Source organism: Ramlibacter albus (assembly GCF_014297445.1).
GTDB lineage: Bacteria > Pseudomonadota > Gammaproteobacteria > Burkholderiales > Burkholderiaceae_C > Ramlibacter > Ramlibacter albus.
In genome coordinates, this window is record NZ_JACORU010000003.1 from 274,398 (window position 1) to 329,442 (window position 55,045).

A 55,045-nucleotide genomic window follows, 5' to 3' on the forward strand; every position below is an offset into this window, starting at 1 on the left:
CAAGGTGGCCGGAAGGCAGCGCCACTGCAATGGACGGAGCGAACTGCAGCAGCCCCACCATCCCGAGGTCCCATGCGCTGCCCGTGAGCTGGTACATGTGCCAGCCGATCGCCAGCAGCAGCACCTGGTTGGCCGCGCCGCCCGTCACGCGCGCCGCCCAGTAGCGGATGAAGGCGGGGTGGCGGAACAGCTCCATGGAGCCGCGAGCCTACCTCAACAGCACCGTTTCAGTAGCAGATCTTGCGCACCTGGTCGGCCGTCACGCCGTTGGCGCGCATGCGCTCCAGCAACTGCGGCGGGCACATCACCGCGACAGGCTGGCCAGGCACCGGGCAACCCTGCTTGATGTTGGCCAGCGCCTCCGGGAAACCTTGCAGCCGCAGGTTCACGCCCTTGCGGCCGGTCTCGGTCTCCACTTCGACGGCAAAACGGCGATGGTTCACGAGCTTCTCGAAGGCGGGGCCGGTGACGACGACGGAACGCGCATCGATCTCCGCGGCCGTCGGCGGCCGCGGCGCCTGCGAGAGGTCGTCGCCGTAGCGCGTGACCACCTGCTTGAGACCATTGCCGAAGAAGACGGCCAGCGCGTCCTCGCTCAGCTGGATGTCGCGCTTGTCCTGGTAGAAGCCGGTGCACGCGACCGCGCCGCTGCGGCGCACGGTGCGGATCACCGACCAGTTCGAGCTCTTGAACACCACCTCGTTGGAGCCCAGCTGCGGCTGGGCACCCGCCGGCAGCGCCGCGCCGAGGGCGGCGGCGAGGGCGAAGGCAGCTCGGCAGCTCATTTCGCGATAATCCTAGCTTTTCCCCGCCATGTCGTATACGGCCGAAACCCGGCGGCGCCGCACCTTCGCCATCATCTCGCACCCCGACGCGGGCAAGACCACGCTCACGGAAAAGCTGCTGCTGTTCTCCGGCGCCATCCAGATCGCGGGCGCGGTGAAGGGCCGCAAGGCGAGCCGCCACGCCACCAGCGACTGGATGGAGATCGAGAAGCAGCGCGGCATCTCGGTGGCCTCGTCCGTCATGCAAATGCTGTATCGCGACCACGTGGTCAACCTTCTCGACACGCCCGGCCACAAGGACTTCTCCGAGGACACGTACCGCGTGCTCACGGCCGTCGACTCCGCGCTGATGGTGATCGACGCCGCAAACGGCGTGGAAGCGCAGACCAAGCGCCTGATCGAGGTGTGCCGGCAGCGCGACACGCCCATCATCACCTTCGTCAACAAGATGGACCGCGAGGTGCGCGAGCCGCTGGACATCCTCGACGAGGTGGAGCGCGAACTCGGCATGCCTTGCGTGCCCATGACCTGGCCGGTCGGCAAGGGCAAGAGCTTCGGGGGCATCATGAACCTGCGCACGCAGGCGATGACGGTGTTCGAGTCCGGCAGCGAGCGCAGGCCGCAGGACTTCGACACGATCCCCCTCGCCGACGCGGAAGAACTGAAGAAGCGTTTCGGCGCCGAGTACGAGCACGCGGCCGAGAGCATGGAGCTCGCCGCGGGCGCGTCGCCGGAGTGGAACCACGAAGCCTTCCTCGCGGCGAAACAGACACCCGTGTTCTTCGGCTCCGCCGTCAACAACTTCGGCGTGATGGAAGTGCTGGATGCGCTGGTGGACCTGGCGCCTCCGCCGCAGCCGCGCAAGAGCAGCGTCGTGGTCGGCAAGCAGGTGCAGGAAAAGGTGATGAAGCCGGACGACGACGCGTTCTCCGGCGTCGTCTTCAAGGTGCAGGCCAACATGGACCCGTCGCACCGCGACCGCATCGCCTTCGTGCGCATGGCCTCGGGCAAGTTCACGCCGGGCATGAAGCTGAAGGTGCAGCGCACGTCCAAGGAGCTGCGGCCGACGTCGGTCGTGACCTTCATGTCGCAGCGGCGCGAAGCGGTCGACGAAGCCTATGCGGGCGACATCATCGGCTTCACCACGCACGGCGGCGTGCAGCTGGGCGACACGATCACGGATGGCACGGTGAACCTGCAGTACACCGGCCTGCCTTTCTTCGCGCCGGAGCTGTTCCAGGTCGTGATCCTGAAGAACCCGCTGCGTACGAAGCAGCTGCAGCAAGGCCTCGCGCAACTCGGTGAAGAGGGCGCGATCCAGGTCTTCCGCCCGCAGATCGGCGGCCCGATGCTGCTCGGCGCGGTCGGCCAGCTGCAGTTCGAAGTGGTGCAGCACCGCCTGAAGACCGAGTACGACTGCGACGTGCGGCTCGAGTCCTGCCCCTACACCGGGGCGCGCTGGATCACCGCGGACACGCCCGCCGAACTGAAGACGTTCACCGACGCGTACCCGCAGCGCATGGCGCTGGACGCGGCCGATGCGCTGGCGTTTCTCTGCACCTCGCCCTACGACGTGCGCCTCGCGCAGGAGCGCTTCCCGAAGATCCACTTCCACCTGCTGCGCGAGCACGCGGGCCTGGCGCTCCATGGCTCGTGACGCGATGCGGCCGTTGGCCGACATGCCGCGCGAAGTCGCCGCCGGCATCCACACCGTCTTCAGCGACATCGACGACACGCTCACCACCGAGGGCAAGCTCACGGTGGAAGCGTACGGTGCGCTGCAGTCGCTGCAATCCGCCGGCGTGCGCGTCGTGCTCGTCACCGGCCGCCCCGCCGGCTGGTGCGACCACATCGCCCGCATGTGGCCGGTGGACGCCGTGATCGGCGAGAACGGCGCGTTCTACTTCTGGTACGACCACGAAGCGCGCAAGCTGAGGTCGCGCCACGTCACCGACGAAGCCACGCGCGCGGTCAACGCCGCGAAGATGGCCGAGGTGCAGGCCCGCATCCTGCGCGAGGTGCCCGGCTGCGCCATCGCCTCCGACCAGTTCTGCCGCCTCTACGACATCGCCATCGATTTCTGCGAGGACGTGCCCGCCTTGCCCGAAAGCTCGGTGCAGCGGATCGTGCAGCTCATGGAAGATGCGGGCATGACCGCCAAGGTCAGCTCGATCCACGTGAACGGCTGGTTCGGCAGCTACGACAAGCTGTCGATGGCGCACCTCTACATGCGCGAGCGCTGCGGCATGGAACTGGAAGCGGAGAAGGAGCGCGTCACTTTCGCGGGCGATTCGCCGAACGACGCGCCGATGTTCTCGTACCTGCCGCACGCCGTCGGGGTGGCCAACGTGAAGAAATTCAAGCTGCCGCCGGGCCAGAGCCCCGCGTGGGTCACGCCATCTGAGGCGGGTGCGGGGTTTGCGGAACTGGCACGGGCGCTCCTGTCCGCGCGCTGAAGTGCTGCCAGCAGGCGGCCACGTAGGCGTCCATGATGCGGTGGTAGGCCGGGTGCCAGCGCCAGCCCCACTCGGGGTGGAACTGGAAGCCCCATGCGAAGAGCGACGGGTCGTGCCAGCGGAAGGCTTCCACCAACCCGTCGTCCGCATGGGCTTCGGCCACCAGCCCCTGGCCGAGTTCTTTCACGCCCTGCGCATGCAAAGAGCTCGCCGGGAAACGGTGCATGCCGGTGATGCGCTCCAGCTCGCCGCCCAGCACCGTGGTGACGAAGTGCCGCTCGGCGTACTGGTCGTCGATTTCCTCGTCGGGGTCTTCCCAGTGCTTCACGCGGCCCGGCTGGTCCTGCAGGCACTGGTGCAGGCTGCCGCCCATGGCGACGTTGAAGTCCTGGCAGCCGCGGCAGAACGAGATGATCGGCACGCGCTTGGCGATCGCAAGCCGGATGAGCGCCTGCGCCAGCTCGTCGCGCTCGTGGTCGAACAGCATGCCTTCGTGGTGCGGCTCTTCGCCGTACAGGTGCGGGTGCACATTGGTGTCGGAGCCGCCGAGCAGGATGCCGTCCACGGTGTCCAGCAGCGCTTCGACGCGGTCCAGCGGCGCGCGGGGGTAGGTCATCGGCTGCAGGCCTTCGTTCAGCACGGTCAGCTGGCCGGCCTCGTCCACGAGCGTGTAGCGCTGGTCGTGGTCGTTCGGGTTCTTGAGCATGCGGTGGCTCGCGACCACCCACACGGCCGGAACCGGTCCACTCATGCAGCGTCCTTCTTCGCGCGGTATTCGGAGCAGGCCCGCGCAAAGGCCTTGAGCGTGCGGTCGTAGAAGCGGTTGGTTTCGTGCCGCCACTCCGGGTGCCACTGGACGCCGTATGCGAAGGCGCGCGCGTCCTTGATGCGCACCGCCTCGACCAGCCCGTCGGGCGCGCGGCCCTCGGCCACCATGCTGCGCCCCAGCTCCTTGATCCCCTGTCCGTGCAGCGAGTTCACCATCGCGCGCGTGCCGCCGGCCCACTCGGCGAACATGCTGTCGGGCTCGAGGATCACCTCGTGCCGCTCGGCGAACTGCACTTCGAGCGGCTCGTCGTCCGGTTCGCGGTGGTCCAGCATGCCGGGGTCGGTGTGCACGCGCTGGTAGAGGCTGCCGCCGAGCGCGACGTTCATTTCCTGCAGGCCTCGGCACACGCCGAAGAGCGGCACGCCTTCCACGATCGCCGTGCGCACGAGCGCCATCGTCAGCGCGTCGCGGCGCGGGTCCAGCAGGTCGGTTTCGAGCGGGGTCGCGCCGAAACGCGACGCTTCGACGTTCGAAGGCGAGCCCGTCAGCAGCACGCCGTCCACGAGCGGCAGCATGTTGGGCACGTCCTCCGCGTCGGCCATCGGGAACAGCACAGGCTGCAGGCCGAGCGACGTGACGGCGGCCGCGTAGCGGTCGGCGAGCACCGTGTAGCCGCCGGGGTCCGCAAGGTCGAGGTTGCGGTGGCAGGCGGGCAGCCAGACGAGGGGCTTGTGCTTGGCCATTCCGCTATGGTGCCCCAGCCGGGCGGCGCGCGTCACCCCCTGCGGCGACAGATGGCGTCGGATGGGGCCGACGACCTGCCGGGCTTCCCCCTTGTCTCTGCCGCGGATGAGCCGGACACTGCGGGGCCATGAAGTACCTTGCAGTCCTCCCCGTCTTCCTTGCCCTCGCCGCCCATGCCCAGCGCGTACCCTTCCCCACCGGCGACGCCCATTTCACCGCCGAACAGGCGAGCCGGGGTGTGCAGGCGACCGAGCAGGAATGCGCGAAGGTCTCGCCCGCCGTGTGGGCGCGCGCCGCCGGCGGCGCGGCCGAATGCATCCGTTACTGGTTCGCGGGCTTCGACGGCGACCGCGCGAAATCGGTGGTGGTCTACATGCCCGGCGACCAGCTGGTCGGCAGCGGGGTCGATCCTTCGTACACGCGGCGCCGGCCTTCCGACATGCAGAAGATCGCGCATCAGATGCAAACGAAGCTCGGCACGCCCTTTCTCCTGCTCACGCGGCCTGGCATCTTCGGCTCGTCGGGCACCCATCGCGAACGGCGCCGCGAGCCGGAGGCAAGGCTGATGCAGGCCGCGGTGGATGCGATCAAGCAGAAGCACGGCATCGAGGAGTTCGCGCTCGTTGGGCAGTCGGGCGGCGGGCACACCGTGGCGTCGCTGCTCGGCTGGCGGCAGGACATCGCGTGTGCCGTGCCGACGTCGGCCGTGTCGTCGCCGCGTGCGCGGTGGGAGGTCAAGGGCTTCAAGCGCGACCTGACCGGCTTCAGCGATTCGTACGAGCCGGTGGAGCACCTGCAGCCCGGTGCGTTCCACCCGAAGCTGCGCGTCTTCGTGCTCGGCGACCCGCGCGACTCGAACACACCCTGGGAAACGCAGCAGCCCCTTGCGCGCAAGCTGAAATCGCTCGGTGTTGCCACCGAGCTGGTCGAGGGCGAAGGCGCGGACGGCGAGCGGCACCATCTGGGCGCGTCCGGGCAGCTGCTGGGCGCGCTGTGCCTGAAGGGCGCGACGACGAAGGAGATCCTCGACGTCGCGGCGAAGGGGCTCAAGGGTTGACCCTTCCGCGGCATTTCTTGCCGTAACTCAAAGCCGCTGCGCCACCGCCGCGCAAAATCCTGCGACCAACTCCAACGCGTCGTGGGATGAACGCACCGGGCGAGCGCAAGCTGCGGGTGGGTCACGGGTTGTTCGACCCCCTGACGGGCGAGCTTTGCCTCGACGGCCGCACGACGCACCTGCGCCCGCGCACGGCAGCCCTGCTTGCGTACCTCGTGCAGCAGCAGGGCCGCGTGGTGGGCAAGGACGAACTGCTGGAGAAGCTGTGGCCCGACGTGGTGGTCACGGAGGACTCCATCGTCCAGTGCGTCAAGGAGATCCGGCACGCGCTGGGCGAAGCCGGCCGCGAGTGGATCCGGACGCTGCCGCGGCAGGGCTACCTCTTCCTCGGCAACCATCTCGACGATGCCAGGGTGAAGCCCGGCGCGCAGCACCGGCGAGTGATCGCGGCATGCCTGGCGATCGCCGTTCTGGCGATCCTGCTCGCGTGGCGCTACTGGCCCGAAGTGCCGCCGGTCACCACGTACGTCGTGCTGCCGTTCGCCAACACGACCGGCGACCCGCGCCACGATCGCACCGCGGACGACATCACGGAGGCGATCACCGACGTGCTCGGCCGCCACCGTTCCACCGTCATCGCGCTCAGCACCGCCCGCACGTTCAAGGACAAGCCCGTGGACGTGCAGGCGATCGGCCGGAAGCTGAACGTGCGCTACGTGCTGCAAGGCGCGCTGCGCATGGACGAAACGCAGCTCGTGCTGCGTTTGCGGCTCGCCGAAGTGGCGTCATCCGTGCAGCTGTGGCAGCAGGACTTCCGCATGAGCCCCGGCGACCCCGAACTGCGCCCCAATGTCATCGGCGGCGTGGTGCAGGTGCTGGGGCAGCAGGTGATCCAGGCCGACGCCCGCCGTTCGGGCCGCCCCGAATTCATCCAGGCCGCGGAGAACGTGCGGCGCGCGATGGACGTGTGGCGCGGCACCGGCTCCGACATCGAGAAGAACGCCCAGATGATCGCGCTGCTGGAGGACGCGGTGCGCCTGAACGACGACCTCGCCGTCGCATGGATCTGGCTGTCCGTCACCTACCTGCAGGACCTGGCGTTCAGCGCCGAGCCGGCGCAGCGCCTGCGGCGCGCCGCGGTCGCGGTCGAGGAGGCGCGCAAGCGGCTGCCGCTGAGCGACAGCATCCTGTCGCACAAGGTCCGCGTGATGATGGAGCAGGGCCGCTTCGCGGAGGCGCTCGCCACGAGCGAACGCGCGATCGAACTGAACCCGGACAACGCGGTGTCGCACATGATCCGCGGCTGGGTGCTCAACGCGTCGGGCCGCCACCGCCAGGCGCTCGTACAGCTCGAGAAGGCGATCCGCATGAGCCCGCGCGACCCGTCGCTGCCGGGCATGCTCGCCGCTGCCGGGGTTGCGCACATGCGGCTGCGGGACGAGGCTGCGGCACTCGACAGGCTTGCGGATGCCGCGCGGCTGGCGCCGAGGGACGGGATGATCCGCCTGGTCTTCGCCGGCGCGCTGGGCGCCGCCGGCCGCCTCGAAGAAGCCCGCGCGCAACTGGCGCAGTTCGAGCGGCTGCGGCCCGGCTTCACGCTCGGACGGTTGCGCGCCTTCGACGAGGCGAAGGGAGCGGGCTATGCCGAGCGGCGCCAGTGGCTCTACGAGGGCCTCAGGCGGGCCGGCATGCCCGAGTGACGCAGCTAGCGCGCGGCGGCCAGCGTGTCGCTCACCGCGCGGTCGATGGCGACCGGGCGCCGCGCCGAGGAGCCGCTGTCCTCCGCTGTCGCCGCGGCGACTTCGGCACGCGCGGCGATGTATTCGGCGGTCACGTCGTCGCGCGAACGCGTGCTCTTGAAATACTTCAGCGGCTCGTACGTGCCCGACCACGGGTTGACGCCGGCCTTCTTGAAGGCGATGAGGTCGCCCTGCACCTGCTGGCGCGTGAGGGTGGAGACGAAGTCGTCCTTGAAGGCTTCGGGCGCCTGGGCCGCGGCACTGCCCGCGAAGGCAGCCGCGATGACGGCGAAGATGGCTTTGCGGTTCATGGTGGTTTCCTTTCGCTGCGAAGGAAGCAGCGCCTTGAAGCTAGGCGCCGCCCGCCACGAAGTCCCGAAACCGGGACGAAGCTGCCGGTAAACCTGTGGGAAAGCGCGACGAAAGCGCGGCAACCCCGCCGCGTCCGCTATCGCGCCAGCACCGGTGCGAGCGCGAGGCCCGTGTGCGTGCCTTTCGCCATCACGTCCTCCGGCGTCGCCGCCGCGACAACCTTGCCGCCTTCGGCGCCGCCCTCGGGACCGAGGTCCACGATCCAGTCCGCCTCGGCGATCACGTCGAGGTCGTGCTCGATCACCACCACGCTGTGGCCGCCATCCACCAGCCGATGCAGCACGCGCACGAGCTTCTCGACGTCGGCCATGTGCAGGCCCACGGTCGGCTCGTCGAGCACGTACAGCGTGTGCGGCGCCTTCTGGCCGCGGCGCGTGATGTCGTCGCGCACCTTGGACAGCTCGGTGACGAGCTTGATGCGCTGCGCTTCGCCGCCCGAGAGCGTCGGTGACGGCTGCCCCAGCGTGAGGTAGCCGAGCCCCACGTCGCGCAGCAACTGCAGCGGGTGGCTGATGTTCGGCATCGCGGCGAAGAACTCCACCGCCTCGTCCACTTCCATGCGCAGCACGTCGCCGATGTTCTTGCCGCGCCACGTGACGGCCAGCGTCTCGGGGTTGAAGCGCGCGCCGCGGCACGCCTCGCACGGCACCTTCACGTCGGGCAGGAAGCTCATGCCGATGGTGCGCACGCCCTGGCCTTCGCACTGCGGGCAGCGGCCTTCGCCGGTGTTGAACGAGAACCGGCTGGGGCCGTAGCCGCGCGCCCGCGCTTCGAGCGTGTCGGCGAACAGCTTGCGGATCGTGTCCCAGAAACCGATGTAGGTGGCGGGGCAGGAGCGCGGCGTCTTGCCGATGGGCGTCTGGTCGACCTCGAGCACGCGGTCCACCGTCTGGTAGCCGTCCACCGACTTGCAGCCGGACCACTTCGGGCGCTTGCCCTTGTCGTCGGCGTCGCGGCCGGCCTTGGTGCTGCGCTGCTGCACCGCGGCCTGCACGTTGTGCAGCAGCACGTCGCGCGCGAGCGTGGACTTGCCGGACCCGGACACGCCCGTGACGACGACGAGCCGGCGCAGGGGAATGTCCACATCCACATCGCGCAGGTTGTGCAGGTGCGCGCCGCGCAGCTCCAGGAAGTGCGTCGCCGACGGCAGCGCCTCGGCCTGCTGCTCGAGGCCGCTCGCGATCTGCGCGAGCAGCGAGCGCGGCTTCTTGCCCTTCGCGGCCGGCACCGGGGTTTCGACCACCGGGATGCCCAGCGCCTGCGCCGGGTCGACCGGCCGCCGCGGCTGAACCGGGTGCCGCATCGCGTGCAGCAGGTAGCGGCCGGTGAGCGAGTCTGCGTTGTGCGTGACCTCGGCCACCGTGCCTTGCGCGACGACCGTGCCACCGCGCTTGCCCGCACTCGGGCCGATGTCGATGATGTGGTCGGCGCGGCGGATCGTGTCCTCGTCGTGCTCCACCACCACCAGCGTGTTGCCCTTGCCGCCCAGCTTGTGCAGCGCGTCCAGCAGGATCTGGTTGTCGCGCGCGTGCAGGCCGATGGTGGGCTCGTCCAGCACGTAGCAAACGCCCTGCAGGTTGGAGCCGAGCTGCGCCGCCAGGCGGATGCGCTGGGCCTCGCCGCCGGAGAGCGTGGGCGCGCCGCGGTCGAGCGTGAGGTAGTTCAGGCCCACTTCCTCGAGGAATTCGAGCCGCGAGCGGATTTCGGGGATGAGGTCGCGCGCGATCTCCTGCTCGCGCGTGCTCAGCACGCCTTCGAGCTGCAGCGACTCGACCCACTTGCGCACGTCGCGCACGGAGAGCGAAGCGATGTCGCTGATGCCGGTCTTGTCGAACTTCACGGCGCGCGCCTGAAGGTTCAAACGAGTGCCATTGCAGGTGGGGCACACCTCGTCGGTGAGGTCTTCCACCTCGGGCTCGGCGAAGGTCTGCTCGCGCCCCTTCTCGCCGTCGGCGGCGACGAGCGTGTCGTCGAACGCCTTGCGCTGGTCGCGCGTGAGCTTGACGCCGGTGCCGACGCAGTCGGGGCACCAGCCGTGCTTGCTGTTGTACGAGAACAGGCGCGGGTCGAGCTCGGGGTAGCTCGTCGCGCACACGGGGCACGCGCGCAGCGTGGAGAAAACCTCGATCTTGCCGACGCCGTCGTGCTTGCCGGTGTGGAACACCTCGCGCAGGCCGGTGAGCGGCGCGAGCACGTGCAGCACGCCCTTGCCGTGTTCGAGTGCGACAGCGAGCTTCTCGCGCAGCAGCCCCTCGTTGGCGGGCGTGATGTCGAGGTCGCACACCGGCAGCTCGATCGTGTGCTCCTTGAAGCGGTCGATGCGCGGGAAGCCGGTGGTGGGCAGGAAGTTGCCGTCCACGCGCAGGTGCGTGTAGCCGCGCGGGCGCGCCCAGTCCGCGAGCTCGGTGTAGACGCCCTTGCGGTTGACCACGAGCGGCGCGAGCAGGCCGATGTGCTGGCCGCGGTAGCGCTTCATCAGCTGCGCGACGATGCTGTCGGGCGTCTGCGGGCGCACCTCGGCGCCGTCGTTCACGCAGTGCTGCACGCCCAGCTTCACGTACAGCAGGCGCAGGAAGTGCCACACCTCGGTGGTCGTGCCCACGGTGGACTTGCGGCCGCCGCGCGACAATCGCTGCTCGATGGCGACGGTGGGCGGGATGCCGTACACCGCGTCCACCTCGGGCCGGCCGGCAGGCTGCACGATGCTGCGCGCATACGCGTTCAGCGATTCGAGATAGCGGCGCTGGCCTTCGTTGAAGAGGATGTCGAATGCTAGTGTCGACTTGCCCGAACCCGACACGCCCGTGATCACGCTGAACTTGTTGTGCGGGATGTCGACCGACATCGACTTCAGGTTGTGCTCGCGCGCGTTGACGATCTCGATCGCTTGCGGCCGGGAAATTGGAATCTGACCCCAATTCCTGTGTTCCTCGGCGACGTGCGTGCCGAGGGCGAGGTCGTATTCGCGCAGGGCCTTGGCGGTGTGCGAGGTGGGATGCAGCTTCACTTCTTCCGGCGGGCCCTCGGCGACGAGCAGGCCGCCGCCGTCGCCGCCTTCGGGGCCGAGGTCGATCAGCCAGTCGGAAGCGCGGATCACGTCGAGGTTGTGCTCGATGATGACGAGCGAGTTGCCGTTTTCGAGCAGCTTGCGCAGGGCGCGCATCAGCTTGGCGATGTCGTCGAAGTGCAGGCCGGTGGTCGGTTCGTCGAAGAGGAACAGCGTGCCCTTGGTGGCCGTGGCCTGGCGCAAGCTGCTCGCCGAGCGCGCCGCTTCCGCGAGGAAGCCCGCGAGCTTCAGGCGCTGCGACTCGCCGCCGGAGAGCGTAGGCACGGGCTGGCCGAGCTTCACGTATTCGAGGCCGACGTCCACGATGGGTTGCAGCGCGCGGATCACGTCGCGGTCGTTGGCGAACAGCGCCGCGGCTTCGCTGACGGTGAGGTCCAGCACGTCGGCCACGTTCAGCACGCGCTGGTGCTCGTGCGAGCCGCGTTCGATGACGACTTCGAGGATCTCGGGGCGATAGCGCTTGCCGTCGCAGTCCGGGCAGCGCAGGTACACGTCGGAGAGGAACTGCATCTCGACGTGTTCGAAGCCGGAGCCACCGCAGGTGGGGCAGCGGCCGTCGCCGGAGTTGAAGGAAAACTTCGCGGCCGTGTAGCCGCGCTGCTTCGCCAGCGGTGTGGTCGCGAAGATCTCGCGGATCGAGTCCCACGCGCCCACGTAGCTCACGGGATTGGACCGCGCCGTCTTGCCGATGGGCGACTGGTCGACGAACACCACGTCGGAGAGATGGTCCGCGCCGAGCAGACGGTCGTGCGCACCCGGGGATTCGGTCGCGCGGCCGAAGTGGCGAAACAGCGCGGGCGCCAGCACGTCCTGCACCAGCGACGACTTGCCCGAACCCGACACCCCCGTCACGCACACCATGCGCTGCAGCGGGAACTCGATACTGAGCCCGCGCAGGTTGTGCTCGCGCGCGCCTTCCAGCACGAGGCGCGGCGTGGCCTCCGTCACCGCGCGCTTGAAGCCCATGCCCACGTGCTTGCGCGCGCCGAGGTAAGCGCCGGTCAGCGTGTCCGCATGGCGCAGCTGGTCGATCGTGCCGTCGAACACGATCTCGCCGCCCTTCTCGCCCGGGCCCGGGCCCATGTCGAGGATGCGATCGGCGGCCATCATCACGGCGGGGTCGTGCTCCACCACCACCAGCGTGTTGCCCGCATCGCGCAGGCGCTGCATGGCCTGCGTGATGCGGTTCATGTCGCGCGGGTGCAGGCCGATGCTCGGCTCGTCGAGGACGAACAGCGTGTTGACGAGCGATGTGCCCAGCGCGGTGGTGAGGTTGATGCGCTGCACTTCGCCGCCGGAGAGCGTGCGGCTCTGCCGGTCCAGCGTGAGGTAGCCGATGCCCACGTCCACCAGGTACTTCAGGCGCGTGTTGATTTCCTCGAACAGCAGCTTCAGCGCCTGCAGCTCACCCTCGCCCGCATGCGACTCCGTCTCCGGCTCCACGCGGTCGAAGAAGCGCCGCAGCCGGTCGATGGGCATGAGCATCAGGTCGTGCAGCGACAGCCCGGGCAACGCCTCGAGCTGCTCGCGCGACCACTTCACGCCCACCGGCATGAAGCGCTGCGAAGGCTCCAGCACCGCGTCCGCGTCTTCCTTGCTCCCGAGCCGCCACAGCAGGCTCTCGGTCTTCAGGCGCGCGCCGCCGCAGGTTTCGCACGGCGTGTAGCTGCGGTACTTGGACAGCAGCACGCGGATGTGCATCTTGTACGCCTTGGTCTCGAGGTAGCCGAAGAAGCGCTTGATGCCGTACCACTGGCGGTTCCAGTTGCCCTCCTTGTAGTCGGGCGTGCCGTGGATCACCCACTGCTTCTGTTCGGCCGTGAGCTTGTACCAGGGCGTGTCGCGCGGGATGCCGGCCTGCTCCGCGCGCTTCATCAGGTCGTCCTGCTGCTCGGCCCACGCGGGTGTCTGGAACACCTTCACAGCCCCCGCGCGCAGCGTGAGCTTGTCGTTGGGGATGACGAGGTTGTAGTCGACGCCGATCACGCGGCCGAAGCCGCGGCACGCTTCGCACGCACCCACGGGCGAGTTGAACGAGAACATCGACGGCACCGGGTCGCCGTAGCGGATGTCGCTCTCGGGGCAGTGCAGGCCGGTGGAGAATTTCCACACGTCCTTCTGCTCGTCGTCGCCCGCGTACACGGACATGCGCCCGCTGCCGCGCTTGAGCGCCACCTCGATCGCTTCGATCGCGCGCGCCTTCTCGGTGTTGTGCAAACGGAAGCGGTCGGCCACGACATCCAGCACCTTGCGCGGGCCGGTGGGCGTGGCCACTTCGCGCTCCGCCTGCACGCGCGTGAAGCCGCTCGCAGCGAGCCACTGCTCCACCTCTTCAGCGCTCGTGCCCCCGGGCAGTTCCACCGGGAAGGTCACGACAAGGCGCGGGTCGCCCGCCTGCGTGCGCGCCATCAGCTCCGCGTAGATCGTCTCCGGCGTGTCGTGCCGCACCTGCAGCGCCGTCTCGCGGTCGAACAGCTGCGCCGCGCGCGCGAACAGCAGCTTCAGGTGGTCGTTGAGTTCCGTCATCGTGCCCACCGTCGAACGCGACGAGCGCACGGGGTTCGTCTGGTCGATGGCGATGGCGGGCGGTACGCCCTCGACGTGGTCGACCGCGGGCTTGTCCATGCGGTCGAGGAACTGGCGCGCGTACGCGGAGAACGTCTCCACATAGCGCCGCTGCCCTTCGGCGAACAGCGTGTCGAAGACCAGGCTCGACTTGCCCGAACCGCTGGGACCCGTCACCACGGTGAGTTCACCGGTGCGCAGGTCGAGGTCGAGGTTCTTGAGGTTGTGCTGGCGGGCGCCGCGGATGCGGATCAGTCCCTGGGTCATGCAGTGGGTCCTTCCCGAACAAGGCCAAACATTCTAGGGACCGCGCAGTGCCAGCTTCTGTCATGTGGGTTTCCACAACGTAGAAGCCACATGGACGCGGAATTTTTCGCTCCTAGAGTTAGCTGGCTGACAGTTTGCTGAAGGAGACAAGGATGAAGACGCGTTGGGAAAGAGGCAGCTGGAAGAAAACGGCACTGGCTTTCGCGCTGGTATGCGCGGGCGCGCAGGCCCAGGTCATGGTCGGCCAGACGGCGGGGTTCACCGGCCCCGTCGCGGCCGGCGTCAAGGAGACGACGGAGGGGGCGCGGCTGTGGTTCGACGCCGTCAACGCGAAGGGCGGCATCGCGGGGCAGCCCGTCGAGCTGGTCTCGCTCGACGACAAATTCGACCCGAAGCTCGCGGCCGAGAACGCGAAGCAGCTGGTGGAGCAGCGCAACGTGGTCGCGCTGTTCCTCACCCGAGGCACGCCGCACACGCAGGCCGTGCTTCCGCTGCTCGAAGCGCACAAGGTGCCGCTGGTGGCGCCGTCCACCGGCGCGATGGTGCTGCACGAACCCGTGCCGAAGTACGTGTTCAACGTGCGCGCCACCTACCAGCGCGAAGCCGAGAAGGCCGTGGAGCACCTGCACACGCTGGGCATGCGGCGCATCGCCGTCGTGCACGCGGACGATTCGTTCGGTGCCGACGCGCTCGCCGGGGCGAACAAGGGCTTTGCCAAGACACGCATGGGCGCCGCCGCGGTGGTGAAGGCGGACCGCGAGAAGCCCGACTACGCGAAGATCGTCCCGGTGCTCACCGCGGCGCAGGCGCAAGCGGTGTTGTGGATCGGCTCGGCGAAAGTGGTCGCGCAAGGCGTGAAGGCGCTGCGCGGCGCGAAGTCGGCGGCGCACGTGGTCACGCTGTCGAACAACGCCTCCTCCGGCTTCATCAAGGAGCTGGGCGAGCACTCGCGCGGCGTGATCGTGACGCAGGTGTTCCCCAACGAGCGCTCGATCGCCTACCCGATGGTCAAGGAGGCGATGGAGCTCGCGAAGGCCAAGGGCGTGGAACTCTCGCCCGCGATGCTGGAAGGCTACGCAGCCGCCAAGGTGCTCGTGGAAGGCCTCAAGCGCGCCGGCAAGAACCCCACGCGCGAGAAGCTGCAGGCGGCGCTGGAAGGCATGAAGCGGTTCGACCTGGGCGGCCTCGAAGTGACGTACGGCCCGGCGGACCACACGGGCCTGGACTTCGCGGACCTGTCCATCGTGGACCTCGAAGGACGCTTCGTGCGGTGAGGCCCGCCATGGACATCATCGAGCTGCGCCAGTTATGCCTGGGCGTGCTGCACGACTGCAGCGGCCCGGCCACCGAACAGCTGCGGCGGCGCCTGCAATGCGCAAGCACCCCGCAGGAGATCTGGATGGCCCGCTGCGACATGTTCCAGCTGGTCGCCAGCCAGCACTGCCAGTCGCAGGCCGCCACGCGCATCAACTCGCTGCTGCCCGCGTTCTCCGGGTGGCTGCCCGAGCGGCTGCTCGCGGTGGTGTGAAGAAAAGAAAGGGCCCGCGATGCGGGCCCTTTCCACGAAAAGAAGCGGTTTACTTCTTCGCCGGCTCGGTGTGCGTCGTTTCCGTGCCGTGCTTCTCGCCACCCATGTCCACGCTGTCACCGCCCTTCATGATGACGAAGAGGGCGAGCGCGGCGAAGGCGACGAATCCGACTGCGATTTTCCACATGGCGCTTGTCTCCTTGGTTTTCAGTCACGGGCGTAGATGTCCACGTCCTTCGTCTCCTTGACGAAGAGCGTGCCGATCACGAACGTCGCCGCGGCGATGATGATCGGGTACCAGAGGCCGTTGTACATGTTACCGGTCTGCGCCACGATCGCGAAGGCCGTGGTGGGCAGCAGGCCGCCGAACCAGCCGTTGCCGATGTGGTAGGGCAGGCTCATGGACGTGTAGCGGATGCGGGTGGGGAACAGCTCGACCAGCATGGCGGCGATCGGGCCGTACACCATCGTGACCAGGATCACGAGGTAGGTGAGGATCAGCGTGACCATGAAGGTGTCGACCTTCTTCGGGTCGGCCTTGGTCGGGTAGCCGGCGGCCTTGAGCGCGTCGGCGACGGACTTCTTGAACTCGCCGTCCTTCTTCTTGGCTTCGTCGCCCGACAGGCCCTTGGAGCTGTAGCCGGTGATGACCGTCTCGCCGATCTTGATCGTGGCGGGCGTGCCGGCCGCGGCTTCGGCGTTCTCGTAGCTCACGGAGGCGCCGGCCAGCACCTGCTTGGCGATGTCGCACGAGGACGTGAACTTCACCGTGCCCGTGGGGTTGAACTGGAACGAGCACTCGCCCGGGTCGGCCGTCACGACCACCTTGTTCTTGGCCTGCGCGGCGGCGAGGTCGGGGTTGGCGGCCTTGGTCAGCGCGCCGAACACGGGGAAGTAGGTGATGGCGGCGAGCAGGCAGCCGGCCATGATGATGGGCTTGCGGCCGATCTTGTCCGACAGCGAACCGAACACGATGAAGAACGGCGTGCCGATCACGAGCGACAGCGCGACCAGGATGTTGGCGGTGGCTCCGTCGACCTTGAGCGCTTGCGTCAGGAAGAACAGCGCGTAGAACTGGCCCGAGTACCAGACCACGGCCTGGCCGGCGGTCAGGCCGACGAGCGCCAGGATCACGATCTTCAGGTTCTTCCACTGGCCGAAGGACTCGGTCAGCGGCGCCTTGGACGTCTTGCCCTCGGCCTTCATCTTCTGGAAGGCGGGCGATTCGTTCATCGACAGGCGGATCCACACCGAGATGGCGAGCAGCGCGATGGAGACGATGAACGGGATGCGCCAGCCCCAGTCGGCGAAGGCGGCTTCACCGATCGCGGTCCGCGTGCCCAGGATGACCATGAGCGAGAGGAACAGGCCCAGCGTCGCGGTGGTCTGGATCCACGCCGTGTACGCGCCGCGCTTGCCGTGCGGGGCATGCTCGGCAACATAGGTCGCCGCGCCGCCGTACTCGCCGCCGAGGGCCAGGCCCTGCAGCAGGCGCAGGCCGATCAGGATGATCGGGGCCGCGACGCCGATGCTGGCGTACGTGGGCAACACACCGACGATGAACGTCGACAGGCCCATGATGAGGATGGTGACCAGGAAGGTGTACTTGCGGCCGATCATGTCGCCCAGGCGGCCGAACACGATGGCGCCGAACGGGCGCACGATGAAGCCGGCGGCAAAGGCCAGCAGCGCGAAGATGAACGCGGAGCCCGCGTCCAGCCCGCTGAAGAACTGCTTGGCGATGATCGCGGCGAGCGAGCCGTACAGGTAGAAGTCGTACCACTCGAACACGGTGCCCAGCGACGAGGCGAAGATGACCTTCTTCTCCTCTGCCGTCATCGGGCGGTTGGCCACTGCGGCCGTTGCGGATGCCATGGTCTTGTCTCCAGGTTGGTGTGCCCCGGGCTGGGGAACGTGGAGCGGATTCTTGGAGATGGCTCTGACCCTGCTCTGACGCGAAACCAACGTTGTCTTGCGTCAAACTTTCGCTGCTCTTACCGATTAGGGTGAAACCCTCGGGCGCGTTTTCAGCATGTGAAGCCAGCGCTGGGCCGGCGGGTCGTTGAGGTTCAGGCACGTCAGCGACGGGAGCTTCTGCGCGGCCTTGACGTGCTCGCAAAAGGCCTGCGTGCCATAGTCGGCCGGCGCTTCGACGCGCGTGAGGTTGAACGCGGCCATGTCCTTGACGGGCAGCGCCCAGAAGCCCAGCACCACCGGCGACATCTCGTGGCCCATGCGCGCGATGCCGTCGCGCACGCCGATGTGCGCATAGAAAGCGTCCTGCGCCGCGATGCGCTCGCGCATGTCGGCCATCCACTGGCGGTCGTGCGGGGAGACGGCGTTGCGGCCGAGCGACTGCTCCCACTCCTTGAGCAGCTCGATGCGCAACAGCGTGGTCGGCTGGCGCGCGTCGCCGTGCCATGCAACGACGCTGTTCGGCTCGATCGTCTTGCGGGCCGCCGCCGCGAAGACGTAGTTGGCGCACGCGGAAAGGCACAGGTTGCGCACCACCACATCCATGCGCCGGTCGTGCAGCGCGCGGCCGATGCGCATGGACGACATGATCTCGCCGCCGCTGCTGTCGATGCGCAGCACCTTGAAGTGGCCGGTGGCGATGTAGTCGACCGCGCGGTCCGCGCCTTCGGGGTTGAGGTAGCCGGTGTAGGCGAGCGTGTCGCCCTGCGCCTCGATGGCGGGCGGCGTGCGCCAAACGGGCTGCGGCTCCTGCGCGAGGGCCGGCACCGCCAGTGCCGCGAGCAGCAGCACGGCGGCAGGGTTCATTTCTTCTCGGCGTTGCGTTGCTGGCCGGGGCGGTCGGCCGCGGCTTCCCACGCGCCAGACGTGAACCACGGATCGCCGTCGAGGTAGGCACGCAGCATCGGCAACGCGTCGGCACCCCAGAACAACTTGTCGTCGACCGCGATGGTGGGCACGCCGAACAGGCCCCGGGCGATGGCTTCATCCGTGTTGGCCTTGACTTCCGCCTTGACGGCTTCGTCGGCGGGGTCACGTCGCGGTTGCAACTGCTCCTTGAGTTTCGCCAGGCGCGCCGCGTCCGCCGCGTCTTCGCCGCCCTGCCACACGTGGCGGAAGATCGTTTCGCAGACGTAGCGGTTGGCACCGCAGGCCACGGCGAGGCGCAGCAAGGCGAGCGGATTGAAAGGATGCACCGCCGGCATCTGCATCGGGATCTTGGCCGCGTGTGCCGTCCACAGCACCTGGCGGTAGGTCCAGTCGCGCTTCGGCGCGATCTCGGCCGGGCCGAGCTGGCCGTGGTGCTTGAGGAAACCGGCGAAGAGCACCGGCTTGTAGTCGACCGCGTAGCTCAGGCCCTGCAGCGCCGCGGGCAGCTTCTCGAAAGCGAGGTACGCGTAAGGCGAAATGAAGTCCAGGTAGAACGTGAGTTGCTTCATGCTCTCGCTCCTGCGATGCGCTGCGCGATCAACTGCCAGGTCGCGCGCTTGTCCGCATCGTCCAGCCGGCTCCACGCGGCGATCTCGTCCAATGTCCGAAAGCAACCTTCGCAGAAACCGCTGACCGCGTCCATGCGGCACACCGACATGCAGGGCGACGGCACCGGCTCGCCTTCGCGCACGGTGCGGCTGCGCGCGAGCACGAGCTTGGCGGCGGAATTCACGAAGCCTGCACCACGTCCGCCACCGGCGCGCCGGTGAGGCGCTCCAGGTCCTGCGGTTTGAGCTTGAACACGCCGTGCGGGTGCCCCGCCGCGGCCCAGATCTCCTCGAACCGGAACAGCTCGCGGTCGATCAGCGTGACCGGCGCCTGCGCATGCGCGATGGGCGACACGCCGCCGATGGAGAAACCCGTCTTGCTCTTCACGAACTCCGCGTCCGCGCGGCCGGTCTTGCCGACGATGGCGTCGACCTTCTTCTCGTCGACGCGGCGGTCGCCCGAGGTGATGACCAGCACCGCCGCGTCATCGGCCTTGCGCCGGAAGATGATGCTCTTGGCGATCTGGCCGACGTGGATGCCCAGCGCGTCGGCCGCCTGCTGCGCGGTACGCGCGGCGTCGTCCAGCATCAAGGGCGAGTGGGGATGGCCTTTGTCCTGCAGCGCCTTCGCGACGCGCTGCACGCCTTCCGGTAGTGCACTCAGCTCGGCTCCGCACATCACCCGGCCCTCTTGTTCAGCAGCGCAGTGGCCGCGCGCGAGTTCGGCTTGCGCTGCAGGAAGTCGCTGATGTACTTGCCGGCGTCGATCAGCTTGTCGAGGTCGATGCCGGTGTCGACGCCCAGGCCTTGGAGCATGTAGACGACGTCTTCCGTCGCCACGTTACCGGTTGCGCCCTTGGCATAAGGGCACCCGCCGAGGCCGGCCACGGAGGAGTCGAATTGCCAGATGCCCATCTCGAGGCAGGCCATGGTGTTCACCAGCGCCTGGCCGTAGGTGTCGTGGAAATGGCCGGACACGTCGTCGATGGCGTAGTGCTTCAGGGCGGCTTCCATCGCGGCCTGCACCTTCTTCGGCGTGCCGACGCCGATGGTGTCCGCCACGCCGATGTGCTGCACGCCGATCTCCTTCATCAGCTTCGCGACCAGCTCCACGCGCGACGGAGCGATGTCGCCTTCGTACGGGCAGCCCACGGTCGTGGAGATCGCGCCGCGCACGTAGATGCCTTTCGCGCGTGCGCCTTCCACGACCGGCGCGAAGCGCTCGATGCTCTCGGCGATGGAGCAGTTGATGTTCTTCTGGCTGAAGGCCTCGCTCGCGGCGCCGAACACCACGATCTCGTCCGGCTTGCTCGCCAGCGCGGCTTCGAGGCCCTTCATGTTGGGCACCAGCACGGAGTAGCGCACGCCCGGCTTGCGGTGGATGCCCGCCATGACCTCGGCGTTGTCACCCATCTGCGGCACCCACTTGGGCGAGACGAAGCTGGTGACCTCGATCTCCTTCAGGCCCGCGTCCTGCAGCATGTGCACGAGGCGTATCTTCACCTCGGCGGGCACGGGCTCTTTTTCGTTCTGCAGGCCGTCGCGGGGGCCCACGTCGACGAGCTTGACTTTGGTCGGGAGCTTCATTGCGATTCTCCTTGAGCCAGATCTGGAACGGCACCGCGCCAGTCAGAACATAGTTTCCGAAATGATCTGCTTCGTCGATGTACAGTTTCCAGGTCCACCATGGCCGCGAGCGCGGGTTGATCTGTGGTCTCGTGATACGCCCGAGCGGCCAGCCTCTCACCCACCCACTTCTTCGCGTTTCGCGGCCCTTCTGGGTCGATAAGCAAATCAGCATCGGAACAGTTGAAGCCGCGACTTCCCTTCAATGATTCAGCTCCAGCGATGAACCACGCTTCAAACTCGCGGTTTGCCAAGACGACTGAGTATCTCCGGTGCGGGATCACTTGTTGCACTCGCTCACGAATGAGTTCTCCTTGTTCAGCAGGACAGTCGTCATCTGCGTCAAGCAACACGAGGACAAATCCACCATCGCCCGCTTTTGAAGCTGCAAGCAATAGATGCCTTCGAAACTCTTCGTCCCGATTTAGAAACCTGTCTTTGTACACGCGAATAGGCGGTTGAATCGCGACTTGGATTTCCGGTGAAATCCAGCTTGCGAGTCTCCGTAACAGAACCGGGACGGCCGGGACCTCGCCGTCTCCCTCCACTATGCAGGCAACGCGCATCAATTTGGCGCCTCTTCGAAGAGCCCGAGCTGCCGCAATGATTGCGCTTGAATGTCCGCTTCGTCGGGCGTCAATTGATTCAGCCGCAGGAGTTCGCCTGCGGAGAAGAGGTGCTCACGCATCATCTCGCGTGACGAGTTGTCTAGCCGCCCGATCTTTGTGTCGCCACCGTCCGCCACGACCGCAAGGAACTGGTCTGGGCCGATTCGCCGGTCATCGAGCAAGTCAGGGCTGTGGCTCGTAACCACAACTTGTGTGCGCTCGGAAGCCCGCGTCAGCGCTTCCCGAAGGGCTGCGCTCGCTGACGGATGTAATGCCGTTTCCGGCTCCTCGATACCGATCAACAGCGGCGAAAAGTCACGATTTCCCTGAAAGAGCGCCGTCAGGATGCCTAGGGCGCGAAGCGTGCCATCAGACATGTTCTGCGCAGGGAAGCGCCAAGGATCTTTCGCGCCCGCGACACGTTGACGGAACTCCAAAGTTTCAAGAGGGCCGATCGGTTGTCTTCGCACTGATTCCAAGCCTGGGACAACAGTCTGCAGGTACTGTTCGATGAGGGACAAACTTTCGGGGGCGACTCTCTCGAGGTGGCCGATAACGCTCACCACGTTCTCGCCAACCGTCTTCAGTAGCCTGCCGTCTTGAGGCTTCTGCGGTTCGCGCATCAGTTTCGGGTTGAGGTTGTAGAAGCCCATTGCCATGAATGCGTCGAAAACGGGCCTGAAGACCGCCATGCCGGAAACGCTCACCAGCGCCAACCGGTCAGCGGTGACCGCCGGAAAGGACTGCTCGCTCGTCGCTTTGAGTTCGCCTCTTTCGACATGGAAGAAAGGGCCCCGCCCCTTTCCTTCGATGAAGCACTTTTCAGTTCCGACCTGGTAACCTCGATCTTGAAGCGCACCGACTTCGAAGGCATAGAAACCTTCCCTGCCGTCGGGCAGTACGAATTCGAGACGAACAGCAAAGTGCGTCGGATGACCGTACGAGCGACGGCGAACTTGATTCAGACCACCTCGCTCATTCAGAGCGTTGTCCAGCGAGGACGAAAGCGCATCGCGGACCAGGTGCAATGCATCCAGAAAATTGCTCTTACCCGACCCATTAGCTCCGACAAGGTATGTCAAAGCGCCGAGTCGAACGTCGCAAATGCCGATGCTACGGTAGTTACGCAGTACGACTCGCTTCAGGAACATCGGGTGAGACATGGCGGATCCAGAGTCATGTGAATCTCAATTGTCGTTCATCGTGTCCGCAATTAAGGTCGAGCGTAAGACCCGGCGCGGCAGGCTTCAGTATCCTCTTTGCCGGTCAACCACGCCGGCAATGGGTTCTCCGCGCTCGAAGGCGCGGATCTTGTCCGCGATCTGCGCCACGGTCTCTTCGCGCAGGGTGCGGGCGGAGGTGTGCGGCGTCAGCGTGATGTTCGGGTGGTTCCAGAAAGGGTGACCGGCGGGCAGCGGCTCGGTGCGGAACACGTCCAGCGTCGCGCCCGCCAGCTGGCCGGATTCGAGCGCGGGCAGCAGGTCCTCTTCGACGAGGTGCGCGCCGCGCGCGACGTTGATGAGGTAGCCGCCGGGGATCATCTTCGCGAAGGTGTCGCGGTTGAGGATCCCCGTCGTTTCGGGTGTGAGGGGCAGCAGGCACACCAGGATGCGCGTCTGCGCCAGGAACTGCTCGAACCCTTGCTCGCCGTGGAAGCAGCGCACACCTTCGACATGCTTCTGGCTGCGGCTCCAGCCCAGCACATCGAATTCGAACGTCGTGAGCGACTTCGCCACGCGCTCGCCGAGCACGCCCAGCCCCATCACGCCCACCGGGTACTCCGAACGCACGCGCGGCTTGCGGAACGACCACTTGCCTTCGCGCATCTCGCGCTCGTTGACGTCGAACTCGCGGAAGTGGCGGATGGCGGCCTGGCAGACGAACTCCGACATCTGCACCGACATGCCCGCGTCGTTCAGGCGCACGAGCATGGCTTTGGGCGGGAGCTTCAGCTTGAGCAGGGCATCGACGCCGGCGCCCATGTTGAAGATGCCCTTGAGGCCGGGCTGGTCGTCGAAGAAGGCCTGGGGTGGGGACCAGACGATGGCGTAGTCGGCTGGTGGGCCGCCCGGGCTCCACTCGACGACTTCAGCGCCCGGGAGTTGCTGCCGCACGGCTTCGAGCCAAGGCTCGGCCTTCGTGTGAGATGCGGAAAAAACGATTCGCATGGCCCAAGTTTGTCACGACAACTTGAGCAGCTCCGCACCTTCTGCAACCTGGTCGCCGGGCGCATACAAAAGCTCCGCCACGGTACCGTCCGCCGGCGCCGCGATCGTGTGCTCCATCTTCATCGCTTCCATCACCGCCAGCGCCTGCCCCTTGCTGACCTTGTCACCGGCTTTCACCGAGAACGAGATCACCTTGCCCGGCATCGGCGCGGTAAGCCGCCCGCCCTCGGCTTGCGAATCGCCGGCATGCATCAGCAGGTCCACGGACACGACCTGCGCCGCACCGCGCGCCGTGAACACGTGGTCCGTTTCGCCTTCGGTGTAGACGTGAACGCGCTCGCGCACGCCCTCGTACTGCAGCTCGATCGCATCGCCCTCGGCCTCGAAACCCAGCGCCGCCCCGACGTTGCCCACCGTGAGCTGCAACGACCCGTCGCGCTGGTACGCGAGCTGCGCCTTCGCATGCTCGCCGCCGAAATCGAACTCGAACGGCCGCGTGCCCACGCCATGCGAGCGCCAGCCGTCGCGGCGCGAGAACGGGTCGTTCCCTTCGAGACTGCGCTCGTCCAGCAGCGTCTTCGCAACCGCAGCAGCAGCGGCCAGCGGCAGGTTCACCGGGTGCTGGTTGAACAGCACTTCCTTCTCGCGCTGGATCAAAGCGGTGTCCAGGTCGGCCTGCGAGAACGAGCGGCTCTTCACCACGTGCCGCAGGAACTGCACGTTGGTCGCCAGCCCCACGATGTGCGTCTGCGCCAGCGCCTCGTCCAGCCGGGCCAGCGCCTCCTCGCGCGTGGCGCCGTGCACGATCAGCTTCGCGATCATCGAGTCGTAGAAAGGCGAGATCTCGTCGCCTTCGCGCACACCGTCGTCCACGCGCACGCCCGCGCGCTGGAACGCCGCGCACGGCGGCTTGCGGTACACCTTGAGCCTGCCGGTGGCGGGCAGGAAGTTGTTGTCAGGGTTCTCGGCGCAGATGCGCGCCTCGATCGCGTGGCCCATGATCCTCAGCTCGCCCTGCTTCAGCGGCAGCGGCTCGCCGGCGGCCACGCGCAGTTGCCATTCCACGAGGTCGAGACCGGTGATGGCCTCGGTCACCGGGTGCTCCACCTGCAGCCGCGTGTTCATCTCCATGAAGAAGAAGTTCATCTCGCCGTTGCCGCGCTGTTCCACGATGAACTCCACCGTGCCGGCACCGACGTAGTTCACGGCGCGCGCCGCCGCAACCGCCGCTTCGCCCATCTGGCGACGCATCGTCTCCGTCATGCCGGGCGCGGGCGCTTCCTCCAGCACTTTCTGGTGGCGCCGCTGCACCGAGCAGTCGCGCTCGAACAGGTAGACGTAGTTGCCCTGCGTGTCGCCGAACACCTGGATCTCGATGTGGCGCGGCCTTTGCACGTACTTCTCGACCAGCACCGCGTCGTCGCCGAAGCTGTTGGTCGCCTCGCGCTTGCACGACGCGAGCGCAGCCGCGAAGTCCTCCGCCTTCTCCACCGCCCGCATGCCCTTGCCGCCGCCGCCCGCGCTCGCCTTGATCAGAACCGGGTAGCCGATGCGGTCCGCCTCGCGCTTGAGCAGGGCGGGGTCCTGGTCCGTGCCGTGGTAGCCCGGCACGAGCGGCACGCCCGCCTTCTCCATCAACTGCTTGGACTCCGCCTTCAGGCCCATCGCCTGGATCGCGGATGCGGGTGGCCCGATGAAGACGAGCCCCGCCTCGGTGCAGGCCTGCGCGAACTGCTCGTTCTCGGAGAGAAAACCATAGCCCGGGTGGATGGCCTGTGCGCCGGTCGCCTTGGCCGCTTCGATGATCCGCTCCCAGCGCAAGTAGCTTTCCTTCGGCGCGCTGCGGCCGATGTGCACGGCCTCGTCGCAGGCGGCAACGTGCTTGGCCTTCGCATCCGCGTCGGAATACACCGCCACCGTGCGGATGGCCATGCGCCGCGCCGTCGCGGCCACGCGGCAGGCGATCTCGCCGCGGTTGGCGATCAATATCTTCGAGAACATCATCGGATCCCCTGCGGCGCGTGGCCGCCTCCAAAGAACTTGCGCAGCTGGTCGATGACCATGCGCAGGAATTTCACGAGCACCACCATCAGAACGATCGACAGGACGATGGTCACCACCAGCACGATCGCGAAGATCACCGGGTGCGTGGCCGCCAGCCACAACATGAACACCACGAACCCGTCCTCGAAGAGCGACACGATGAGGTTCGAGAACGGCTCGGGCGAAGTGTTGACGGCCGCGCGCGTGGTCATCTTCGCGGCATGGCTCGTGGCCGCGAGCGAGCCGCCCAGCAGCGCGGCGATCCACGCCATCGCATGGCTGTCGCCGCTCGCGCCGAACACGCCGGCCGCTAGTGCGGCGCCGGCCGGGATGCGGATGACCGTATGCACCGCGTCCCAGATCGAGTCGATCCACGGCACCTTGTCCGCGAAGAACTCCACCGCGAACATGAAGCCGCTGGACGCCAGCACGCCCGGGTGCTGCAGGATCTTCAGGCCTTGCGGCAGGTCGATGAGGCCGAGGTAGCCTGTCGCACCGACCAGGAACACGGCTGCGTACAAGCGGATGCCGCTCGCCCAACCGAGCGCTGCCGCGAGCGCGAGGAGTTGCGGTGCGTCGAGCAGGTGGGCGAACGAATCCATGGGTACTGCGGCGGGAAGGGTTTCAGGCGAGCCACCCCGGCTTGCGCTTGCCGAGGAAGGCCTGCACGCCCTCCCGGCCCTCGGCGCTCGCGCGGATGTCGGCGATGCCCTCCACGGTACGCGAAACCAGCTCGTCCGTGATGGCCTGCTCGGCAACATCCTGCACGAGGCGTTTGCACGCCTTCATCGCCTCGGGCCCGGCCGAACACAAGGCGGCCGTCAGCTCAGCCACCTTGGCATCGAGCGCCTCGGCGGCGGCGACCTCGTGCACATAGCCGATGCGCAGCGCCTCGGCCGCGTCGAAGCGTTCGGCGGTGAGGAAGTAGCGGTGCGCCGCCCGCGCGCCCATCGCGCGAATCACGTACGGGCTGATCGTGGCGGGGATCAGCCCCAGCTTCACTTCGCTGAGGCAGAAATTCGCGGTGTCCACGGCAACCGCGATGTCGCACGCGGCAACCAGCCCCATGCCGCCCGCATACGCATCGCCCTGCACGCGCGCGATCGTCGGCTTGGGGCATTCGTAGATGGTGCGCAGCATCTCGGCAAGCCGGCCCGCGTCGGCGAGGTTCTCCTCGCGCGTGTAGTCGGCCATGCGCTTCATCCAGTTCAGGTCGGCGCCCGCGCAGAACGCGGTGCCACTGGCCGCGAGCACGATGCAGCGCACCGCGGGGTCGTCGCCCAGCTCGCGGAAGGCGGCCGTGAGCTGCGCGATCAGGTCGTCGTTGAAGGCGTTGCGGACCTCGGGGCGGTCCAGGGTGACGGTGGCGGCGGCGCCGCTCTTCGAGGTTCGCAACAGGTCGGTCATGGTGAGGAGGAGGCTGTGGGTGTTTCCTTGCGCCACACCACGGCGCCGTTCACGGCATAGAGCCGGCAAGGCGCCTTGGCCGCGCGCGAGCAGCCTTCGACGGCGCGCTCGCTCGGGTCGCTGGGCAAGGTGGGGTCGGACGACTTGAGCGTCCACGCGGAATACCAGTGGCCGGTGGGCGAGATCGCGAAGGCCTTCGGCGTGGGCTTGGTCATGTACTCGCGGTAGCCTTGGCGGCCGCGGTCGCTGATGTAGGGGACGGCGTCCACGTCTTCGAGCAGCGCGTAGCCGCTGGCGAACGAGCCCGGTTGCAGCACGCGCGCCGGTTCCGCCGCGGGCAGCGCGGCCGGCCTGGGTTGCGCTTGCGCTTGCGCTTGCGCTTGCGCCTGCACGGGCGCCTGCGCTTGCTGGACCGCCTGCGGCTGCAACTGCTGCTGCTCCGCCTTGACGCGCGCCTGCTTTTCCTTTTCCGCCACCTGCGCCGGCGTCGCGCCCTTCGGGTCGTTCACCCATTTCAGGCTGGTCATCTGCCCCATCACCACGCGCACCTGCTCCGGGTATTCGTACGCCGCGCCCGAGCTGTGGTCGATGACCGCACCGACGACGCCGCCGATGATGATGTTGCCGAACATCGCCGCGCGCGTACCCGACTCCACCGACACCACGCCGTTGGGCAGCGGCGCCTTCTCGCACTTCACTTCCATCGGCTTGTTGGAGCGCACCACCGAGCTGTCGCCCGGCGACTTGAAGCGCCACGTGCCCTTGTCGTTCGTGAGCGTGCAATCGGCGCCGGCGACGGCCGTGCCGTCCCGCTCCTGCGCCTGCACGTACATCTTTTGCACGTTGCCGCCGCTGACCGACGCGCAACCGGTCAACGCCGCGGCGCCTGCCAGCACCAGAACCCTGATCCAAAGCCCCATGACCCCTCCAGTAAGAATTAGGTTCTGCATTCTAGGGGTCAGTAACGCTTTGCGGCTTCTTCCAGCATCACTTCGGTGGCGCCACCGCCAATGGCCAGCACGCGGGCGTCGCGCCACAGCCGTTCGATGGCCGTCTCGCGGATGTAGCCCATGCCGCCGTGGAACTGCTGGCAGGCCTGCACGACTTCGTTCACGAGTTCGCCGGTCAGCGCCTTGAGCAGCGACACGTCCTGCACGATGTCGTGCCCCTGCGTGACGCGCCAGGCGCAGTGGTACATGAACTGCCGCGCCGCGCGGGTCTTCGCGTCGAGCATCGCGATGCGCTGGCGGATGGTCTGCTTGTCCCAGAGCGGCGCGCCGAACGCTTCGCGCTGTCGGACGTAGTCGAGCGTGAGTTCCAGCGCGCGGGTGCAGTGGCCCACGGCCATCGCGGCCAGGGCGATGCGCTCGGTCTGGAAATTCTTCATCACCGAGTAGAAGCCCTTGCCCTCCTCGCCGAGCAGGTTGGCGGCGGGGATGCGCACGTTGTCGAACACGAGTTCGGCGGTGTCGGACGACAGCCAGCCCGTCTTCTTCAGCGCGCGGCCGACGGTGAAGCCGGGCGTGCCCTTCTCGACGATGAACATCGACACCTCGCGCTTGCCGGGGCCCGATTTCGCCGCGACGAAGTACAGGTCCGCATGCACGCCGTTCGTGATGAACATCTTGGTGCCGTTGAGCACCCACTCGTTGCCTTCGCGGCGTGCGGACGTGCGGATGCCCGCGACATCGGAGCCGGCGCCGGGCTCAGTGATCGCCACCGCGGTGACCGTCTCGCCTGCGATGACCTTGCGCAGGTACTTGTCCTTCTGCGCCGCGCTGCCCGCGTGGTGCAGGTGCGGGCTCGCCATGTCGGTGTGCACGAGCACGGTGATGATGAAGCCCGCATAGGTCGATTGCGAAAGCGCTTCCGCAAACACCAGGTTCGTCAGCGCGTCCGCGCCCGCGCCGCCGTACTCCGGCTCGTACATCAGGCCGAAGAACCCCGCCGAGCCCATGCGCCGCAGCACGTCGCGCGGCACGAAACCCTGCTCTTCCCACTTGTCCGCATGCGGCTCGACCTCGCGCCCGACGAAGCGCGCCACCTGCTCGCGCAGCAGCTCGTGTTCGGGCGTGAGGTAGATCGAATCGGCAGCCACGGCAGCCATCACATCCGGAACACGCCGAACTTCGGCTCGCCGATCGGCGCGTTGAGCGACGCCGACAGCCCCAGCGCCAGCACGCGGCGCGTGTCGGCCGGGTCGATCACGCCGTCGTCCCACAGGCGCGCGCTGGCGTAGTAGGGGTGCGACTGGTGGGCGAACTGCTCGAGCAGCGGCTGCCGGAAGGCCGCCTCCTCCTGCGCGCTCCACTTGCCGCCCCTGGCTTCGATGCCGTCGCGCTTGACGGTCGCCAGCACGCTCGCCGCCTGCTCGCCGCCCATCACGCTGATGCGCGCGTTGGGCCACATCCACAGGAAGCGCGGGCTGTACGCGCGACCGCACATGCCGTAGTTGCCAGCGCCGTAGCTGCCGCCGATGATGATCGTGAACTTGGGCACGTTGGCCGTCGCCACCGCCGTCACCATCTTCGCGCCGTGGCGCGCGATGCCCTCGTTCTCGTACTTGCGGCCCACCATGAAGCCGGTGATGTTCTGCAGGAACAGCAGCGGGATCTTCCGGTGGCAGCACAGCTCGATGAAGTGCGCCGCCTTCTGCGCGCTCTCCGAGAACAGGATGCCGTTGTTGGCGATGATGCCGATCGGCATGCCCTCGACGTGCGCGAAGCCGCACACCAGCGTGGTGCCGAAACGCGCCTTGAATTCGTCGAACTCGCTGCCGTCGACGATGCGCATGATGATCTCGCGCACGTCGTAGGGCTTGCGCACGTCGGTGGGCACCACTCCGTACAGCTCGGCGGCGTCGTACTTCGGCGGAACCGGCTCGCGCAGTACCACGGGCGGCTCCTTGCGGCGGTTGAGCGTGGCCACCGCCTGCCGCGCCAGCGCCAGCGCGTGCATGTCGTTCTGCGCGAGATGGTCGGCCACGCCCGACAGGCGCGTGTGCACGTCGCCGCCGCCCAGGTCTTCGGCGCTCACCACCTCGCCGGTGGCGGCCTTCACCAGCGGCGGGCCGCCCAGGAAGATCGTGCCCTGGTTCTTCACGATGATGGTCTCGTCGCTCATCGCCGGCATGTACGCGCCGCCCGCGGTGCAGGAGCCCATCACCACCGCGATCTGCGCGATGCCTTGGGCGGACAGGTTCGCCTGGTTGTAGAAGATTCGGCCGAAGTGGTCGCGGTCCGGGAACACGTCGTCCTGGTTGGGCAGGTTGGCGCCACCCGAGTCGACGAGGTAGATGCACGGCAGCCGGTTCTGCAGCGCAACCTCCTGCGCCCGCAGGTGTTTCTTCACCGTCATCGGGTAGTAGGTGCCGCCCTTCACCGTGGCGTCGTTGCACACGATCATGCAGTCGACGCCGCTCACGCGCCCGATGCCGGCCACCAGGCCGGCGCAGGGCGCGTCGCCGTTGTACATGCCATGCGCGGCCAGCGGTGCCAGCTCGAGGAAGGGCGTGCCGGGGTCCAGCAGCATCTGCACGCGGTCGCGCGGCAGCAGCTTGCCGCGGGCGGTGTGCTTGTCGCGCGCGGCGGCGCCGCCACCTGCGGACGCCTGCGCCACTTGCGCCTGGAGGTCATCGACCAGCGCGCGCATGGCGGCGGCGTTGGCCTGGAATTCGGCGGAGCGGGCGTTGAGCTGGGTCTGGAGGGTGGCCATGGGTCGCGATCTTGGCTGTGACCGCGAGGTTAGGCCATATGGCAAACCCCGCAGGTGCCCAGCGGGTTGCAAATCGCGCCAGAGTGCGAGCTCAGCGCTTCGCCTTCCGCCGCAGCGCACGCAGGTTCCGCGGCTCCCACGGCCGCACCGCCAGCACCAGCGTCATGCTGCTCTTTTCCTGCAGCGGCAGCGGCCCGTCCTGCTGGTTCATTTCGGTGAACTCGTGCGCCACGTTCTTGAGGCGCGCGAGCAGCGCCGCGCGCGACGGCGCCGCGAGGCTGCCGAAGACCTGCACCATCAGCTCGTTCTCGCCGTTGAAGTGCGACTGGAAGTAGTCCATCTGGGCGTACTTGCGGAACTGCTGCTGGAACGGGCCGTCCGGGATCCAGCGGAACGCCGCGCTGGTGCGCAGGCGATAGCGGTTGTTGGGCTGCAGCTCGATCAGTTTGAGCCGGTCCAGCCGCGCCAGCAGCTCGATGCACTCGGCGCGCGTGAGGTCGTAGTGGGCGAGGATGTGGTCCATCGTCCAGTAGCTGAGGACCGCGCAGGCCACCAGCATCAGCTTGGGGTCCTCCACCAGTTCCTGCTCCTGCTCCAGCGTCATCTGCGAGATGACGTTGGTGCGCGCCACGGCCGCGGCTGCAAGGTCGGTGAACTCGATGCCCAGCAGGGCGCAGGTGGCGTCGATTCGCGGCAGGCTCAGGTCGTTCTGCGCGAAGAGGCGCTTGACGCTCGCCTCGCTCAGCTGCAGGTGCTCGGCCACGCGCGCATACGTGACCTTGCGCGCGCGCAACTCGCGCTTGAGGGCGTCCAGCAGGGCAGTGGAATTGGCCATGGGCAAAAGTATTGCCCATTGATACCGAGCGGCATATAGGTAGCAACCATCCAAACAGTCGGCGCCTGCGGGATTTTTGCCCCGACATTCACGGCTCCACCAGGAGACAAAGACCATGAGCGCCACCGCAACCGCCCTGCCCACGCCGTTCGACGGCGCCGCGGCCCCCGCCGCCGACACCATCGACGCCACCTACCGCAAGCTCACATGGCGGCTGGTGCCCTTCCTCTTCCTCTGCTACGTGGTCGCCTTCCTCGACCGTATCAACATCGGCTACGCGCAGCTGCAGATGAAGCAGACGCTGCCGTTCAGCGACGCGGTGTACGGGCTCGGCGCCGGCATCTTCTTCCTCGGCTACTTCCTCTTCGAGGTGCCCAGCAACCTGATGCTCGCGAAGGTCGGCGCGCGCCGCACGCTGCTGCGCATCATGTTCTGCTGGGGCGTCGCCGCCTCCGCGATGATGTTCGTGAGCACGCCCACGATGTTCTACGTGCTGCGCTTCCTGCTCGGCGTGTTCGAGGCGGGCTTCTTCCCCGGCGTGCTGCTGTACCTCACGTACTGGTACCCCAACGCGCGCCGCGGCCGCATCATCGCGCTGTTCATGACGGCCACCACCATCGCCGGTGTCGTCGCCGGCCCGCTGTCGGGCGGCATCATGAAGTACATGGACGGCATCAACGGCTGGGCCGGCTGGCAGTGGCTGTTCCTGGTGCAGGGCCTGCCGGCCAGCGTGCTGGGCGTGGCGGCGTACTTCTTCCTGCAGGACAAGCCGGAAGACGCGCGCTGGCTCACCGCCGAGGAAAAGGCCATCGTGCGCGGCCAGCTCGCGCAGGACCAGCAGGCCACCGCCTCGCACGGCTCGTTCTGGCAGCTGCTGCGCGACCCCAAGGTCTACGTGCTCTCGCTCATCTACTTCCTGCTGCTGGGCGCCGCCTACGCGATCATCTTCTGGGTGCCCACGGTCATTCGCAGCTGGGGCGTCACCGACATGCTGCAGATCGGCCTGTATGCGGCCATCCCGAACCTGATCGGCGCGGTCGCCATGGTGTTCGTCGGCCGCCATTCCGACGCGAAGATGGAGCGCCGCTGGCACCTCATTGCGTGCGTGCTGCTTGCCTCCGTCGGCATGCTGCTCACCGTGATGGCGAAGGGCGACCTCGTGCTGTCGCTCGCTTTCCTGTCGCTTGCCGTCGTCGGCGTCGCGTCCGCCACGCCCATCTTCTTCACGATCCCCACCGCCTACCTTTCGCCCGCATCGGCCGCGGCGGGCCTCGCCGTGATCAGCAGCCTGGGCAACCTGGGCGCGGCGGTGAGCCCGTCTCTCACGGGCCTGATCAGCGCGCGCACCGGCAACCCGCTGGACAGCATGTTCCTCGTCATCGCGCTGTACGCAGCGGTGGCTGCGATCGTGTGGCTGGCCGTGCCGGCGAAGATGCTGCGCAAGGCGGACTGAGGAGCACGCGGCCATGCACCACCTCAGCGGCCTCGACGCCACCTTCCTGTACATCGAAACGCCGGAGATGCCCATGCACGTGGGCAGCTGCCACCTGTTCGACCTGCCCAAGGGCTACCGCGGCGACTTCCACGTCAACCTGCGCGAGCACATCGCCAGGCGCATGCACCTGGCGCCGCTGTTCACGCGCAAGCTGGCGCTCATGCCCTTCGAGCTGGCCAACCCCGTGTGGGTGGACGACGAGGACGTGGACCTGGACTACCACATCCGCCGCGTCTCGCTCGCGCGGCCGGGCACGATGCTGCAGCTGGAACAGATGATCGGGCGGCTGCACTCCAGCCTGCTCGACCGCAGCCGCCCGCTGTGGGAGTTCTACGTGATCGAGGGCTTCCACACCGGGCAGGTGGCCTTCTACACCAAGATCCACCATGCCGCGATGGACGGCGCCGCGGGCGTGGCGCTCGGTCAGGCGGTGTTCGACCTCACGCCCGTGCCGCGCACGGTGAAGGCGCCGCGCGTCCGTGTGCGCACGAACCGCTACCAGCTTGGCATCGCGGAACTGGCGGGCGCGGCGCTGTCGAACAGCGCGCGCCAGTACGTCAAGCTGGCGAAGCTGCTGCCCGAGATGGGCCGCGCCGCGAAGGGCCTGCTCAAGCGCGAAGCGGGCACCGACGGCAAGAGCCGCTTCGTCGCGGCGAAGCAGTTCAAGCTCGGGCCGCGCACGCCGATCAACGGCGCGATCACCAACCAGCGCTCGTTCGCCTCGGCGAGCCTGCCGCTCGGTGAGGTGAAAGAGATCACGGCCGCCACCGGCACCACCGTCAACGACGTGGTGCTGGCGCTGTGCGCGAGCGCGCTGCGCCGTTACCTCGCCGACGAGAACTTCCACCCGGCCAAGCCGCTCATCGCGGGTGTGCCCGTGAGCTTGCGCGAGGCGGGCAACACCGACATGAACAACCAGGTGTCGATGATGCTCGTGGGCCTGGCCACGGACATCCGCGACCCGCTGGAGCGGCTGCAGGCCATCCGCGCCAATGCGCTGGCGGCCAAGGAGGTCAACGGCCGGATCAAGGCGGCGGTGCCCACCGACTTCCCGTCGTTCGGCGCGCCGTGGTTCATGAGCGGGCTGGCGTCCCTCTACGGTCGCTCTCGCCTCGCCAACGTGATCCCGCCCATTGCGAACGTGGCCATCTCCAACGTGCCCGGCTCGCCCGTGCCGCTGTACCTCACGGGCGCGCGCGTCGCGACCTACATCCCGGTGTCGATCCCCGGCCACGGCGTGGGGCTGAACATCACGGTGCAAAGCTACGCGGGGCAGCTGGGCTTCGGCATCACGGCGTGCCGGCGTGCGGTGCCGGACCCGCAGTCGCTCGCCACCTACCTGCAGGGCGCGTTGGCCGAGCTGCTGGCGGCGGTGCGGGCGCCTGCGCGGGGTCGGCCGGCCGGCTACGAGACGAGTCGCCCCGTCGAAGCGGCGGGTGCGATGGTCGCTTCGAGGCCCGCTGTGAAGCGCAGGAAGTCGGCCTCCATGCCGTCCGAAAAGATCACGCCCGATTCGGGCATGCGCGAGCGCACGACGAGCGGGTGACGGGCAGCGACGGTGCCATAGACCAAGGTTGCGGACGAGGTGCGGGTCGGGAAGGGCTCGCGCACCGCGAAGACGAGTTCCGGCGTGTCCCAGGGCAGCGCCTGCCAGGTGCCCAGCGTGGTGCCGGCGACCGAATGCGCAATCGCCATCGAGCCGGTGACGATGCTCTTCATCCATGCGGTGGAACCCAGCCCCGTCGACACGATCAGGCCCGAGGACGACTGGAACTCCGTGTGCCCTTCGTGCGTGAGGTCGTAGAGCGCGGACGTGTGGCCGCGCGGGCCGATGAAGAGGTCGTTCACGGCGCGCAGCACCTGCCCGTCGGACATTCGGGCTTCGGCCATCGTCACGCTGCGCAACGGCCGCCGGCCGGCTGCGACATCGGCGATCACCGCTTTCAGGTCCTGCGGACGGAAGGGCAGCAGCACGCCGTCCCAGCGCGAAGCTTCCGGGTTCACGCCAACGAGCGGCTGGCCGTCGAGGTACTTCATGGTGTTCGCGACCACGCCGTCCTGCCCGAGCGCCACGACGATGTCGTCCGGCGCGAAGACGAAGTTGGCGAGCAGCGTGCGGTCGATGGACTGCCAGCGGCCCCATTCCTGCAGCGTCGCGGTGGTTTGGCGCAGCGCGGCGGCATACGCTTCGCTTTCGCGCAGGTAGTCGCCGAAGTCGGCGCCGAGGGTTTCGACGTAGAACTTCGCCTGCCCTACGGTGTTGTGCCGCGCGACGAGTTCGTCGAGCCGCGTGCGGCGCGTGACCAGAACGACGCGCCGGTCACCGCTTGCGCTGCGCGCAGCATCCGCCTGCCGTGCGGTGTTCATGGCGGCCCTCTCAGTTCCGCGCCGCGGACGGCGGCGCTGCCATGAGCGTGCGCAGCAGGTCGGGCGACACATTGAGCTGCCCGATGCGCTCGGCCTTCTCGGCGATGCCGCCGAACGCCTGCGCGATCAGCTGGCCGGGCTGCATGCCCGCCGAAGCGAGCGCCTGCACGACGCGCGTGTCGGCCTTCTCGAAGGCTTCCATCACGGCGCGCACACGGTCGGCTTCGGCATCGGCGAGCGCGCGTGCATTCTCGATCTGCGAAGCGACGAGCTGCTTGCGGTTTTCCTCGAGGCCGATCTCGGTGGCGAGCTCGTGCTCGCGGATCGCGCGCTCATTGCGCACGGCCGCCATGCGGCGCTGGTAGATCGCGTCGTCCGCCGCCTTCAGGTGCGACTCGCGCGCCTCGGCTTCGAGGGCGCGGGCGATGTCGGGCGTGGGCTTGATGGCGACGATGGAGACGCCGAGCACTTCGAGGCCCAGCGCCTGGATCTCCGGCTGCGCGGCGAGCTGCTGCTGGGCGGCCCGCGCGATCATCGACGACGAAACCAGCGCCTGCTTCAGCTCCAGCGCCTGCACGGCTTGCCGGATGATCACGTTCACCTGCATCACCACGCGCTCGCGCAGCCGCTGCGGGTCGTCGGAAACATAGGTCTTGCCGTCGGGCTTGACCGAGAAGTCCATCATCGCAGCGATGCGCTGCGGCTGGCCGACGCGGTACGTCACCTCGCCCTGCACCGTCACGCCCTGGAAGTCCGCGGTCGGCAGTTCCAGCATGAAGCCGGCGTCCTGGCTGGCAACGGGCACCGCCACCATCGTGCTGGTCGGCGAGAAGTAGTGGAAGGCCACGCCCGCGCCTTCGCGGACGATGCGCCCGCGGCGGAACTGCATCAGGTGCACGGTGGGCTGGCTCTTGATGAAACGGATGCCGAACATGGCGCTCTCCTTGCGTTTGGAGAGTTGTACTGAGCAACTCTCTTGAGTTGTATAGTACAACCCGAATCGAGGAAGTCAAGCGATGGCCGTGCGCAAAAGTGCCGCAAACCCCGGGAATTCCGCCGGAGTGACCGAGCGTCCGCTGGTCACCGTGGACGTGGCCATCTTCACCGTGCGCGATGACAGCCTGCAGGTGCTGCTGGTGCACCGCCCCTCCGTCGCCGGCGAGCCTTACCCCGGCCGCCCCGCGCTGCCCGGCGGCTTCGTCGACATCCGCCGCGACACCACGCTGCACGACTGCGCGCTGCGCAAGTTGAAGGAAAAGACCGGGCTCGCCGCGCCCTACCTCGAGCAGCTGGGGAGCTGGGGCGGCGCCAAGCGTGACCCGCGCGGCTGGTCGGCCACGCACGCCTGGTTCGCGCTCGTGCCGCCGCCGGCCGACGACGAAGTGGACCCCGCGCCCGCCGAAGCCGAGTGGGTCGATGCCGAAGCCGCGCTCTCGCGCCGGCTGGCGTTCGACCACAACGAGATCCTCGCGGCCGCGCTCGCGCGCCTGCGCGCGAAGGTCGAGTACACGTCGCTGCCTGCGTTCCTGCTGGCGGAGCCTTTCACGTTGCCGCAGTTGCAGCGCATCTACGAAGTGGTGCTCGGCCGCGAGCTGGACAAGAGCGCATTCCGCAAGCGCATGCTCGATGCGGACTTCCTGCGCGAGACGGGTGCGGTCAGCGGTGCATCGGGGCGGGCGGCGCAGGGCTACCGCATCGCCGATCGCAGTGCGCCGGTGTACTTCCCCCGGCCCTTCAAGTCGGGCGAGCAGCTGGCCTAAGGACGCGATGCCGCGCACGCCCCCGCATCGCCCCGCCAGCGTCACGCCGATGGCGTTCGCGCGCGCGATCGCGGACGCGTATCGCCGCCATGGGCGTGACCCGGCAGGCGCGCTCAAGCTCGCGCAGGTGACGCCCTCGCAGCTCGCCAAGCCGGATGCGCGCATCACCGCGCACCAGCTCGAAGTGCTCACGGCCGCCGCGATGCAGGAGCTGGACGACGAAGGCCTCGCCGCTTTCGAACGCAGGCTTCCGTGGGGCAGCTACGGCATGCTCGCGCGCGCCTCGCTCACCGCGCCGACGCTGGGCGTGGCGCTCAAGCGCTGGTGCCGCCACCACGGCCTGCTCACGGACAACCTGCGCATCGCCCTCGTGCAGTCCGGCGCCACCGCGTCCATGGCCATCGAAGAACACTGGGCCATCGAAGGCGATCTGCGCGAGCTGAACCTCGCCTTCCTGCTGCGCAACCTGCACGGGCTCGCGTGCTGGTACGTCGACTCGCGCATCCCGCTGCTGGAAACGCAACTGCCCTTCAGCGCGCCCTCGCACGCGGACGCCTACCGCTTCATGTTTCCCGGCCCGATCCGCTTCGATGCGCCGCGCGCGGAAATCCGCTTCGACGCGCGCTACCTCGCGCTGCCGCTGCGGCGCGACGAAAAGGCTCTGGCCGCAATGCTGCAGCGCGCGCTGCCCGTCACGGTGCTGCAGTACCGCCGCGACCGCCTGCTCGTGCGCCAGGTGCGGCAGGCGCTGGCCTCGCATCCCGAGGCCGCGCACAACGCCACGGCCCTGGCGGAGCTGCTCAACATCTCCGCGCGCACACTTCACCGCCAGCTCAAGGACGAAGGCGCCACGCTGCAGCAACTGAAGGACGAGGTCCGCTGCGAACGCGCGAAGGACCTCCTGTGGCGCACCCAGAAGCCGCTCAAGCAGGTCGCCGCCGCCGTCGGCTTCCGCAACGAAAAGAGTTTCAGCCGCGCGTTCCGGTTGTGGACCGGCACGTCCCCTGCACAATTCCGCGAAACCAAGGAGAGCACACCATGAGCTTCATGAGCGAATTCAAGGAGTTTGCCGTCAAGGGCAACGTCGTCGACCTCGCGGTCGGCGTGATCATCGGCGCCGCGTTCGGCAAGATCGTGGACTCGGTCGTCAACGACCTGGTCATGCCGGTGGTGGGCCGCATCTTCGGCGGGCTCGATTTTTCCAACCACTACATCGCGCTCGCCGGCCAGCCCGCCGGGTTGCCGCTTGCGGAAGCGAAGAAGCTGGGCGCGGTGCTGGCCTATGGCAATTTCCTCACGGTCGCGCTGAACTTCGTGATCCTCGCGTTCATCATCTTCCTCATGGTCCGTGCCATCAACCGGCTGCGCCGTGAAGACGACGCGAAACCCGCCCCCGCACCTGCCGCGCCGCCGGAGGACATCGTGCTGCTGCGCGAGATCCGCGATTCGCTGAAAAAGGGATGAGCGCCGCACAATCGAGGTAGAACCCGAAGCATGGAAGTCACCGACAACCCCCAGCGCCAGCAGTTCGAATTGCGCCTCGACGGCCAGGTCGCCGCCATCGCGCAATACAGGCTGCAGGGCGACACGATCTACTTCACCCACACCGAAGTGCAGCCCGGCCACGAGGGCCAGGGCCTCGGCTCGAAGATCGCGAAGGGCGCGCTCGACAACGTGAAAGGCCGCAACCTGCAGGTCGTCGCCCAGTGCGAGTTCATCGCCGGGTATATCGCCAAGCACCCGGAGTACGGCGCGTTGCTGGTCAAGTAGCCACTACGGCAGCCGCGCATTCTGCTTCGCGCTCGAGCGTGAAGTTGCGTGCTTCTTCAGCCTGCAACAGGAGCACGCGCGCATGCATCCCGCCCTGGTCGACCTCGCACCGTTCGTGACCTATTCACGAAAGAGGCATTCCTGGCGGCACGCGATCCGGCGCGTCTTGTGGGATCGGCCCCCTAGCCCCACATTCCCGCCATGCTCAAACGCCTCTCGCTTCTCTGGTCCCTCGTGCGCGGCGACGCGCGCAAGCTCTGGGTGGCGTTGCGCCACCCGGCGGCGCCCGCGTGGCTGAAACTCGGCACGGCCCTGCTCGTGCTGTACGCGATCTCGCCCGTGGACTTCATCCCGGACGTGATCCCGTTCTTCGGCTTCGCCGACGACGCGGTACTGCTGCCGCTGGCCATCCGCTGGATGCTCAAGCGGCTGCCGGCGGAAGTGACCGCCACGATCCAGGACTGAGCCGCCGCGCGTGCATCATGCGGGGATGCAGTCCCCCGCCCTGACGCCCGCGGCCGAGATCGAGCCGGCCGCGCTCCACCGCGCATTCGCGCAAGCCTTTTCCGATTACCTCGCCGGCCCGTTCAACCTGCCTTTCGAAGGCTGGCCCGTTTTCCTCGGGCGCCAGTGCGTCGACCTGGCGCGCAGCCGCGTCGTGCTGCGCGAAGGCGAAGTCGCCGCATTCGCTTTCGTGGCCGTGCGCCACGACACCAGCGCCTGGCGCCTCGCCACGATGGGCGCCTTGCCCGCCGCGCGTGGCACCGGCGCCGCGCAAGTGCTGCTCGACGACTTCATCGCGCGTGCGCGGGATGACGGTGCACGGTTCGTGGAACTCGAATGCTTCGCGCAGAACGGGCGCGCCCTGAAGCTCTATCGCAGCCGCGGGTTCGCAGCGATCCACGAGCTGCCCGGCTTCACGATGACGAGCCCCGCGATGATGGAGCGCCACGCGGCGGCGCCGGTGACCCTGGCCGAGGCCTTCGAGTGGCTCGATGAAGTCGCCCGCCGCCGCGGCGACCTGCCGCTGCAGGTCACGCCCGCGTCCCTGCGCGCCCAGCCCTTCGAGCTGCAGGCGTTGCGTCACGGCGCAGCGCAGTCGATCCAGGCCGTCGTCGCCCCGGGCAAGGTCACCGTCTTCAGCCTCGTCGATGACGGATCGCCCGGCCAGCGCGACGCGCAGGACGTGATCGCGACCGTGCTCGCCGAGCACCCGGGCTCCACGATCACCGTGCCGCAACTGCAGCGCGCGGACCTGGGCGGCGACGCCTTGCAAGCCCTCGGCTTCCAGCGCCTGCCGCTGCACCAGCTGATGATGCGCCGCGCCACGGCCGCGTAGCGCGCCCGGCCGGTGTGGCACCGGCCCAACGACAAATTTCCGCAGTTCACGGGGCTTTCGCGCCGTTGGGCGGCAGCCGTTGCCTCGCCCCGGGCCGCGCGCTATGGTGCACGGCAGAGCAAGAGGAGAGAGGCGCAATGAAATCCGTCTTCCAGGAATGGCTCGCCGCGGAATTCGCCGTGGCGGAGGCCGAGCGCCGTTTCCGGCTGGAACTGCTGCAGTACGACTACGGCGAGCGGCGCATGCCGCCCGAGGTGGCGTCGCTGCTGCGCGCCCGAGTCGTGCGGCACGAGGCCCGCGCCTTCCTGGAGCGCGTGATCCCCGCCGTCAGCCTGGACTGACCGCCGCATGGGCAGCCCGCTGCTCAAGATCCTCATTCGCGTGCCGCTGTGCGTCCTGGCCACGTGGCTGGCATGGCGCGCGCTCGGCACCATCGCCTTCGCTTTCTGCGCGCCGATCTTCGGCGTGGCGCTCGCGCGGCCTCTGATCGACCTGTTCTCCGAAGGCCACGGCCGCACGCGCGAATGGGCGCTGCGCGACGTGCAGGGCCGCTTCTACGAACACCACGGCAACCGCATCGACATCGCGGAGGACGACGAAGACGACCGCTGGCTGCTCGCCGCCGACGTGCGCAAGATCATCGCCGGGCTGCCACGCGACGAGGTGCTGCAAAAGCAGTACCCCGAGCGCGCCGCGGCGATCGGCGAGAAGCCGGTGTTCCGCATCCGCGCCGATGCGCTGCTCGAGTACCTGCGCAAGGCCACGGACCCGGCGTCGGTCCGCTTCAAGGTGTGGCTCGAACGCGAGGTTGTTTTCCCCTCGCGCAAGCGCTGACCGCGCCTACCGCGCGTTGAAGACGTACTCGTGCTGCGAATCGCGCAGCACGAGGGGCGGCTTCGCGTCCCCCGCGCCCACCACGAACTCCAGCCCGAAGAGGCCGGGCGAGACGGTGATGAGCGACGTGGTGCCGTCGTCGTTGCGGCGCGTGGCGAGCGCGGCTTTCCACGCGTCCGTCTCCACCGTCACCTCGCCGCCTGAGCGCACGATGCGCAGCGGCCCGAGCCCGGGGTTCTCGTAGCGGTCCGCGAGCCGCGCCACGACGGCCGGCGAAGGCGGCAGCTCCAGCCGCTCGCGCAGCTTGCGCCGGCCCTCGTAGTAGCCGCGTGCGAAAGCCTCGAGCTGTGCGTCGGCTTGCGGCTCCCCACCGAACACCAGCTCCACCAGCTTTCGGATGAAGGGGCCGCGCAGCATGTGACCCGGGTCGCCGTTGGTGAGGATGGTGCCGCCGAGCCCGTACTGCGGGAGCCAGAACATCTGGCTGTGGAAGCCCGGCAGGTCGCCGCCATGGCTGATGACGTCGATGCCCCATTGCCTGCTGGTGAAGAGCGCCAGGCCGTAATGCGTGTCCTCGCCCACCAGCGCCTGCGGCTGCTCGCGCGCGAGCAGGTTGCGCTCCGACACGATGCGCGGGCCGCCGGGCGGCTGGCCCCGGCCCAGCTCCATCAGCACGTAGCGGCTCATGTCGTGCGCGCTGGTCCACACGCCGCCGGCTGGGCGCGCGGGAACGATGGTGTAGCTGATGGCGAGCGTCGCCGGCATCACCTTGCCGTCCGCGTCGGGCGAGTGCGGCTTCGCGTGGTTGCCCCGCAGCGCACGGCTGAAATCGAACGTCGTGTCGTCCATGCCGAGCGGCGCGAAGATGCGCTCGCGCATCGCCTCGTCGTAGGCCGCGCCCACTTCCTTGCCGGGCTTGAGCCTGGCCGCGGCCACGTAACCCGCCGCGCCGACCATGAGGTTGCTGTACTGGAAGGCCTCGCCGAACTTCGTGGTGGGCACCATGCCGGAGAGCATGTCGAACACGCCGGCGGGCTGCATCTTCGTGCGGCCGAACAGCCATTCGAGGTCCTGCCGCGGCACGCCGGTGCAGGCGCACACGAGGTGCTTCACCTTCAGCTGCTGCGTGGTCGCCGCGTTGCCCAGCTTGAACGCGGGGTAGACCTCGGTCACGGGCTGGTCCCACGACATCAGCCCTGCGTCGACGGCCTGCGCGACGAGCAGCGACGTCATGGACTTGGTGTTGGAGGCGGCGATGAAGAGGGTGTGCGCATCGACGGGATCCGGCAGCCCCAGCGCACGCACACCGACGCCGCCCTCGAACACGACTCGGTTGTTCTCGATGATGCTGAAACCCACGCCCGGGATGCCGATGCGCTTCGCGCCGTCGGCCACGAATTTCTTCAGCGTCTCGATCGCCGCAGCATCGAGCGGCTTGGGCGTACGGCCGGCGAGGTTCTCGCGCGTGTAGTCCTTCGCGCGCAGGCTGGCGAACACCAGGTTGATGCCGCCGCGGCGCTTCTCGAGCGTGGCGTCCGAGCCTTCGACGATGGCGGCCTGCCAGCCGCCCGACCAGCGCCGCACGACCGCGCGGACGTCGGCCTTCTCGTTGGGCGAGGTTTCGTAGAAGTGCACGCGGCGCTCCCGCCAGCCGTCGGCGTCGGCCTCCGGCCGCACCTGGTTCACCGGCCGCTTCGCGCCCTCCGGCCGGTAGGCGGCCCAGGCGGCAGCGAGTGCTTCCTCCGCGTTCGCGGCGCGTGTGTCCACGATGGCGATGAAGGCATCGCCCTCCGGCGCCGTCAGCAGCGTGAGCGGGCCGCGTTTCTCGAGCTTGAAGCCGTCGGGCACGGTGAACTTGTGGCCGTCGGCCGTGCTGTCCGCGCGAGACTGCGCGACGGCGGCGCAAGCTGCGACCGAGAGGCAGGCAGCCAGCAGCAGCCGGCGCGCCAAGGCGGTTAGCGACATGGGAACCCTCCTCGTCAGGCCGCAGGCTAGCAAAGAAGCAAAGAAAAAGGGCCCCCGTTTTCGCGGGGGCCCTGAATAAGCGGCTTTTTCAAGAGCCGGCTTCCTCGTCGCCTAGGAGGGACGATTCATTCTCGAAGCGCCGACCTGACCACCACCTGACTTTCAAAAAAATCCCCAGCGCGACGTACGCGCAAAGTTCACCCCTGTATTTCTTTTCACGCAGGATCGCCGGCGGCCATCGACAGCGAGAGCTGGTAGAGCCCGGCGACCGCATCGGCGCCCGCGACCTGCGCATCGGCAATCGCCGCGAGCGACGCGCTCTCCCAGCCGAGAACAATGAAGATCCAGTCGGCTGCGCTGTCCGCGTTGTTGCGGATGCGCTGCTCCTCGGTGGGCGCGATCGCGGGCGGCTGGTGCTTGAGCAAGTGCGCGCCGCCAATGGACGGATGCGCGACGAGTTCATCGATGAGCGCGCGCAGCTTCTCCCGCGTGGCCTGCTCTTCGCCCGCAGGCGGCGTGAACCGCAGCGTGAGCGCATGGCGCGCCACCGCGCCGCCACGGCTTTCCAGCACGACACACTGGCTGCGAACCATGTTCGCGTGATGCGGCATGAGCTGGCGCGACCAGGGCGTCGGGTCGTTCAATCGGGCCAAGTACTCAGGTGAACTCAACGCACCCGCATCCACCAATTCGTAGAGGATGAAGAAGCCGGGCCCCTGCGTGGCCGCCCAGCGCGATGCGCGGCGGAAACCCGGCAGCGCAAGGCGCTCGGGGAAATGCTCGTGCGAATGCCAGTGCTCGAACTCACGGCGCATCTCGGGCGCCATGTCCCACCACATGGCGAGCGCGGCTTGTCCCTGCAACGCCACGTCAGCCGTCCAGCCGCGCGAGCGAGCGAAGGTTCTCGGGGGTGGTCGCCGGCAGGCCGAAGAACTCGAGGTACGGCGGGATCATCTCGAACAGCATATCGGTGCCCACCTGCACACCGCAACCCCGCGCGGCCGCCGCCTGCAGGAAAGGCGTCATCTCGCTGCGCATCACCACTTCACCGGCGAAGGTGCGAGGGTCCAGCCGCGATACGTCGACAGGCAACGGGTCGCCAGGTTCCATGCCGAGGGGCGTCGCGTTGACGACGAGGTCGTGGCCGGAAGGATCGTTGCTGCCCGTGGTCACCTGCACTTGCGGGTAGTGCGTGCGCAGGCGCTCGGCGAGGCCCGTTGCCGATGCCGCATTGACGTCGAACAATGCGAGCATGCCGATCCCCGCGCCGGCCAGCGCCGCCGAGATCGCCGAACCGACACCGCCGCTGCCGACGACGAGCGCGCTCGCGCCGTGCACCTCGAACCCCTTGCGCTGCACGCCGCGCACGAAGCCGGCGCCGTCGAACTGGTCGCCCACGAGGCGGCCATCGGGCAGGCGCTTGACCGCGTTGCACGCCCCGGCAACCTTGACCGCCGCACTCGCTTCATCGAGCAGCGAGACGACGCTGACCTTGTGCGGCATCGTGATGAGCGCGCCGCGCGCGTTTTCCAGCCGGAAGAAACTGCGGAGCACTGCGGCAAAGTCTTCGGCCCGGCACGCCATCGGCACCACCAGCGCGTTGATCCCCGCATCCGCGAAATACGGGTTGTAGATCAGCGGCGCCTTGAACGAATGCGTGGGGTAGCCGAGGTGCGCGATGAGCTCGGTGCGGCCGTCGATGCGCAGGGACCGGGGCTGCATCAGTAGAACCAGCGCGCGGGCACCGTCACGAGCTGCGGGAACAGGACCATCAGGAACATCACGGCGAATTGCGCCACCATGAAGGGCCACACGCCGCGGGTTACCTCGTCCATGCTGATCTTGCCCACGCCGGCCACCGTGCTCAGGATGGTCCCCACCGGCGGCGTGATGAGCCCGATCGAGTTGTTGATCATGAAGATCACCCCGAAGTACACGGGGTCTATGCCGGCGGCCTTCACCAACGGCATGAGGACCGGGGTCAGGATCAGGATCGTCGGCGTCATGTCCATGGCCGTGCCGACGACCATCGTCAGGACCATGATCGCGAACATCAGCAGCCGGGGGCTGTCCAGCAGCGGCTGCAGCAGCTTGACCACCTCCGCGGGCAGGTTGGCCACGGTGATCATCCACGCGGACACCATGGCCGCGGCCACGAGGAACATCACCACGGCCGTCGTCTGCGCCGCCGAGAGGAACAGCGGGTAGAGGTGCGAGACCTTGAGCTCGCGATAGATGAACATCGACACCGCAAGTGCATAGACGGCCGCCACCACCGCGGCTTCGGTCGGCGTGAATACGCCGAACTTCAGCCCCACGACCACGATCAGCGGCAGGCCCAGCGCGAAGGTCGCATCCTTCAGCGCCGCCAGCACCTCGGCCATGCCGGCTCGTGGCGGTGTGATGTCCGAGGGCCCCTGCCTGCGCACCATCCACCACCAGGTGACCCACAGCGACGCCCCGAGCAGGATGCCCGGGAAGATGCCCGCGATGAAAAGCTTCGAGATCGACACGTTGGCAGCCACGCCGAACACCACGAAGCCGATCGAGGGCGGGATGATCGGCCCCATCACGGCTGCCGAGGCCAGCAGGCCCGCCGAACGCTCGCGGTCGTAGCCCGCCTTCACCATCATCGGCAACAGCAGCGCCGCGAGAGCGGCCGCATCCGCGACGGCGGAGCCGGACAGCGCCGACATCAGCGCCGCCGCGATGATCGCCACGTAGCCGAGCCCGCCGCGCACGTGGCCCACGAGCGCCATGGCGAGCTTGACGATGCGGCGCGACAGCCCGCCCGTGTTCATGATCTCGCCCGCCAGCATGAAGAACGGCACGGCCAGCAGCGGGAAGCTGTTGGCGCCCTCGAGCGTGTTCTGCGCGAGGATCTGCGGGTCGAACATGTTCATGTGCCACATCAGCGCCGCGCCGCAGGCGAGCAGCGCGAAGGCGATGGGCACGCCGAGCGCCATGGCGCCCAGCAACGACCCGAGGAAGATGGCGATGGTCATGTCTTATCGCTTCAGCGCGGCCGTCTCGGCCGCCGCCACTTCTTCTTCGGACTCGACCACGGCCACGAGCTCGTTCTCGGCCAGCTGCCCCGTGACCAGCTTGAAGAACTCGTGCGCGATGACCAGCGCGCCGAAGCCCGAGAAGACGAGCCCGCTCGCGTAGAACCATGCCACGGACGCTTCCATCGCGGCGCTCGTGGTGCCGTAGTTGATGACGGTCTGCTGCCAGGCGCCCCTGGCCATCAGCCAGCACATCGACAGCATCAGCAGGTGGCTCGCGCCCAGGCAGATGCGCTTGCCGAGGACCGGCAGGCGAGAAACCAGTGTGTCGGTACCCAGGTGCCCGTGCGACTTCAAGGCCACCACCGCGCCCAGGAACGTCATCCAAACGAAGAGCCAGCGCGAGAGCTCCTCCGAGATCGTGATGCCGGAGTTGAAGCCGTAGCGCAGCACCACGTTGCCGAAGACCATCACGACCATCAACGCGAGGCACGCGACCATCAGCCACGAGAACACGCGGCAGATGCCGTCGACCAGTTTCTGCACCATGGACGCGATTATTCGCGAATCATCTCGGCCAGTGCACGCAAGCCCATGGTGTAGGAGCGCCAGCCCAGGCCCTGGATGGTGCCCTTGACGGCCGGCGAGATGATCGAGTGCCTGCGCCACTCCTCCCGCGCCGCGATGTTGGACATGTGGACCTCGAACACGGGGAAGGGCATGGCCTTGATCGCGTCGTGCAGCGGCACGCCGTGCTGCGTGAGCCCCGCGGGGTTCACCAGCGCGCCGGCCGCGCTGTCGATGTTCTCGTGCAGCTTGTCCACCAGCGCGCCCTCATGGTTGCTCTGGAAGATGTCGAGCGCCACGCCGAGCTCGGAGGCCAGCGCCTGCAGCCGCTCGTCGATCTGCGCGAGCGTGGTGGTGCCGTAGATGTGCGGCTCGCGCCGGCCGAACAGGTTGAGGTTCGGCCCGTGCAGGACCAGGATCTTCAGGGGTTCGCCGCTTAGCATCAGAGCTTGGAAACGCGTTCCAGTTCGGTCTTGAAGAGGTTCACGAGCGCCGGGTCATAGGCGGCCGAGAACTTGTCGTAGACCGGCCGCACGGCGGCGCGCATCTGGGCCAGCTCGGCGGGCGCCAGGTCGTTGTAGATCATCCCCTTGGCCTTGAGCTCGCCCAGCGCCTTGCTGGACACGTCGCGGCTCACCACGCGCTGCCAGTTCTGGGCTTCGATGGCTGCTTCCTGCAGGATCTTCTGCTCCGCCGCGGACAGGCCGTCCCAGAATTTCTTGCTGATCTGCACCGGGTTGGTCGCGTAGACGTGGTTCGTGCCGCTCACGTACTTCTGCACCTCGTAGAACTTGCTGGAGGCGATGACGGCGAAGGGGTTCTCCTGGCCGTCCACGGCCTTGCTCTCCAGCGCGCCGTACAGCTCCGCGAAGGGCATCGGCAGCGGGTTGGCCTTGAAGGTCTTGAACGTTTCCAGGAACACCGGGTTGGGGATCACGCGCAGCTTCAGGCCTTCCAGGTCCGACCCCTTCGTGATGGGGCGCTTGCTGTTGGTGACGTTGCGGAAGCCCAGGTCGAAGAAGCCAAGGATGATCACGCCTTTCTCCGGCAGCTTGGCGGCCAGCGCCTTGCCGAGCGGGCCGTCGACCATCGCGTCCGCCTGCTTCGCGTTGGCGAACAGGAAGGGGAAGTCCAGCATGCCGAACTCCTTGACGATGCCGTTGAGCGACGTTGTCGACGCCACCAGCATCTCCTGCACGCCGCCCTGCAGGGCCGACTGCTGCTGCAGCTCGTTGCCCAGTTGCGACGACGCGAACTCCTGCACCTTGATCTTGCCGCCGCTCTTGGCCGCGACGATCTCGGCGAACTTGCGCACGCCGAGGCTCGTCGGGTGGTCGGGGTTGTTCAGGTGCCCGAACTTGATCGTGCGTTCCTTGATGTCCTGCGCGTGTGCCGCGAACGCGAGCACGGTGGCGGCCAGGGCGATGGCGAGTTTTCTCATTGACGGTCTCCTGCTATGTCCGGAAAGTTGCGGCATGATGGAATGGCTGCCGGAACATCGTTCCGGTCCGGAATCCTGTTTCACGATGTCAAATTCAGCACCTGCCGGCACGGTGGACCGCGTCGTCCGCATCCTCGAAACGCTGGCCGAGCAGCCCGAGGGCATGCCGCTCGCGGAGCTGTCAACCGAGCTGTCGTTGCCGCGCAGTGCGTGCCACCGCCTGCTCGCGGACCTCGTGCGCTGCGGCTACGTGCGGCAGGTGCGCGAGCAAGGCGAATATGCGCTGACGACCAAGCTGCCCGCGCTGGGCCTGAGTTTTCTCGGCGGCGCGGGCGTGATCGACATTGCGCAGCCGATCCTCGACCGGCTGGCCGAAACGTCGGGTGAACTGGTGCGGCTTGCGCTGGTGGACGGGGACCGCCTCACCTTCATCGGCAAGGCGCAGGGCGCGCGCGGCGGGTTGCGCTACGACCCCGACATGGGCATCGACGTGCGGCTCTCGTGCAGCGCAGGTGGCCATGCGTGGCTGATGACGCTGAGCGAAGAGCGCGCGACCGAGCTCGTGGCGAAGCAGGGTTTCGGCAGCCCGAAGGAGTTCGGGCCGAAGGCGCCGACGACGTTTCGCGCGTTGATGAAGGTGCTGGAGGAAGACCGCAAGCGCGGCTTCTCGATGATCGTGGAGATGTATGCGCCCGGCATGACCGCGATGGCCGCGCCCGTGATGCGGCGCCGGCAGTCCGCGGTCGCCGTCATCACGATCGCCGGGCCGATGCAGCGGCTTTCGCCGCAGCGCATGCTGGAACTCGGGCCTGCGCTGTTGCAGGCTGCCGCCGAACTCGGCATGGCGAGTGCGACCTCGCCTTTGTTCGCGCGCCGTTAGCCTTCAGGACGCCGAGCCGACGAGAGTGACCAGCACGGTATTCGTGACCGTATGCCCGGCGCCATCGCTCAGCGATACGTCGAATGATTCCACACGCTGCACGCCGGCGCCCAGCAGCGGATCCACCACGCTGTTGTTCACCTTGTAGACCCAGTTCACCTGGCCCATGTTGCCGTCGGAACGCACGGCGGCGGTGAGCGTGCCAAGGGCACCGGCAGCCGCTTTCACGGTCACCGTGTGTTGCGCGACTGCGGGGTCCACGAAACTGAACGCACCCGCGGTCGCCAAAGTCGCCGACGCATTGGTGCCACCGAGGTCCGCCACCTTGCCGGGCGCATTCCACTTCAGCGTCGCATCGAAACCCGCAGTGGCCGACGCCACTTTCTGCAGCGCCACGGCCGTGGCCGCATCGATGCCCAGGTCCTTCGCGACCGCGTCGGCCGCGCCGAGCACCTGCGAGTCCATGCCTGTCAGCGTCTGGAACAGCGTGAGCCCCGCCAGGTACGAGCCGTACTTGCTCGCATGCAGGTTGTCGTCGAACCAGAGGTTGATCTTGCCGCCCGACGCCGTCTCGGTGTACGGGTCGCGGATCGACACGCCCTGCTGCACCGCATTCATGAAAGCGGTGCTCACGGCGGCCACGCCCTTGAAGTCGGCATTCGCGTTCGCGAGCGCCGTGTAGGCGTTCGTCAGGTCGGTGCTCATGTCCTCCAGGCGCAGGTAATAGCCCGAGCCCTGCGTGGTGGTCTTCGTCACCGCGCCGGTGCCGCCCCACGCGCCGTTGGGCTGCGCCACCTTGTCGGTGACCATGTCGTAGTTGCCCACGATCATGTCCGGCCGCGCCCAGGTGGCGTAGAGGTAGATGTCCGTGGACGCATCCGCGTTCGTGTTCGCGGGGATCGTCGTGCCCGCGATCGTGGTCGTGTCCGCGGCACCGACGTGGATGTAGCTCGCGATCAGCTTCGCGAACTTCTCGAAGTTGGCGATGTCCGCATTCGCACCGCCCGTCGTGACGAGCGACGAAGCCGTGGCACCGCTCGTGGACAGGCTGAAGTCCGACTGCGTGGGGCTGCTCGCGAAGTACGTCGCCGTGCCCTGCTCCGTGAAGTTGACGGTCAGCGGCGCGGTGGTGCTGCCGCTGCGCGTGAAGGTGTACACGAGCGACTGGCCCGAGTTCTCGTACACGCTGGGCGCCGTGCTGAGCGCGAGCGTCACGTTGGGCAGCGACGTGTCGGTGCCGGCCGGGAAGTCGTCGTTGATGATCGTGGCGGTGACCGTGCCGGGCGTGCCGATGTTGTAGCTGGTGCCGGTGAGCGTGAGCTTGATGGACTCGTCGTTCTCCACCGTGGTGTCCACGTGCGGGTCGACGGTGATGCTCGCCGAGGCCTGCCCCGCCTTGATCACGATGCTGCCGGTGTTGGACGTGAACGAGATCGCGCCGGTGGTGGTGTTGACGCCGGTGTTCGAGCTGCTCGCAAACCCGCCGCCGCTCGTGAACCGGTAGGGCGAGGTGCTCGAGCCGCCCGTGGTCGACAGCGCGCCCGTGGTGGTGTTGTACAGCTCGATGTCCTGCGTGCTCGCGATCGTCGTGGACACCGAAGGCGAGGTCGCGCCGTCGCGGAACGCGGTGAAGGTCACCGTGAGGTCGCTCGCTGTGGAGCCCGTGCGCGTGAACGTGTAGACCAGGTTCGCCGTGCCGTCCTCGGCCACCGAGCCCGGGTTGGCGACCAGCGTCACAGTCGGCAGCGCCGGGTTGGTGGTGGGCGGGTTGGGGTCGTCGTTGAGGATCGTGCCGGTGATGGCGCTGCTCGTGCCCACGCGGTAGCCACTCGACGCCGAGAGCGTGAGGCCGAGCGTCTCGTCGTACTCGTTGTCGCTGTCGCCGCGCGGGGTCACGATCAGGCTCGCCGTGGAGCTGCCGGCGGCGAAGGTGATGGATCCCTTGCCCTGCGGCAGCGGCTCGTCGGTCTGGTCCTGCAGCACCACGATGTCCCACTTGCCGCCGGCGATGTTGCCGCGCAGGTCCCAGTTGCCCTGCCCCGAGTTCTGGTAGTGGCCGCCGAGCGTCGCGGCGTTGCGCGCCGAGATCGACACGTCGTAACTCAGGCCCACCTGGTCGGCGAAGCGGTCCACGAGGCCGGGCACGCCGCCCCACGGGTGCGGCTCGTACAGGTTGGTGCCGGTGAGGTTGGCGAAGGTGCCGCCACGCTCCGGCGAGGTGAGGTCCTTCACGCCGCCGGGATTGGTGGTGGCGTTGTACGCGTCGTAGCCCATCACCGGGTCGATACGGCCGAAGGTGGCGCTGTTGCCGACGAAGAGCACCGGGTTGAACGCGGTGGCGATCTTCAAGACGGCGGGCGCGCCGTTGGCCGTCACGCCCGTGTTGCCCTCGGCGTCGTTGAAGCCCGCCGTGTTCACCTTGATCTGGGCGCCGGCGTTGAGTTGCGTCACCGCGCCCGCGGTGAAGGTGGCCGTGTACTGCAGGCCCGAGCGCGTGAGCGCCCCGAGCGTGCCGCCTGTGACGGTGATGTCGCTCGCGTCGAAGGTGTTGCCCACGTTCTCCGACATCGTGAACGTGATGGTGGCCGCCTCGCCGGCCTGCAGCATCGCCTTCGAACTCGCAACGGTGATGACCGGCGGCGTGGTGTCCAGCTCCGGCGTGGGTGCCGGTGCGGGCGGCGGCGGCGCGGGTGTGGGGGCAGGCGCGGGCGCGGGCGACGGTGCGGGCGCCGGTGCCGGCGCTCCGACCGTACCCGTGGCGACCAGCTGCGTGACCAGCGACGCCAACCCGCTCGTCGCCGCGTTCGCGGTCGACGCGGACGTGATCGCCTTCAGCTGCGTGGCCATCGCGGTGGCGACGTCCGCGTTGAACAGCGCGCCCTTGCCGGCCGCGTCCAGCGCGGCGTTGAAACCCAGTGCGGCATCGGCGCGCAGGTCCAGCACGTCGAACACGCCGCCCTGCTTCTGGACCAGCAGCTGCGCGATGCCGCCCCAGCTGGTCACGCCCGCGTCGGCCAGCGTCTTGAGCAGCGACGCGGCTTGCGCATCGGTCAGCGCGACGCCGAAACCATTGCTCGCGAACTGCTGGAAGGTGCGGTTGGCACCCTGCGATGCGGCCTGGCCGGCCAGCAGGCGGTCCGCCGCGGCGAAGATGGCCGTGTCCTGGAAAGGCGCGAGCGCGGCGAGCGTCGCGGCGGATGCACCGCTGCCCGTCGCGAGGATGACGAGCTGCTCGATTTGGTGGGACGTGAGTTGCGGCATGGAAAGGTCCGGTGGGTTCAGCGGCGCGGCGCGACGCGTTGGGAAAGGGGCTGGGGCGTGTAGCCGGGCTGCAGCAGGCAGCGCTCCCTCGCGGTTTGCAGCGCCTCGCAGCGCTGCGCGAGTTCCTGCGGCGTGGGCTTCGCACCGCCTTGCGTCCAGCGCTCCAGCGCTTCGAACGCGGCGAGGTACACCGGGTCGGCGAGATAGCTGTGCGTGTTGTGTCCCGTGAAGGCCTGCACGAGGTGGCCGGCGGTGCCTGCGCGTTCCATCGTTTCGCGGAACACCGACTCGAGCTCGACGAAAGCGGTGGGGTCGCCGATGCCGTGCAGCGTGAGCACGGGCACCGGGATGCGGCCGTCGGGGTCGGTGTCGTTCGCGAACGTGGCCGCGGCGGAAGGGTCGGCCACGTAGCGGGCGACAGCGCGGTTCAGCCATGCGTCGTCCGCCGAGCCGGTGTACTGCACGCCGGCGTTGCCGAAGGGGCTGCGCCCTCCCGTGCGCGCGTGCGCGATCTCCTGGAAGTGGAACGTGGCCCACGCGAGATGGCCATGCACCGACGACTCCGGGATCTTCAGCACCTGCGTGATCGTCTCGAGCTTGCGGCGCTGCTCGGGCGTGCGCTTCGCGGCGGGCTTCGACAGGCCCAGGCACTCGTCGGCGCGCTCGCGCAACTGCGTGCTCGTGAGCCGGGCGTCCTGCGGCAGGCCGATGGCGAGCGGGTATTGCGGCTCGTCCGGGCGCGGATGGTTGCCGCACAGCGCCTGGTACACCACGCGCAGGTCCAGGCGGAAGTCGTACGAATGCGAGCCGCCGCCGAGCACGCCGCTCGTGAGGAGCACGCCGTCGTAGGGGCGCGCGCCGGGCGCGCCCGTGAACATCGATGCACCGACGGCCGCGACCCCCGCGCCCCACGACTGCCCGTGCAGCAGCGTGAGCTTCGGCTTCGCCACGTGCTGCAGGAAGATGTTGCGCAGTCGCTCGGTGTCCTCGGCCGCGGCGCGCACGGCGACACCGCCCTGCCGAAAGCTCGAGCCGGCCCATGCGTGGCCCGCGCGCAGCACGACGGTCCAGCGCTGCAGGTCTTCCACCGTGCGCTCGTACTTCGGCTCGCCCAGCGCCGGGCCGCCGTGCGCGTGCAGCACCAGCGTGCCGCGCCAGCCGTCGGGCACGGCGATCAGGTAGTGCGCACCCGCGGAATCGGTGCCGCGCAGGCAACGCGTGAGCGCGGGCACGCCCACCGGGCAGGCGGTGGCCCGCGGGGCGGCTTCGGCGGTTTGCGGGGAGTGGGTCGCGCAGCCGGCCAGCACCGCCAGCAGCAGACCTCCCATGACGTACTTGGGGTTCAAGAACGGACTCCAGGGGACGAAACCGCGACGATACGGACGCATCGTCATAAAATCAAATACGATCAACTCGCGATCTGCATATGATTTGCATATGGACCTGAGGCAGCTGCGCTACTTCGTCGCGGTCGCTGAGGAAGGGCACATCACGCGGGCCGCCGCGCGGCTGGGCATCCAGCAGCCGCCGCTGAGCCAGCAGGTCCGCGCGCTGGAGACGGACCTCGGCGCGCAGCTCTTCCGTCGCCACCCGAAGGGCGTGGCGCTCACCACCGCGGGCGAGGCCTTGCTCGCCGATGCGAAGCGGCTGCTGCAGGACACGGACGCCGTCGTCGCGCGCATCCGCGCCATCGGCGCCGGCCGTGCGGGCGTGCTGAAGATCGGCTTCACGAGTTCCGCCGCGGCGCATGCCTTCACGCCGCGCGTGCTCAGCGAGTGCCGCCGCACGTACCCGGACATCGACCTGCAGATCGCGGAGGACCATGCCGCCGGGCTGACCACCGCCGTGCTCGACGGCAAGGTGCAGTGCGCCTTCCTGCGCGTGCCGGTGTCGCGCCCGCCGGGCCTGAGTTTCGTGACCTTGCTGCGCGAGCCGGTGCTGGTGGCCGTGCCCAAGGGCCACGCGATGGCGAAGCGCAAGTCGCTTTCGCTCACCGATCTGCGCGAGCAGCCGCTGATCCTGGTGCGCCAGACCGGCGCGCCGGGCCTTTATGCCAACCTCATCGCGCTGTGCCAGGAGAAGGGGTTCGAGCCCGAAGTGGCGCACGAGGTGGCGCGCATGGGCACGGCGCTGAATTTCGTGGCGGCGGGCGCGGGGCTGGCGATCATCCCGGCCTCGATGCAGGGCATGCACCCGGCCGCCATCGAATACCGCGAGCTGCGCGGCACGAAAAGCCTCGATGCGCCGTTGACGCTGGTGTACCGCGAGAGCGAATGCACGGGCGCGCTCAAGTCGTTCGTGCAGCTCGCGCGTGCAGCCGCGGCGCGGGAGTAGCTACCGGCGCAGCACCGGCGCGAGGCGGCGGTTGTCCTCGCGCTGCCGCGCGATCTCGCGCGCGAAGTCGTCGGCCGTGCCGCGGCCCGGGATGTTGTCGGCGCTGCGCAGCCGTGCCTGCAACTCGGGCGCGGCGAGGGCTTCCTGCACGGCCGCATTGATCGTGGCGACGACTTCCGGCGGCGTGCCCCCGGTGGCGAACAGGCCGAACAGCGACGCCACGTTGGCCCGCGGCACACCCACTTCGCTGAAGGTGGGCGTGTTCGGCAGCACCTTCAGGCGAGTGGGCGCGCCCACGGCAAGGGCGCGCAGCTTGCCGGCGCGCACGTGCTCGACCTGGTCCGCCGCGAGGTTGGTGGACAGCAATTCGAACTGCCCCGACAGCGCATCGACGATCTGTTGCCCGCCGCCCTTGTAGGGCACGTGCGTGATGTTCACGCGCAGCGCCTGCCGCACTTCCTCCAGCACGAGGTGCCCGCTGGTGGCGACGCCGGAGGTCGCCCACCGCAGTTGCCCGGGCTTTGCCCGCGCCAGGGCCACGAGGTCCGCGAACGAACGGCCGGTGAACGCGGGCGTGCCGACCAGCAGGACCGGCGTGTACATCACGGCGGCCAAGGGCGCGAAGCCATTGACGGCGTCGTACCCCACGTCCTGGATGTGCGGCTTGAGTGTGAGCGGTGTCACGGCCGAGAACGCGAGCGTGTACCCGTCGGGCTGCGCACGCGCGAGCAGCTGCATGCCCAGCGCGCCGCCGTCGCCGGGGCGGTTGTCCACGAAGACGGGCACGCCGAGCTTGTCGGAGAGGCTCGTCGCCAGGGTGCGGGA

Annotated in this window: 52 protein-coding genes and 1 pseudogene (2 of these 53 only partly in view); 18 read left to right on the top strand and 35 right to left on the bottom strand. The window is 68.1% G+C overall.

The genetic code is table 11. From position 1 onward, the window contains the following. On the bottom strand, positions 1-196 hold the beginning of the coding sequence (locus tag H8R02_RS10730) for an MFS transporter (protein WP_187081390.1). Its footprint begins 1,001 nt before the window's first position; the window shows 196 of its 1,197 coding nt (coding positions 1-196); its start codon is at positions 194-196; its stop codon lies beyond the left edge, outside the window. A 31-nt stretch (positions 197-227) separates the two neighbouring features. Next, positions 228-785 (bottom strand): hypothetical protein, encoded by a 558-nt coding sequence (locus H8R02_RS10735; RefSeq protein WP_187081391.1) that lies wholly within the window; start codon positions 783-785, stop codon positions 228-230. Between the two features lie 28 nt (positions 786-813). Between H8R02_RS10735 and H8R02_RS10740 the strand changes: the two genes are divergently transcribed. Continuing rightward, the gene (locus H8R02_RS10740; protein ID WP_187081392.1) at positions 814-2,442 is read left to right on the top strand and encodes a peptide chain release factor 3; all 1,629 of its coding nucleotides are present in this window, start codon (positions 814-816) and stop codon (positions 2,440-2,442) included. Between the two features lie 4 nt (positions 2,443-2,446). Continuing rightward, on the top strand, positions 2,447-3,241 hold the full coding sequence (locus H8R02_RS10745; protein ID WP_187081600.1) for an HAD-IIB family hydrolase: 795 nt from the start codon (positions 2,447-2,449) through the stop codon (positions 3,239-3,241). On the opposite strand, the gene H8R02_RS10750 is transcribed toward H8R02_RS10745, so the two are convergent. Beyond that, entirely contained in the window at positions 3,177-3,992 is an 816-nt protein-coding gene (locus tag H8R02_RS10750) for a gamma-glutamyl-gamma-aminobutyrate hydrolase family protein (RefSeq protein WP_187081393.1), read from the bottom strand. The genes H8R02_RS10745 and H8R02_RS10750 overlap by 65 nt on opposite strands. Then, positions 3,989-4,753, bottom strand: coding sequence for a gamma-glutamyl-gamma-aminobutyrate hydrolase family protein (locus H8R02_RS10755; RefSeq protein WP_187081394.1), 765 nt, complete (start codon positions 4,751-4,753; stop codon positions 3,989-3,991). The genes H8R02_RS10750 and H8R02_RS10755 overlap by 4 nt, the downstream gene beginning before the upstream one ends. Positions 4,754-4,881: 128 nt before the next feature. On the opposite strand from H8R02_RS10755, the gene H8R02_RS10760 reads away from it, so the two are divergent. Both H8R02_RS10760 and H8R02_RS10765 read left to right on the top strand, forming a co-directional pair. Next, positions 4,882-5,811, top strand: a complete 930-nt coding sequence (locus tag H8R02_RS10760; protein ID WP_187081395.1) for an alpha/beta hydrolase family protein — start codon at positions 4,882-4,884, stop codon at positions 5,809-5,811. Positions 5,812-5,897: 86 nt separating this feature from the next. Continuing rightward, positions 5,898-7,511, top strand: a complete 1,614-nt coding sequence (locus tag H8R02_RS10765; protein ID WP_187081396.1) for a winged helix-turn-helix domain-containing tetratricopeptide repeat protein — start codon at positions 5,898-5,900, stop codon at positions 7,509-7,511. Between the two features lie 5 nt (positions 7,512-7,516). Here the strand turns inward: H8R02_RS10765 and H8R02_RS10770 are convergent, their stop codons facing one another. Continuing rightward, positions 7,517-7,861, bottom strand: a complete 345-nt coding sequence (locus tag H8R02_RS10770) for a DUF4148 domain-containing protein (RefSeq protein ID WP_187081397.1) — start codon at positions 7,859-7,861, stop codon at positions 7,517-7,519. 137 nt (positions 7,862-7,998) lie between these two features. Beyond that, on the bottom strand, positions 7,999-13,821 hold the full coding sequence (uvrA, locus tag H8R02_RS10775) for an excinuclease ABC subunit UvrA (protein ID WP_187081398.1): 5,823 nt from the start codon (positions 13,819-13,821) through the stop codon (positions 7,999-8,001). A gap of 152 nt (positions 13,822-13,973) precedes the next feature. On the opposite strand from uvrA, the gene H8R02_RS10780 reads away from it, so the two are divergent. Both H8R02_RS10780 and H8R02_RS10785 read left to right on the top strand, forming a co-directional pair. After that, positions 13,974-15,095: an ABC transporter substrate-binding protein gene (locus H8R02_RS10780; RefSeq protein WP_187081399.1), complete on the top strand. Its 1,122-nt coding sequence runs from the start codon at positions 13,974-13,976 to the stop codon at positions 15,093-15,095. Between the two features lie 8 nt (positions 15,096-15,103). Beyond that, positions 15,104-15,349 (top strand): hypothetical protein, encoded by a 246-nt coding sequence (locus tag H8R02_RS10785; protein ID WP_187081400.1) that lies wholly within the window; start codon positions 15,104-15,106, stop codon positions 15,347-15,349. A 49-nt stretch (positions 15,350-15,398) separates the two neighbouring features. Here H8R02_RS10785 and H8R02_RS10790 read toward each other — a convergent pair whose 3' ends face one another. The 17 genes from H8R02_RS10790 to H8R02_RS10870 all read right to left on the bottom strand — a co-directional run bounded on the left by H8R02_RS10790 (position 15,399) and on the right by H8R02_RS10870 (position 31,202). Then, complete coding sequence (locus tag H8R02_RS10790) at positions 15,399-15,536, bottom strand: hypothetical protein (protein WP_187081401.1); 138 nt, start codon at positions 15,534-15,536, stop codon at positions 15,399-15,401. 20 nt (positions 15,537-15,556) lie between these two features. Continuing rightward, complete coding sequence (locus tag H8R02_RS10795) at positions 15,557-17,224, bottom strand: MFS transporter (protein WP_255429278.1); 1,668 nt, start codon at positions 17,222-17,224, stop codon at positions 15,557-15,559. A 126-nt stretch (positions 17,225-17,350) separates the two neighbouring features. Then, positions 17,351-18,130 carry a hypothetical protein gene (locus tag H8R02_RS10800; protein WP_187081402.1) on the bottom strand — a complete coding sequence of 260 codons (780 nt, stop codon included), beginning with the start codon at positions 18,128-18,130 and terminating at the stop codon, positions 17,351-17,353. After that, positions 18,127-18,762, bottom strand: a complete 636-nt coding sequence (locus H8R02_RS10805; RefSeq protein WP_187081403.1) for a 2-hydroxychromene-2-carboxylate isomerase — start codon at positions 18,760-18,762, stop codon at positions 18,127-18,129. The genes H8R02_RS10800 and H8R02_RS10805 overlap by 4 nt, the downstream gene beginning before the upstream one ends. Then, positions 18,759-18,986 (bottom strand): DUF1289 domain-containing protein, encoded by a 228-nt coding sequence (locus H8R02_RS10810; protein ID WP_354004901.1) that lies wholly within the window; start codon positions 18,984-18,986, stop codon positions 18,759-18,761. Before H8R02_RS10810 ends, H8R02_RS10805 begins: the two co-directional genes overlap by 4 nt. After that, positions 18,983-19,480, bottom strand: a complete 498-nt coding sequence (locus tag H8R02_RS10815) for a YbaK/EbsC family protein (protein WP_187081404.1) — start codon at positions 19,478-19,480, stop codon at positions 18,983-18,985. Before H8R02_RS10815 ends, H8R02_RS10810 begins: the two co-directional genes overlap by 4 nt. Beyond that, positions 19,480-20,388 carry a hydroxymethylglutaryl-CoA lyase gene (locus tag H8R02_RS10820; protein ID WP_187081405.1) on the bottom strand — a complete coding sequence of 303 codons (909 nt, stop codon included), beginning with the start codon at positions 20,386-20,388 and terminating at the stop codon, positions 19,480-19,482. Before H8R02_RS10820 ends, H8R02_RS10815 begins: the two co-directional genes overlap by 1 nt. Next, the gene (locus tag H8R02_RS10825) at positions 20,385-20,993 is read right to left on the bottom strand and encodes a DUF4276 family protein (RefSeq protein ID WP_187081406.1); all 609 of its coding nucleotides are present in this window, start codon (positions 20,991-20,993) and stop codon (positions 20,385-20,387) included. Before H8R02_RS10825 ends, H8R02_RS10820 begins: the two co-directional genes overlap by 4 nt. Beyond that, positions 20,993-22,198 carry an AAA family ATPase gene (locus tag H8R02_RS10830; RefSeq protein ID WP_187081407.1) on the bottom strand — a complete coding sequence of 402 codons (1,206 nt, stop codon included), beginning with the start codon at positions 22,196-22,198 and terminating at the stop codon, positions 20,993-20,995. The genes H8R02_RS10825 and H8R02_RS10830 overlap by 1 nt, the downstream gene beginning before the upstream one ends. A gap of 84 nt (positions 22,199-22,282) precedes the next feature. After that, positions 22,283-23,203 carry a 2-hydroxyacid dehydrogenase gene (locus H8R02_RS10835; RefSeq protein WP_187081408.1) on the bottom strand — a complete coding sequence of 307 codons (921 nt, stop codon included), beginning with the start codon at positions 23,201-23,203 and terminating at the stop codon, positions 22,283-22,285. 12 nt (positions 23,204-23,215) lie between these two features. Beyond that, positions 23,216-25,204 carry an acetyl/propionyl/methylcrotonyl-CoA carboxylase subunit alpha gene (locus H8R02_RS10840; protein ID WP_187081603.1) on the bottom strand — a complete coding sequence of 663 codons (1,989 nt, stop codon included), beginning with the start codon at positions 25,202-25,204 and terminating at the stop codon, positions 23,216-23,218. Continuing rightward, positions 25,204-25,848: a DUF4126 domain-containing protein gene (locus H8R02_RS10845; protein ID WP_187081409.1), complete on the bottom strand. Its 645-nt coding sequence runs from the start codon at positions 25,846-25,848 to the stop codon at positions 25,204-25,206. Before H8R02_RS10845 ends, H8R02_RS10840 begins: the two co-directional genes overlap by 1 nt. Positions 25,849-25,870: 22 nt before the next feature. Next, a complete protein-coding gene (locus H8R02_RS10850; RefSeq protein WP_187081410.1) occupies positions 25,871-26,653 on the bottom strand; it encodes an enoyl-CoA hydratase/isomerase family protein in 783 nt (260 codons plus the stop codon). After that, positions 26,650-27,573: a hypothetical protein gene (locus H8R02_RS10855; protein WP_187081411.1), complete on the bottom strand. Its 924-nt coding sequence runs from the start codon at positions 27,571-27,573 to the stop codon at positions 26,650-26,652. Before H8R02_RS10855 ends, H8R02_RS10850 begins: the two co-directional genes overlap by 4 nt. A 38-nt stretch (positions 27,574-27,611) precedes the next feature. Beyond that, entirely contained in the window at positions 27,612-28,760 is a 1,149-nt protein-coding gene (locus tag H8R02_RS10860) for an acyl-CoA dehydrogenase family protein (protein ID WP_187081412.1), read from the bottom strand. Then, positions 28,760-30,367, bottom strand: coding sequence for a carboxyl transferase domain-containing protein (locus H8R02_RS10865; protein ID WP_187081413.1), 1,608 nt, complete (start codon positions 30,365-30,367; stop codon positions 28,760-28,762). The genes H8R02_RS10860 and H8R02_RS10865 overlap by 1 nt, the downstream gene beginning before the upstream one ends. A gap of 91 nt (positions 30,368-30,458) precedes the next feature. Then, positions 30,459-31,202, bottom strand: coding sequence for a helix-turn-helix domain-containing protein (locus H8R02_RS10870; RefSeq protein WP_187081414.1), 744 nt, complete (start codon positions 31,200-31,202; stop codon positions 30,459-30,461). A 115-nt stretch (positions 31,203-31,317) separates the two neighbouring features. Here H8R02_RS10870 and H8R02_RS10875 point away from each other — a divergent pair, with 115 nt between their 5' ends. Together H8R02_RS10875 and H8R02_RS30055 are read left to right on the top strand one after the other, a co-directional pair. Next, entirely contained in the window at positions 31,318-32,655 is a 1,338-nt protein-coding gene (locus H8R02_RS10875) for an MFS transporter (RefSeq protein ID WP_187081415.1), read from the top strand. A 73-nt stretch (positions 32,656-32,728) separates the two neighbouring features. Continuing rightward, positions 32,729-34,009 (top strand): annotated as a pseudogene (locus H8R02_RS30055) (WS/DGAT/MGAT family O-acyltransferase); the annotation flags it as partial. A 92-nt stretch (positions 34,010-34,101) separates the two neighbouring features. Here H8R02_RS30055 and H8R02_RS10880 read toward each other — a convergent pair. Both H8R02_RS10880 and H8R02_RS10885 read right to left on the bottom strand, forming a co-directional pair. Continuing rightward, entirely contained in the window at positions 34,102-35,064 is a 963-nt protein-coding gene (locus tag H8R02_RS10880) for a diacylglycerol kinase catalytic domain-containing protein (RefSeq protein WP_187081416.1), read from the bottom strand. Positions 35,065-35,074: 10 nt separating this feature from the next. Next, positions 35,075-35,998 carry an SPFH domain-containing protein gene (locus H8R02_RS10885; RefSeq protein WP_187081417.1) on the bottom strand — a complete coding sequence of 308 codons (924 nt, stop codon included), beginning with the start codon at positions 35,996-35,998 and terminating at the stop codon, positions 35,075-35,077. 82 nt (positions 35,999-36,080) lie between these two features. On the opposite strand from H8R02_RS10885, the gene H8R02_RS10890 reads away from it, so the two are divergent. From H8R02_RS10890 to H8R02_RS10925, 8 genes are all read left to right on the top strand, one after another. Then, entirely contained in the window at positions 36,081-36,824 is a 744-nt protein-coding gene (locus H8R02_RS10890; protein WP_187081418.1) for an NUDIX hydrolase, read from the top strand. A gap of 7 nt (positions 36,825-36,831) precedes the next feature. Then, the gene (locus H8R02_RS10895) at positions 36,832-37,866 is read left to right on the top strand and encodes an AraC family transcriptional regulator (protein WP_187081419.1); all 1,035 of its coding nucleotides are present in this window, start codon (positions 36,832-36,834) and stop codon (positions 37,864-37,866) included. Further along, a complete protein-coding gene (mscL, locus tag H8R02_RS10900; RefSeq protein ID WP_187081420.1) occupies positions 37,863-38,288 on the top strand; it encodes a large conductance mechanosensitive channel protein MscL in 426 nt (141 codons plus the stop codon). Before H8R02_RS10895 ends, mscL begins: the two co-directional genes overlap by 4 nt. Positions 38,289-38,318: 30 nt before the next feature. Continuing rightward, positions 38,319-38,594, top strand: a complete 276-nt coding sequence (locus tag H8R02_RS10905) for a GNAT family N-acetyltransferase (RefSeq protein WP_187081421.1) — start codon at positions 38,319-38,321, stop codon at positions 38,592-38,594. Positions 38,595-38,795: 201 nt separating this feature from the next. Beyond that, on the top strand, positions 38,796-39,059 hold the full coding sequence (locus H8R02_RS10910) for a YkvA family protein (protein ID WP_187081422.1): 264 nt from the start codon (positions 38,796-38,798) through the stop codon (positions 39,057-39,059). 25 nt (positions 39,060-39,084) lie between these two features. Then, a complete protein-coding gene (locus H8R02_RS10915; RefSeq protein WP_187081423.1) occupies positions 39,085-39,933 on the top strand; it encodes a GNAT family N-acetyltransferase in 849 nt (282 codons plus the stop codon). 137 nt (positions 39,934-40,070) lie between these two features. Further along, the gene (locus H8R02_RS10920; RefSeq protein ID WP_187081424.1) at positions 40,071-40,274 is read left to right on the top strand and encodes a hypothetical protein; all 204 of its coding nucleotides are present in this window, start codon (positions 40,071-40,073) and stop codon (positions 40,272-40,274) included. Between the two features lie 7 nt (positions 40,275-40,281). After that, entirely contained in the window at positions 40,282-40,767 is a 486-nt protein-coding gene (locus H8R02_RS10925) for a hypothetical protein (protein WP_187081425.1), read from the top strand. Between the two features lie 6 nt (positions 40,768-40,773). Here H8R02_RS10925 and H8R02_RS10930 read toward each other — a convergent pair whose 3' ends face one another. From H8R02_RS10930 to H8R02_RS10960, 7 genes are all read right to left on the bottom strand, one after another. After that, on the bottom strand, positions 40,774-42,732 hold the full coding sequence (locus tag H8R02_RS10930; RefSeq protein ID WP_187081426.1) for a serine hydrolase domain-containing protein: 1,959 nt from the start codon (positions 42,730-42,732) through the stop codon (positions 40,774-40,776). A 215-nt stretch (positions 42,733-42,947) separates the two neighbouring features. Further along, positions 42,948-43,601 carry a DUF4286 family protein gene (locus H8R02_RS10935; protein WP_187081427.1) on the bottom strand — a complete coding sequence of 218 codons (654 nt, stop codon included), beginning with the start codon at positions 43,599-43,601 and terminating at the stop codon, positions 42,948-42,950. Between the two features lies 1 nt (position 43,602). Next, positions 43,603-44,454, bottom strand: coding sequence for a shikimate dehydrogenase family protein (locus H8R02_RS10940; RefSeq protein ID WP_187081428.1), 852 nt, complete (start codon positions 44,452-44,454; stop codon positions 43,603-43,605). After that, positions 44,454-45,737, bottom strand: coding sequence for a TRAP transporter large permease subunit (locus H8R02_RS10945; RefSeq protein WP_187081429.1), 1,284 nt, complete (start codon positions 45,735-45,737; stop codon positions 44,454-44,456). The genes H8R02_RS10940 and H8R02_RS10945 overlap by 1 nt, the downstream gene beginning before the upstream one ends. 3 nt (positions 45,738-45,740) lie before the next feature. Continuing rightward, entirely contained in the window at positions 45,741-46,286 is a 546-nt protein-coding gene (locus H8R02_RS10950) for a TRAP transporter small permease (protein WP_187081430.1), read from the bottom strand. Positions 46,287-46,294: 8 nt separating this feature from the next. Beyond that, positions 46,295-46,729: a type II 3-dehydroquinate dehydratase gene (locus H8R02_RS10955; protein WP_187081604.1), complete on the bottom strand. Its 435-nt coding sequence runs from the start codon at positions 46,727-46,729 to the stop codon at positions 46,295-46,297. Positions 46,730-46,746: 17 nt separating this feature from the next. Further along, the gene (locus H8R02_RS10960; protein WP_187081431.1) at positions 46,747-47,745 is read right to left on the bottom strand and encodes a TRAP transporter substrate-binding protein; all 999 of its coding nucleotides are present in this window, start codon (positions 47,743-47,745) and stop codon (positions 46,747-46,749) included. An 85-nt stretch (positions 47,746-47,830) separates the two neighbouring features. Between H8R02_RS10960 and H8R02_RS10965 the strand changes: the two genes are divergently transcribed. Then, the gene (locus H8R02_RS10965) at positions 47,831-48,625 is read left to right on the top strand and encodes an IclR family transcriptional regulator (RefSeq protein WP_187081432.1); all 795 of its coding nucleotides are present in this window, start codon (positions 47,831-47,833) and stop codon (positions 48,623-48,625) included. A 3-nt stretch (positions 48,626-48,628) separates the two neighbouring features. Here the strand turns inward: H8R02_RS10965 and H8R02_RS10970 are convergent, their stop codons facing one another. Together H8R02_RS10970 and H8R02_RS10975 are read right to left on the bottom strand one after the other, a co-directional pair. Then, positions 48,629-51,886 (bottom strand): Ig-like domain-containing protein, encoded by a 3,258-nt coding sequence (locus H8R02_RS10970; RefSeq protein ID WP_187081433.1) that lies wholly within the window; start codon positions 51,884-51,886, stop codon positions 48,629-48,631. Positions 51,887-51,903: 17 nt separating this feature from the next. Next, positions 51,904-53,214, bottom strand: a complete 1,311-nt coding sequence (locus H8R02_RS10975; protein WP_187081605.1) for a hypothetical protein — start codon at positions 53,212-53,214, stop codon at positions 51,904-51,906. A gap of 109 nt (positions 53,215-53,323) precedes the next feature. Here H8R02_RS10975 and H8R02_RS10980 point away from each other — a divergent pair, with 109 nt between their 5' ends. Beyond that, a complete protein-coding gene (locus H8R02_RS10980; protein ID WP_187081434.1) occupies positions 53,324-54,220 on the top strand; it encodes a LysR family transcriptional regulator in 897 nt (298 codons plus the stop codon). Here H8R02_RS10980 and H8R02_RS10985 read toward each other — a convergent pair whose 3' ends face one another. After that, positions 54,221-55,045, bottom strand: partial view of a Bug family tripartite tricarboxylate transporter substrate binding protein gene (locus tag H8R02_RS10985; RefSeq protein WP_187081435.1) — the 3' portion only. The gene runs 147 nt beyond the window's last position; only the last 825 of its 972 coding nucleotides appear in the window; the start codon falls outside the window, past its right edge; its stop codon occupies positions 54,221-54,223. It abuts the gene before it with no gap.

What these genes read in the sequence shown, in the direction of transcription:
- H8R02_RS10735 (WP_187081391.1), bottom strand. Translation starts at nt 785, where the DNA reads ATGAGCTGCCGAGCTGCCTTCGCCCTCGCCGCCGCCCTCGGCGCGGCG.
- H8R02_RS10740 (WP_187081392.1), top strand. Translation starts at nt 814, where the DNA reads ATGTCGTATACGGCCGAAACCCGGCGGCGCCGCACCTTCGCCATCATC.
- H8R02_RS10745 (WP_187081600.1), top strand. Translation starts at nt 2,447, where the DNA reads ATGCGGCCGTTGGCCGACATGCCGCGCGAAGTCGCCGCCGGCATCCAC.
- H8R02_RS10750 (WP_187081393.1), bottom strand. Translation starts at nt 3,992, where the DNA reads ATGAGTGGACCGGTTCCGGCCGTGTGGGTGGTCGCGAGCCACCGCATG.
- H8R02_RS10755 (WP_187081394.1), bottom strand. Translation starts at nt 4,753, where the DNA reads ATGGCCAAGCACAAGCCCCTCGTCTGGCTGCCCGCCTGCCACCGCAAC.
- H8R02_RS10760 (WP_187081395.1), top strand. Translation starts at nt 4,882, where the DNA reads ATGAAGTACCTTGCAGTCCTCCCCGTCTTCCTTGCCCTCGCCGCCCAT.
- H8R02_RS10765 (WP_187081396.1), top strand. Translation starts at nt 5,898, where the DNA reads ATGAACGCACCGGGCGAGCGCAAGCTGCGGGTGGGTCACGGGTTGTTC.
- H8R02_RS10770 (WP_187081397.1), bottom strand. Translation starts at nt 7,861, where the DNA reads ATGAACCGCAAAGCCATCTTCGCCGTCATCGCGGCTGCCTTCGCGGGC.
- uvrA (WP_187081398.1), bottom strand. Translation starts at nt 13,821, where the DNA reads ATGACCCAGGGACTGATCCGCATCCGCGGCGCCCGCCAGCACAACCTC.
- H8R02_RS10780 (WP_187081399.1), top strand. Translation starts at nt 13,974, where the DNA reads ATGAAGACGCGTTGGGAAAGAGGCAGCTGGAAGAAAACGGCACTGGCT.
- H8R02_RS10785 (WP_187081400.1), top strand. Translation starts at nt 15,104, where the DNA reads ATGGACATCATCGAGCTGCGCCAGTTATGCCTGGGCGTGCTGCACGAC.
- H8R02_RS10790 (WP_187081401.1), bottom strand. Translation starts at nt 15,536, where the DNA reads ATGTGGAAAATCGCAGTCGGATTCGTCGCCTTCGCCGCGCTCGCCCTC.
- H8R02_RS10795 (WP_255429278.1), bottom strand. Translation starts at nt 17,224, where the DNA reads ATGGCATCCGCAACGGCCGCAGTGGCCAACCGCCCGATGACGGCAGAG.
- H8R02_RS10800 (WP_187081402.1), bottom strand. Translation starts at nt 18,130, where the DNA reads ATGAACCCTGCCGCCGTGCTGCTGCTCGCGGCACTGGCGGTGCCGGCC.
- H8R02_RS10805 (WP_187081403.1), bottom strand. Translation starts at nt 18,762, where the DNA reads ATGAAGCAACTCACGTTCTACCTGGACTTCATTTCGCCTTACGCGTAC.
- H8R02_RS10815 (WP_187081404.1), bottom strand. Translation starts at nt 19,480, where the DNA reads ATGTGCGGAGCCGAGCTGAGTGCACTACCGGAAGGCGTGCAGCGCGTC.
- H8R02_RS10820 (WP_187081405.1), bottom strand. Translation starts at nt 20,388, where the DNA reads ATGAAGCTCCCGACCAAAGTCAAGCTCGTCGACGTGGGCCCCCGCGAC.
- H8R02_RS10825 (WP_187081406.1), bottom strand. Translation starts at nt 20,993, where the DNA reads ATGCGCGTTGCCTGCATAGTGGAGGGAGACGGCGAGGTCCCGGCCGTC.
- H8R02_RS10830 (WP_187081407.1), bottom strand. Translation starts at nt 22,198, where the DNA reads ATGTCTCACCCGATGTTCCTGAAGCGAGTCGTACTGCGTAACTACCGT.
- H8R02_RS10835 (WP_187081408.1), bottom strand. Translation starts at nt 23,203, where the DNA reads ATGCGAATCGTTTTTTCCGCATCTCACACGAAGGCCGAGCCTTGGCTC.
- H8R02_RS10840 (WP_187081603.1), bottom strand. Translation starts at nt 25,204, where the DNA reads ATGTTCTCGAAGATATTGATCGCCAACCGCGGCGAGATCGCCTGCCGC.
- H8R02_RS10845 (WP_187081409.1), bottom strand. Translation starts at nt 25,848, where the DNA reads ATGGATTCGTTCGCCCACCTGCTCGACGCACCGCAACTCCTCGCGCTC.
- H8R02_RS10850 (WP_187081410.1), bottom strand. Translation starts at nt 26,653, where the DNA reads ATGACCGACCTGTTGCGAACCTCGAAGAGCGGCGCCGCCGCCACCGTC.
- H8R02_RS10855 (WP_187081411.1), bottom strand. Translation starts at nt 27,573, where the DNA reads ATGGGGCTTTGGATCAGGGTTCTGGTGCTGGCAGGCGCCGCGGCGTTG.
- H8R02_RS10860 (WP_187081412.1), bottom strand. Translation starts at nt 28,760, where the DNA reads ATGGCTGCCGTGGCTGCCGATTCGATCTACCTCACGCCCGAACACGAG.
- H8R02_RS10865 (WP_187081413.1), bottom strand. Translation starts at nt 30,367, where the DNA reads ATGGCCACCCTCCAGACCCAGCTCAACGCCCGCTCCGCCGAATTCCAG.
- H8R02_RS10870 (WP_187081414.1), bottom strand. Translation starts at nt 31,202, where the DNA reads ATGGCCAATTCCACTGCCCTGCTGGACGCCCTCAAGCGCGAGTTGCGC.
- H8R02_RS10875 (WP_187081415.1), top strand. Translation starts at nt 31,318, where the DNA reads ATGAGCGCCACCGCAACCGCCCTGCCCACGCCGTTCGACGGCGCCGCG.
- H8R02_RS10880 (WP_187081416.1), bottom strand. Translation starts at nt 35,064, where the DNA reads ATGAACACCGCACGGCAGGCGGATGCTGCGCGCAGCGCAAGCGGTGAC.
- H8R02_RS10885 (WP_187081417.1), bottom strand. Translation starts at nt 35,998, where the DNA reads ATGTTCGGCATCCGTTTCATCAAGAGCCAGCCCACCGTGCACCTGATG.
- H8R02_RS10890 (WP_187081418.1), top strand. Translation starts at nt 36,081, where the DNA reads ATGGCCGTGCGCAAAAGTGCCGCAAACCCCGGGAATTCCGCCGGAGTG.
- H8R02_RS10895 (WP_187081419.1), top strand. Translation starts at nt 36,832, where the DNA reads ATGCCGCGCACGCCCCCGCATCGCCCCGCCAGCGTCACGCCGATGGCG.
- mscL (WP_187081420.1), top strand. Translation starts at nt 37,863, where the DNA reads ATGAGCTTCATGAGCGAATTCAAGGAGTTTGCCGTCAAGGGCAACGTC.
- H8R02_RS10905 (WP_187081421.1), top strand. Translation starts at nt 38,319, where the DNA reads ATGGAAGTCACCGACAACCCCCAGCGCCAGCAGTTCGAATTGCGCCTC.
- H8R02_RS10910 (WP_187081422.1), top strand. Translation starts at nt 38,796, where the DNA reads ATGCTCAAACGCCTCTCGCTTCTCTGGTCCCTCGTGCGCGGCGACGCG.
- H8R02_RS10915 (WP_187081423.1), top strand. Translation starts at nt 39,085, where the DNA reads ATGCAGTCCCCCGCCCTGACGCCCGCGGCCGAGATCGAGCCGGCCGCG.
- H8R02_RS10920 (WP_187081424.1), top strand. Translation starts at nt 40,071, where the DNA reads ATGAAATCCGTCTTCCAGGAATGGCTCGCCGCGGAATTCGCCGTGGCG.
- H8R02_RS10925 (WP_187081425.1), top strand. Translation starts at nt 40,282, where the DNA reads ATGGGCAGCCCGCTGCTCAAGATCCTCATTCGCGTGCCGCTGTGCGTC.
- H8R02_RS10930 (WP_187081426.1), bottom strand. Translation starts at nt 42,732, where the DNA reads ATGTCGCTAACCGCCTTGGCGCGCCGGCTGCTGCTGGCTGCCTGCCTC.
- H8R02_RS10940 (WP_187081428.1), bottom strand. Translation starts at nt 44,454, where the DNA reads ATGCAGCCCCGGTCCCTGCGCATCGACGGCCGCACCGAGCTCATCGCG.
- H8R02_RS10945 (WP_187081429.1), bottom strand. Translation starts at nt 45,737, where the DNA reads ATGACCATCGCCATCTTCCTCGGGTCGTTGCTGGGCGCCATGGCGCTC.
- H8R02_RS10950 (WP_187081430.1), bottom strand. Translation starts at nt 46,286, where the DNA reads ATGGTGCAGAAACTGGTCGACGGCATCTGCCGCGTGTTCTCGTGGCTG.
- H8R02_RS10960 (WP_187081431.1), bottom strand. Translation starts at nt 47,745, where the DNA reads ATGAGAAAACTCGCCATCGCCCTGGCCGCCACCGTGCTCGCGTTCGCG.
- H8R02_RS10965 (WP_187081432.1), top strand. Translation starts at nt 47,831, where the DNA reads ATGTCAAATTCAGCACCTGCCGGCACGGTGGACCGCGTCGTCCGCATC.
- H8R02_RS10970 (WP_187081433.1), bottom strand. Translation starts at nt 51,886, where the DNA reads ATGCCGCAACTCACGTCCCACCAAATCGAGCAGCTCGTCATCCTCGCG.
- H8R02_RS10975 (WP_187081605.1), bottom strand. Translation starts at nt 53,214, where the DNA reads ATGGGAGGTCTGCTGCTGGCGGTGCTGGCCGGCTGCGCGACCCACTCC.
- H8R02_RS10980 (WP_187081434.1), top strand. Translation starts at nt 53,324, where the DNA reads ATGGACCTGAGGCAGCTGCGCTACTTCGTCGCGGTCGCTGAGGAAGGG.